Origin of the sequence: Paracoccus solventivorans (genome assembly GCF_900142875.1) — a bacterium.
Taxonomy (GTDB): domain Bacteria; phylum Pseudomonadota; class Alphaproteobacteria; order Rhodobacterales; family Rhodobacteraceae; genus Paracoccus; species Paracoccus solventivorans.
The window spans coordinates 166,454-222,916 of sequence record NZ_FRCK01000004.1 but is presented as its reverse complement, the minus strand read 5'-3'; the positions used below and the strand labels follow the sequence as shown (position 1 = coordinate 222,916).

The following is a 56,463-nucleotide window of genomic DNA, read 5'->3' as shown; positions in this document are numbered from 1 at the left end:
GCGGCGCGAGGCGCTGGGGCTGGCGCGCGCCGCGCATGACGAGGCCACGGGGGCGCTGTCCCGCGCCGCTGCCGCCCGCGATGCCGCCAAGGCGGCGCTGGATGCGCGGCCCTGGCTGGCGGAATGGGGGGCGGTCACGACCGAGCTGGCGCCGCTGGATGGGCTGCCCGCTGCGGTGCCCGGCTGGGACCAGGCGGTGCCGCGGCTGATCGAGGAAGAGCTGCGCCTGCGCACCGAGGCCGCGGTCAACGCGCAGGCGCTGGCAAGGATCGCCGACGAGCTGGCGGCGCTTGCCCCCGACCAAGCGGCACTGGCGCTGGCCGATGATCCCGGTTTCGACGAGGAACTGCGCGCCCGTTTCCTTGCTGCGCGCGACGACCTGCCGCGGCGGCTGGCCGAGCTGGCGCTGGCCGAGGCCACCGCCGCCGCCCTCGCCGCCCGCATCGCCGAAGGTGCCGACCCCGCGACGCTGCGGATCGAGCCGGCGGCGCTGGAACGCCTGGCGGAACTGGCGACCGCGCATGAGGGGCTGGCCGCGCATCTCGCCTCGGCGCGGGCCGAGGTCGAGGCACGGGCTGATGAACTCGCCGCCGCCGGCGGGCCACTGGAGGATGAGGGCGCCGAGGACCGCGCCATCGCCGATCTGCGCGCCGCCATGGCGCCGCTGCACCGCGCCGATCTGGCGCTGCGCCGCGATCAGGCCGCCGCCGCGCTGGCCGAGGCGGTCGCCCGCCGCGATGCCGCGCTGGCGCGGCTGGCGCCGTGGCGGGGCGATGCGGATGGCTTGCGCGCGCTCGCCGTTCCCTCGGCCGAGCGGCTGGCCGGATGGCAGGCGCGGCTGGAAGCAGCCACCGCTGCCCGCGACACCGCTGCCCGCATCGCCGCCGAGCGCGCGGACGATCTGCGCCGCCGCCGCGCCGAACGCGATGCGCTGGCCGACAGCATCGGCCCCGCCGACCCTGCCCGCGCCGAGGCGCTGCGCGCGGAACGGGATGCGGCCTGGACCCGGCATCTGGCAGCGCTGGACCGCGACTCGGCTGACGCCTTCCACGCCGCGATGCAGGCGCATGACCTCGCGCTGACGGCCCAGATCGACCGCGCCGCCGAGATCGGCCGGCTTTACGCCGCACGCGCCGATGCGGGCGCGGCCGAGCGGCTGGTCAAGGCGGCGGCCGAGGCGCTGGCGGCGGCGGACTCGGCACTGGCCAATCTACGCGAAGATCTCGCCGCGCAGGTGGGCGCGATCCTGCCCGGTGGGGATTCTCTGGACCCGCTGGCCGAGCTGCCCGGCTGGCTGATGCGCCGCGACCGCGCGCTGGATCTGGCGGATGAGGCCGACGCCGCCCGCCGCCAGTCCGAGCGCACGGACGCCGAGGCCGCGCAGGCACAGCAGGCGCTGGCGGCCGCGCTGCAGGCTGCCGGCCAGCAAGCCACGGGCGAGCTGCGCCAACTGGCGGCAACGGCCGAGCGGCTGCTGGGTCGCGCCGGCGCCGAAAGCGCACGCCGGGCCGAGCGGCTGCGCCTGACCCGCGAACTTGCCGCCCGCCGGCGGGCCGAGGCCACGCGCCAGCGCGCCCTGGACGATTGGGAACAGGCGCTGGCACGGGCCTGCGCCGGCAGTTTCCTGGCGGACGCGCCGCCCGATGCCGGACGGCTGCGGGCGCTGATCCCGCTGCTGCGCGAGCTGGCGACGGTGCTGTCCCGGGCCGAGGATCTGCAGCACCGCACCCGCGCCATGCAGGACGATCAGGCCGGGTTCACCAACGCCGTGGACCGGCTGGGCGAGGCGCTGTCGCTGCCGCCGGACACGCCGCTTGCCCGCCACGCAGCCGCGCTCGCCCGGCTGGCCGAGGCCCGGCGCGTCGATGCCGCCCGCGTCCGGCTGGGGGCCGACCTGACCCGCGCCGAAGCCACTAGCGACGAGTTGCGGCAACGCCGCGCGCGGCTGGAAGCCGAGGCGGCGGCGATCATGTCCCATCTGGGCACCGCCGATCTGGCCGGGGCGCAGGCCGCGCTGGCGCGCATCGCCCGGCGCGACGAATTGCGCCGCCGCGCCGCGTGGCTTTCGGCGCAAATCCGCACCGCGCTGGGCACCGCCAGCGTCGAGGAAGCCGCCTCACGGCTGGAACCCGCATCGACCGAGAGCCTGCGCGAGGCGCTGGCCCGCGCCGAAAGCCAATGCGCCGAGGCCGAGGCGCGGCTGGAACCCGCGCGACAGGCGCTTTACCGCGCACAAGCGGCGCTGGACGGTGTGCCCGACGACGACCGCGTGGCGCTGATCGAGGCCCGCCGCCGCGCCCTGCTGCTGCAGATCGAGGACGAATCGCGGCGCTGGCTGCGCGGCCGCGCCGGCGTGATCGCCACCGACCACGCGCTGCGCAGCTATCGCGACCGCCACCGCAGCGGGATGCTGGCCCGCGCCTCGGACGTGTTCGCCGCGATCACCGGCGGCACCTATTCCGGCCTGACCGCCCAGCCCGGCAACGGCACCGAGCGGCTGATCGCGCTGACCGCCGAGGGCGGCTCGAAAGAGCCGGCGATGATGTCCAAGGGCACCCGGTTCCAGCTGTACCTGGCGCTGCGCATCGCCGGTTTCCACGAATGGGCCACGGCGCACGGGCCGGTGCCGGTGATCGCCGACGACATCATGGAAACCTTCGACGACGCCCGCAGCGCCCGGGCACTGACGGCGCTGGCCGAGGTCTCGCGCCGCTGCCAGGTCATCTACCTGACCCACCACCGCCATATCTGCGACTTGGCGCGCGAACACTGCCCCGGGGCGCGGATCCTGCCACTCTAACCCGCCGACAGCGCCGCGCGCAGGTCGTAGTCGTGGGCGGCCAGCGTGTCGCGGCTGATGCCGGCCGGCTGCGCCAGCAGGCGGCGCGCGGCCATGTGGCGGCCGGCCTGGTTGATGGTCTCGACGGCGATCAGCCGGTCCTCGCGGAAGGCCAGCACCGTGTCGGTGGCGCCGGTGGCGTCCTGCAGCGCGTGGGTCGCGTCCCAGCCGGCGGACAGCCCGGCGATCTGCAATTTCAGCGGCCCCTGGTCGGACCAGAACCACGGCAGCGCGTCATAGGGGGGCTGCTCCTGCCCGGCGATGCTGCGCGCGACATGGCGGGCATGGTCGGCGGCAGCCTGTACGGATTCGAGCCGCACGCGCCGCCCCCCTAGCGGGAAACTGGCGCAATCGCCGATGGCGAAGACCCGCGGGTCGCTGGTGCGCAGATGCCCGTCCACGGCGATGCCGTCGGCGACCGCAAGCCCGGCGTCCTGCGCAAGCTCGACATTCGGGCGCACCCCCACGGCGACCAGCACCAGATCGGCGGGGATGGTACTGCCGTCGGCCAGCGCCACGCCCGTCGCGCTTTCGTCACCAAGAATTGCGGCGCCCAGCGCGCCCAGCCGCGCCTCGACCCCGGCGCCGCGGTGGAAATCGAGGAAGCGCGCCGAGGTCGGCGGGGTCACCGCGCGCGACATCAGCCGGTCGGCGCCCTCGATCACCGTGACCTCGACGCCGGCCGCGGCGGCCACGGCCGCGAACTCCAGCCCGATGAAGCCGCCGCCGATCACCGCCGCGCGCTGTGCGCCCGCCATGGCCGCGCGCAGCGCCGCCGCGTCCGCCAGCCCGCGCAGCAGATGCACCCCCGGCAGCTCGATCCCCGGCAGCGGCGGCAGGATGTTGCGCGCGCCGGTGGCCAGCACCAGCCGGTCGAAGGGCAGCGTCTCGCCCCCCGCCAGCTGCACCCGGCCGGCGGCGAGGTCGATCCGGGCGACCGGGGTCTCGGGGCGGTAGTCCACGCCCTCGGTGTCGAAGAATCCCTGCGGCTTCAGCGCCAGCCGGCTGGCGTCGCCGTCGGCCATGTAGCCCTTGCTCAGCGGCGGGCGCTGATAGGGCAGGCCGGGCTCGTCCCCGATCAGGGTGATGCGTCCCTTAAACCCGTCCTGGCGCAGGCTGGCCGCGACCTGCAGGCCGCCCTGCCCCGCGCCGATGATGACCACATGTTCCGACATAACCCGCCCCTTGCCCGATTCCGGCCGAAACTGCGGCAAGCGGGCGGGCGGACGCAACCCCCCGGCGGCTCAGATCGGCCAGCCGCCGCGCCGCATCGCCGCCAGCATCCGTGCCCCCGCATCCGGCGCCTGCGCGTCGATGGCGCGGTGCTTGAGGAACCACCACAGATAGGGGGCGTGGTCGGGCCGGGCGGTGGCGGCGGCGGCGATGGCGGTCTGGGCGCCCAGTTCCGCCACGTTCAGGCAGGGGTGGTGAAAGTCGATCTGCGCGAACAGCACCACCGGCTTGTCCAGAATCAGCCCGTCGAACGCCACCGCGCTGTTCTGCGCCACCACGAAGGCGCAGTCGCGCAGCAGCGCCATGGTGTCGCCGCCGATGGTCAGCTTGGGATAATGGCGCTGCAACTGCGCCAGCGCGCGGCGGTCGGCCTCGGCGTAGGGCTCGGAAGGGTGCAGCGTCGCCACCACCGGGCGGCCGCTGCGGCAGGCGGCCTCGAGCATCTCGACGGGGCTGGCGGTCTGGAACGAGCGGGTGCGGCGGATCTGGCCCTGCAGCGGCACCAGCACATGGTCGCCCCGCTGCGGCGGCGGCCCAGGCAGCACCCGCTGGCGCAGGCGCTGGACAAAGGCGGCGGCGCGGGCCGGGTCCACGGTCTCCGGGTCGAACGCGGCCCGGGCAACGGCAAAGCGCCAGCGCTCGGCCACCGGCTCGATCCACCAGAACGGATAGTGATAGGCGCGGCGCAGCGTCAGGCAGCGCGGGTGCAGCGGCCGCCGCATGTAGAGCAGCGCATAATCGCCGGGGGGCGGCTCGGGGTCGGGGGCGGCCGAGGCGGGCTCGAACGCCACCCGCCAGCCCTGCGCGCGCACCGTATCCGCCAGCACCGCCATCGCCGGAAAACTGCCGGCGCGGGCCGAGGCCAGCATCTGCCCGTGCAGGTGGACGCGCAGGGTCGGGGCGGTATCCATGCCCCAGCCATAATCCGCGCAGCCGCGTTGCGAAAGCGGCACCGGGCCCATATCTGATGCCGCGGCAACGGACGAGGACGAGATGAGCGACGAGCGTTTCCCCGGCTGGCACGGCACCACGATCCTGGCGGTGCGCCGCGGGGCCGAGGTGGTGGTGGCCGGCGACGGGCAGGTCAGTGTCGGCCAGACCGTGATGAAGGGGACCGCCCGCAAGGTCCGCCGCCTGTCCCCCGGCGGCCGCGACGTGGTGGTGGGCTTTGCCGGATCGACCGCCGACGCCTTCACCCTGCTGGAACGGCTGGAAAAGAAGCTGGAAGCCGCGCCCGGGCAGTTGCAGCGCGCCTGTGTCGAGCTGGCCAAGGACTGGCGCACCGACAAATACCTGCGCAACCTCGAAGCCATGCTGATCGTCACCGACGGCGCCCAGCTTTACGTGGTGACCGGCGCCGGCGACGTGCTGGAACCCGAACATGACGTGGCCGCGATCGGCTCGGGCGGGAACTATGCACTGGCGGCAGCGCGGGCGCTGGGCGACGGCGATCTGGATGCCGAGGCGATCGCCCGCCGCGCCATGGCGATCGCCGCCGAGATCTGCGTCTATACCAACGGCAACCTGACCGTGGAACGGATCAGCGCCTCGTGACGGCGCCGCCGGACCGGGGCGCTGCCCCGGACCCCGGGATATTTTCATGATGAAGAACGAACGGAGCCTGCGGCCATGACCGACCTGACCCCCCGCCAGATCACCGCCGAGCTTGACCGCTTCATCATCGGGCAGGCCGATGCCAAGCGCGCGGTCGCGGTGGCGATGCGCAACCGCTGGCGGCGCCAGCAGCTGTCCGCCGACCTGCGCGACGAGGTGTATCCCAAGAACATCCTGATGATCGGCCCGACCGGCGTCGGCAAGACCGAGATCAGCCGGCGGCTGGCGAAACTGGCGCACGCGCCCTTCGTCAAGGTCGAGGCCACCAAGTTCACCGAGGTGGGCTATGTCGGCCGCGACGTGGAACAGATCATCCGCGACCTGGCCGACGCCGCCATGGTCGAGACCCGCCAGCGGATGCGCGAGGAGGTGACCGCGCGCGCCCGCGCCTCTGCCGAGGACCGGGTGATCGCCGCCTTGGCCGGCGAGGGCGCGCGCGAGCAGACGCGCGAGCTGTTCCGCGGCAAGCTCAAGCGCGGCGAGCTGGACGACACGGTGATCGAGCTGGAGCTGAACGACAGCTCCTCGCCCCTGGGGATGGAGATTCCGGGCCAGCCCGGCATGGGCCAGATGATGGACCTGTCGGCGCTGATGAAGGCGTTCGGCGGCCGTCGGGTGCGGCGCAAGGTCACCGTCGCGCAGTCCTACGAGCTGCTGATCGCGGAAGAGGCCGACAAGCTGCTGGACGACGAGCAGATCAAGGCCGCGGCGCTGGAATCGGTGCAGCAATCCGGCATCGTCTTCATCGACGAGATCGACAAGGTCTGCGCCCGCAGCGACGCCCGCGGCGGCGAGATCTCGCGCGAGGGCGTGCAGCGCGACCTGCTGCCGCTGATCGAGGGCACCAGTGTTTCCACGAAATACGGGCCGGTGCGCACCGATCACATCCTGTTCATCGCCTCGGGCGCGTTCCACATCGCCAAGCCCAGCGACCTGCTGCCCGAACTGCAGGGCCGCCTGCCGATCCGGGTCGAGCTGCGGGCGCTGACCGAGGCAGATTTCATCCGCATCCTGACCGAGACCGACAACGCCCTGACCCTGCAATATGCCGAGCTGATGCGGACCGAGGGCGTCGAGGTCAGCTTTACCGAGGACGGCATCGCCGCGCTGGCCCGCATCGCCGCCGAGGTGAACGGCAGCGTGGAAAACATCGGCGCGCGCCGGCTTTACACGGTGATCGAGCGGGTGTTCGAGGACCTGTCCTTCACCGCCCCCGACCGCCGGGGCGAGCGGGTGCTGGTGGACGCCGCTTTCGTCGAATCGCAGCTGGGCGACCTGGCACGCTCGGCCGATCTGTCGCGCTACGTGCTTTAAGGGGCTGGAAAGCGGCGCGGGATGGTGGCCGGGGGCGAAATCCTCCGCACATCGGCTGGAAGCATTTCAGGGAAATCCTTGCCGGATTCAGGATGTTTCCTGCCCCGACCCCTGTCCAAGTTTAGCGGGCCGCTCAGGGGGCCGGCGCGTCGCCGTGCCGGACCCGGATCAGCCGGTCCACCGGAAAGCCGCGGTCCCGGGCGATCCCGACCAGTTGCCGGTAAAGCCCGGGCTCGATTCCCGGGCGGCGCGCGAGGATCCACAGATAGCCGCGGTCCGGCCCCGAGACCAGCGCCCAGCGGTAATCCTCGTCCAGCGCAAAGACGTGGTAGCCGCCGGGAAATCCGGGGAAGAACGTGACCGCCAGGCTGGCGACCGAGGGGTCGCCCCGGAACCGCGCCGTGGCGCGGGCAGAGCGGCGCTGCCCCCCGCGCATCCCGCTGTTGACCACCTGCACGGTGCCGTCCGGCTGCAGCCGGTAATCGGCGGTAACGTCGGTCATGCCGCGCTCGAACCGGTGGTCCAGCCGGGCGATCTCATACCAGCGGCCCATGTAGCGCTCGACCTCGAAGCCCTCGACCGGGGTGATACCGCGGGGGACGCGGGTCATGACGGCGCGGGCGCAGGCGGACAGCGCGGCAACAGCGGCCAGACCGGCCGCGAGATGGCGGATACGCATGGTGATCTCCTTGACGCCGGCCCAACGTGCGCGGCGCCGAAACGATCCCTGCGGCTGCCTAGAACGGCGGCCTGGCGGTGAAACTGTGCGTCACATTGCTGTCGGGGTGGCGTAGGCGCAGCGATTCGGCGTGCAGCATCAGCCTCGGGTGATCGGCCGCCGCCCCGGTCGCATACAGCGGATCGCCCAGGATCGGGTGGCCGAGGCTGGCCATATGCACCCGCAGCTGGTGGCTGCGCCCGGTCAGCGGGAACAGCCGCACACGGGTTTCATCGTCACCGGCGCGGATCACTCGCCAGTCGGTCTGCGCCGGGCGGCCCTGCTCGTGATCGACCTTTTGCCGCGGGCGGTTCGGCCAATCCACGATCAGCGGCAGGTCCACCCGCCCGGTCGCAGGCTCCAGCCGCCCCCAGACCCGCGCGACATAGGCCTTCTTGACCTGCCGCCGCTCGAACTGCTGGCCCAGGTGTTTCTGCGCATGCGGCGTCAGCGCGAACACCATCACCCCCGAGGTGTCCAGGTCCAGCCGATGCACCAGCAGCACCGTCGGGAACGCCACCCGCAGCCGCGCGATCAGGCAGTCGGCGCGGTCCTCTCCGCGCCCCGGCACCGACAGCAGGCCGGCGGGTTTCTCCACCACCAGGATCTGGTCGTCGTGGTGGATCAGGCGCGGCTGTTCCGGGGTGGGCTGATAGACAAAGCTCATGCCAGCCGGATTACCGGGCCACCAGCCGCACCGCCAGCCCCGCGAACATCACCGCCGCGATGCGGTTGAGCAGCCCCAGCCGCCCGGCCAGCCGCAACCCAAGCCAGCCCGCCGCCGCGCCATAGCCCATGGTGACCAGCGTCCCAGTGGCGGCAAAGAACGCGCCCAGCCCGGCCAGCTGCTGCCAGACCGGGCCATAGGCCGGGCTAGTGAACTGCGGCAGGAAGGCCAGCAGGAACAGCACCGGCTTGGGGTTGAGCAGGTTGGACAGAAACCCCCGCCGCACCACGTCGCCGCGGCGGAGGGGCTTGCGCCCCGGGTCGGGCGGCGGCGCATTCCAGGCCCGCCAGGCCAGCAGCAGCAGATACCCCGCCCCCGCCCAGCGGATCGCCGCCAGCGCCTCGGGATGGGCGGCGATCAGCGCCCCCAGCCCCAGCACGCTCAGCCCGACATGGACCAGCACCCCCAGCCCCACGCCCAAGCCCGCCAGCGTCCCGTCGCGCGGCCCGCCCTGGATCCCGGCGGCGGTGGCGAACATCACGTCCTGCCCCGGCGCCGCATTCAGCACCAGCCCGCCGGTGACAAAGGCCGCCAGCTGCGGCGCGGGAATATTGGCCAGCGTGTCCCAGATCATGCGCGCATCCTTTGGCTGCGGTTGTCCGCGCAATCTGCCCTGCCCGGCGCGCAAGGGAAAGTGCGCGCGCTGGACTGTCGGCGGTGCAGCGGCTAGGAAACGGCGCAACCCAGTTGCCATCCGAAGGCCCGCCATGACCGACCGCATCCTGCTGCGCCGCGCATTGATTTCCGTTTCGGACAAGGAGGGGCTGGTCGATTTCGCCCGCGCTCTGGCCGCCCGCGGGGTCGAGCTTCTGTCCACCGGCGGCACCGCCAAGACCCTGCGCGAGGCCGGGCTGGAGGTCCGCGACGTGGCCGAGGTCACCGGCTTCCCGGAAATGATGGACGGCCGCGTCAAGACCCTGCACCCGGCGGTGCACGGCGGGCTGTTGGCGCTGCGCGACAACCCCGAGCACCGCGCTGCGATGGAAACCCACGGCATTGGCGCCATCGACCTGCTGGCGGTGAACCTCTATCCGTTCGAGGCGACGGTGGCCAAGGGCGCGGCCTATGACGACTGCATCGAGAATATCGACATCGGCGGCCCGGCGATGATCCGCGCCGCGGCCAAGAACCACGCCTATGTGACCACCATCGTCGACGTGCAGGACTACGCCGCGCTGCTGGCGGAACTGGACGCAAACGACGGCGCCACCACCCTGCCCTTCCGCCAGCGCATGGCACAGGCGGCCTATGCCCGCACCGCCGCCTATGACGCCGCGGTCAGCAGCTGGATGGCCGGCGCCATCGGCGAGACCACGCCCCGCCGCCGCGCCTTTGCCGGAACGCTGGCGCAGCCGCTGCGCTATGGCGAGAACCCGCACCAGTCGGCGGCCTTCTATACCGACGGCTCGGACCGCGCGGGCGTCGCAACCGCCCGGCAGTGGCAAGGCAAGGAACTGTCCTACAACAACATCAACGACACCGACGCCGCCTTCGAGCTGGTGGCCGAGTTCGATCCGGCCGAGGGCCCGGCGGTCACGATCATCAAGCACGCCAACCCCTGCGGCGTGGCCCGCGCGGACACGCTGGAATCGGCCTATCGCCGCGCCTTCGACTGCGACCGCACCTCGGCCTTTGGCGGGATCATCGCGCTGAACCGGACCCTGGACGAAGCCACCGCCCGCGCCATCACCGAGATCTTCACCGAGGTGGTGATCGCCCCCGACGCGGACGACGCCGCCCGCGCCGTCTTTGCCGCCAAGAAGAACCTGCGCCTGCTGACCACCGGCGGCCTGCCCGATGCGCGCGCCGGCGGGCTGACCTTCCGGCAGGTGGCCGGCGGTTTCCTGGTGCAGGACCGCGACAACGGCCATGTGACCCGCGCCGACCTGCGGGTGGTGACCCAGCGCCAGCCGACCGAGGCGGAACTGGCCGACCTGATGTTCGCCTGGACCGTCGCCAAGCACGTGAAATCCAACGCCATCGTCTATGCCCGCGACCTTGCCACCGTCGGCATCGGCGCCGGCCAAATGAGCCGGGTCGATTCCACCCGCATCGGCCGGCGCAAGTCCGAGGACATGGCCGAGGCGCTTGGCCTTTCGGCACCGCTGACCGAGGGCGCCGCAGTGGCCTCGGACGCGTTCTTCCCCTTTGCCGACGGGATCGAGGCGCTGGCCGCCGCCGGTGCCCGCGCGGTGATCCAGCCCGGCGGCTCGATGCGCGATGACGAGGTGATCGCGGCCGCCGACCGGCTGGGCCTTGCCATGGTGTTTACCGGACAGCGCCACTTCCGCCACTGATGAGCCACAGCGACGACATCCCCAGCTCTGGGCCCACCCCCGGGCCAGACCCGGCGCCCGCCCCGGCAAAGCCCGCGCCCCCGGCCCCCGGCGCTGCTGCCCCCGCGCCGCGCAAGCCCGCGGCAGCAGCGGACGGCAAGCCCGCTGCGCCCAGGCGCCGCCGCAAGCCCGCCCCGCCGCCGAAACCGGGCTTGGGCTGGGCGGCCTGGGTCGCGGTGGCGGTGCTGGCGCTGGACCAGCTGAGCAAATGGATCGTGGTGCAGCTGCTCAACCTCAAGCAAGTGCAGGCGATCGACGTCCTCGACCCGTGGCTGAACCTGCGCATGGCGTGGAACCAGGGGGTGAACTTCGGGCTGTTCAGCTCGGACGTCGAGGTAATGCGGCTGGTGCTGATCGCGGTGGCGCTGGTGATCTGCGTCTGGGTGGCGGTGTGGCTGGTGCGGGTGCGGCCGGGGCGGCTGGCGCAGATCGCGGCCGGGCTGCTGATCGGCGGCGCGCTGGGGAACGTGATCGATCGCATGGTCTATGGCGCGGTCGCCGATTTCCTGAACATGTCGCTGCCCGACTGGCGCAACCCCTACAGCTTCAACGTGGCCGACATCGCGATCTTCGCCGGGGCGATCGGGCTGGTGCTGCAGCCCGGGCCGTCGTCCGGCGCGGCGGGCGGCAAGGGCAAGCCCGCCGGCAAGGCCCAAAAGCCGCGCACCGCCGCCGCGAAGCCCAAGAGCGACAAGACCCGTGACGGCGCCCGCAAGACGCGCTAGAAGCGGGGCAACGCTCTGACTGGTGGTGCGATGCGGGCTGTTCTGTTGACTCTCTCCATGCTGACGCTGGCCGCCTGTGGCGGCGACGGCCGGCTGATGCATCTGGGCAAATCCGGCGACGGCCCCGAGGAATTCGCCATCGTCCCCACAAGATCGCTGGAAATGCCCCCCGATCTGGCCGAGCTGCCGACGCCGACCCCCGGCGGCAGCAACATCACCGACCCCAACCCCAAGGGCGACGCCATCGCCGCGCTTGGCGGCAATCCGGGGCATCTGGCCGCGCAGGGAATCGGCGCCGCCGACGCGGCGCTGATCGCCCATGCCGGGCGCGCCGGCATCCAGCCCGACATCCGCGAGGTCACCGCCGCCGAGGACGAGGCCTTCCGCGGCCGCAACCGCCGCCGCGTGATGGAAGCCATCGCCGGCGCCAACGCCTATTACCGCGTCTACGACCGGCAATCGCTGGACAGCTGGGCCGAAAACGAACGCTGGCGCCGCAGCGGCGCCCAGACCCCCAGCGCCCCTCCGCCCGGCTCGGCCCGCTGAGGCGGCTCGGCGCCTGGGCTGCGTAGAAGTGCACTGCAGCGTCCTCTATCGCAGATAAGTCCGACTGTGCTTTCCGCCTTGGTAAGGAACTAAGACTATCACGGAATTACGTTTCGAGGCGGGAATGCTTTCTGTGGAAAGCTGTGTGCGGATTGGTCAGGGGACCATCAAGAACGTCTATCAGCACCCACATGACCCGCATAAGGTCATCAAGACAATCCGCCCCGAACTTGTCGCAGATGACGGAGGCTTTGCCAGTCAAGGACCACGGCGGCGCGCCCTGTTTCAGGGTGCGTACCGCCAGTTCCGCCGTCACCTGCTGCAATATCTCCAGCTCTGCAAATCGACGCGCGGATCCGGGCAGTTCAGCTTTCCCATCGAAACCCCCTCGGGCTTGATCGGCACCACCGAAGGCCTTGGGCTGATCACGGAAAAGGTGATTGCGCCGGATGGGAAATGCTGGACCCTGCATAATCTGGCAACGGGTCCCGGGCTCGAGGACAAACATCTGCGGGCGCTTGTCAGATTCTTCGATGACTGCGTCCGGCTGCATGTCGTATTCGGCGAGGTGAATGCAGCCGGGCTGATGTACACGGAATCACGCAACGATCGCCCCGAATTCGTCCTGGTGGACGGAATCGGCGAAAAGCTTCTGATTCCGGTACGAGCGATGTCATCCAGGATCAGCGCCCGCCATGTCCGCAAGGTTCAGGCGCGCATTGTCGAGACGCTGGATATTCCGCTTCCATAGCGCGCCCGGCTCTCTGTCTTTGGTGTGAAAATATCCTCCGGGGGGTGCGGGGGGCGGAAAGCCCCCCGTTCCGGCGGTGACGGAGGGTGGATGCGCCGCAACGGGGGCGCTGCCCCCGCACCCCCGGGATATTTTCGCACCAAAGACGCCCCGTCCGCTCACCACGGCTTGACCGCGGGCGGCTTGCGCCCGGGGCGTCCAGCGGCCAACCTCTCGCCACCCCGCGAAAGACCGGAGCCCTTCGATGCGCCGCACACTTGCCGTTTTGCTTGCCACCGCCGCCAGTCCCGCGCTGGCCGAGATGCCGCCGGGCGTCTCTCATTTCACCCTCAACAACGGCATGCAGGCGGTGGTGATCGAGGATCACCGCGCCCCGGTGGTCGTGCAGATGGTCTGGTACCGCATCGGCTCGGCCGACGAGCAGCCGGGCAAATCGGGGCTGGCGCATTACCTTGAACACCTGATGTTCAAGGGCACCGACAGGCTGGCCGCGGGCGAGCTGTCGCGCACCGTCACCGCCAACGGCGGTATGGACAACGCCTTCACCAGCTACGACTACACCGCCTATTTCCAGCGCATCGCCTCGGACCGGCTCGACCTGGTGATGGGGATGGAGGCCGACCGCATGGAGAACCTGCGCATCGGCGAGGATGACTGGCAGGCGGAACGGCAGGTGGTGCTGGAAGAACGCGCGCAGCGCACCGACAGCGACCCCCGCGCGCTGTTCGGCGAGGAACGCTCGGCCGTGCAGTTCTACAACCACCCCTACGGCCGCCCGGTGATCGGCTGGCGGCAGGAGATGGTGGACCTGACGCGCGAGGATGCGCTGGACTGGTACGACCGCCACTACGCCCCGAATGCGGCGGTGCTGGTGGTCGCCGGCGACGTGACCGCCGACCAGGTGCGGCAGCTGGCGCAGACCCATTACGGCAAGATCCCGCCGAAAGAGGGCGCGACCCGCGCCCCGCGCCCGCAGGAGCCCGTCCAGCGGGCCGAGCGGCGGATGGAGATGAGCGACCCGCGCGTGCCGCAGCCGGTGCTGTCGCGCAGCGTCATCGTGCCGGAACGAAACCCCGGCGACCAGACCACCGCCGCAGCGCTGAGCGTGCTGGCCGAGCTGCTGGCGGGCTCTCCGCAGACCTCCTACCTGGGGCAGCGGCTGGTGCTGACCGGCAAGGCGCTGTGGGTGGGCGCCGGCTATGACGGGCTGAGCGTGGACCCGACCACCTTCAGCGTCAGCATGGCCTATCCTCCCGGCAGCGACGATGCCGCGGCGGAATCCGCGCTGTTGCAGGCGCTGGAGGATTTCCGGCGCGACGGCCCGGACCCGGCGCAGCTGGAGCGGGTCAAGACGCAGCTGCGCGCCGCCCGCATCTATCAGCGCGATTCGGCGCATGGTCGGGCCTATGATTACGGGCAGGGGCTGTCGATCGGCTTGGGCATCGAGGACGTGAACGACTGGCCCGAGCTGCTGGCCGCCGTCACCGCCGAGGATGTGCGCGCCGCCGCCGAGCTGGCCCTGGGCGAGCGCGCCGGAGTGACCAGCCTGCTGAAACCCGCCGCACCCTCTGAAACCGCAGCGGCCGAGGCCCCCGAAACCCCACCGGCCACCACCACCGACCCGATCGACACCGCCGCCGAACCGGAGCAGCTGCAATGATCCGCCGCGCCCTTGCCGCCTTTTCGCTGTCGCTGTCCGTGCTGTTGCTGGCCGCGCTGCCCGCGCGCGCCATCGACATCCAGCAGGTCACCTCGCCCCAGGGCATCAAGGCTTGGCTGGTCGAGGACCACTCGATCCCCTTCGTCGCCCTCGAGATCGCCTTCCGCGGCGGCGCCTCGGTCGATGCGCCGGGCAAGCGCGGCGCCGTCCACCTGATGACCGCGCTGCTGGAAGAGGGCGCGGGCGAGCGCGACGCCGTGGCCTATGCCGAGGCGATGGAGGCGCTGGCTGCCTCGGCCGCCTTCGACGTCTCGGACGATGCGGTGATGGTCGGCTTTCGCACCCTGACCGAAAACCGCAACGCCGCCGCCGATCTGCTGGCCGACGCACTGGCCCGGCCCCGTTTCGACGCGGATGCGGTGGATCGGGTGCGCGCGCAGGCGCTGTCGGTGATCCGCTCGCAGGACAGCGACCCCGGCAGCATCGCCGCGATCGAGATGGCCAAGCGCATGTGGGGCGACCACCCTTATGGCTCGCCCCTGACCGGCACCGCCGACTCGGTTTCGGCGCTGACCCGCGACGATCTGGCCCAGGCCCATGCCAGCGTGATCGCGCGCGACCGGGTGATCGTGTCGGCCGCGGGCGACATCGACGCGCAATCGCTGGGGCTGCTGCTGGACCGCATCCTGGGCGCTCTGCCGGCGCAGGCCACCGCGCCCCTGCCCCCCCGCCCGCAGCTGCAGCTGTCCGGCGCCACCACGGTGATCGACTGGGACAGCCCGCAGACGGTGGTGCGCTTTGCCCAGGCCGGGCTGCCGCTGGACGACCCGGATTACTTCGCGGCGGTGGTGCTGAACCATATCCTCGGCGGCGGCGGGTTTTCGTCGCGGCTGATGGACGAGATCCGGGAAAAGCGCGGGCTGACCTATGGCGTCGGCACCAGCCTGTCCAACCAGGTGCTGGGCGACAGCTGGGGCGGCGGCATGGCCACCGCCAACGACCGCACCGCCGAGGCGGTGGCGCTTGTGCGCGAGATCTGGGGCACGATTCGCGACGGCGTGACCGAGCAGGAGCTCGCCGACGCCAAGACCTATCTGACCGGCGAATACCCGCTGCGCTTCGACGGCAACCGCCGCATTTCGGGGATCCTGACCGGGATGCAGCTGATGGACATGCCGCCGGATTACATCAACACCCGCAACGACCGGGTGCGCGCGGTCACCGCCGAGGACGTGCACCGCGTCGCGCAGCGGATGCTGGACCCAAAGGCGCTGGAGTTCGTGCTGGTCGGCCGCCCCTCTGGCATCGACAGCACCGCAGCGGCGCCGTGAAATGCAGAACGCCGCCCCGGCCGGGGGCGGCGTCCGTGAAACCCCTCTAGGGGCCGTACTCGTTACGACAACGGGTCCTATTGCACCTTGACCGCGCCGCTGCCGCCAATGGCGGCGCCGGCGACCGCGCCGACCGGGCCCGCGACCACCGCGCCGGTCGCCGCGCCGGTGGTGGCGCGGGTGGCGGCGTTGGGACCGCAGGCGGCCAGCGCCAGGGTTGCAACGACGATAATCATGCTTGCGATCTTCATGGCGGGATCCAGTCCTGCATTTGCTGTGGGCTCAACGCCCGTCCCCGCCGCCTGTTCCACATTTCCGCCGGGATGAACAGAATCATTTCCGCTGCTTCGCCGCCCCTGCTATATCTGGGGGCATGACCCGCCACGACCTCAATATCCGGCCCCGGATCCGGCAGCTGGACGAAGCCACCGCCAATCGCATCGCGGCCGGAGAGGTGGTCGAACGCCCCGCCTCGGCCGTCAAGGAGCTGGTGGAGAACGCGCTCGACGCCGGGGCCACGCGCATCGACATCGCCATCGCGGGCGGCGGCAAGCGATTGATCCGGGTCAGCGACGACGGCTGCGGCATGGCGCCCGAGGACCTGCCGCTGGCGCTGGCCCGGCACGCGACCTCGAAGATCGACGGCTCGGACCTGCTCGACATCCGCAGCTTCGGCTTCCGGGGCGAGGCGCTGCCCAGCCTCGGCGCGGTGGCGCGGCTGTCGATCACCAGCCGCGCGGCGGGGACGGATGCGGCGCGGATCACCGTCGAGGGCGGGCGGATCGGCGCCGTGCGCCCGGCCGCCGGCAACCGCGGCACCGTGGTCGAGCTGCGCGACCTGTTCTTTGCCACCCCCGCCCGGCTGCGGTTCCTGCGCGGCGACCGCGCCGAAACCCAGGCCATCGCCGAGGTGGTGCGCCGGCTGTCGATGGCCGAACCCGCCGTCGCCTTTACCCTGACCGACGAGGACGACGCCCGCGTCCTGTTTCGCGCCGATGCCGAACAGGGCGAGCTGTTCGACGCGCTCTCGGCCCGCATCGCCCGGGTGATGGGGCGCGAGTTCATCGAAAACGCCATTCCCATCGACGCAAGCCGCGACGGGCTGCGCCTGACCGGGCTGGCGGCGCTGCCCACCTATTCGCGCGGCGCGGCGGTGGCGCAGCATCTTTACGTCAACGGGCGCCCGGTGCGCGACAAGCTGCTGACCGGGGCGCTGCGGGCGGGGTATTTCGACGTGCTGCCGCAGGGGCGGCACCCGGCGGCGGTGCTGTTCGTCGATTGCGACCCGCAGGGGGTCGATGTGAACGTGCATCCCGCCAAGGCCGAGGTGCGGTTCCGTGAACCCGACGCCGCACGCGGGCTGGTGGTGGCCAGCCTGCGCCATGCGCTGGCCGCGGCCGGGCACCGATCCTCGTCCACCGGCGGCGCGGCGACGCTGGCGGCGTTCCGGCCGGAACCGCACCCCTCGCCCGCCGCCAGCTTGGCCGCCTGGCAGGCGCAGGCGCCGCTGGCCCCCTTGCCCGACGCGGCGCCGGGGCTTGCCGAGGCGCCCGCCGCCTGGCCCGAGGCCGTGCCGGTGTTCCCCGCCGCCGCGCGTGTCGAACTTGCCGCCGCGCCGACCGACGCGCCGCTGGGTGCCGCCCGCGCGCAGCTGCATGAAAACTGGATCATCGCACAGACCGCCGACGGCATCGTGATCGTCGACCAGCACGCCGCGCATGAGCGGCTGGTCTATGAGCGGCTGAAGGCCCAGGCCGCCGCCGCCGCCCGCATCCCCAGCCAGGCACTGCTGATCCCCGAGATCGTCGAGCTTGGCGGGGGTGCCGAGCGGCTGCTGGCCATGGCGGCAGAGCTCGACCGGCTGGGGCTGGTGGTCGAGGCGTTCGGCCCCGGCTGCGTAGTGGTGCGGGAAATCCCCGCCGCGCTGGGGCGGCTTGATGTCGCAGCGCTGCTGCGCGACATCGCCGACGATCTGGCCGATGCCGGCGCCTCGGACCGACTGCAGGGGCGGCTGGATGCGGTGCTGTCCTCGATGGCCTGCCACGGCTCGGTCCGGTCGGGGCGCAGCCTGAATGCCCAGGAAATGAACGCGCTTCTGCGCGAGATGGAGCGGACGCCGCGCTCGGGCCAGTGCAACCACGGCCGCCCGACCTGGGTGGAACTGAAGCTCTCGGATATCGAGCGGCTGTTCGGCCGCAAGGATTGACCGGCGCGCGACCCCGGGCAACAATGCGCCGAAAGAGAGGACAGCCATGTTCGAACTGAGCGCCGACAAGATCGCCTTCGTCATCCTCCGCGCGCGCGAGTATGATTTCGGCACCGACGGCAGCGGCAGCCGCAGCGCCTATGAGCTGCGCGATTTCATCGCCGGCCTGACCGAGGACGAACAGGCCGAACTGACAGCGGTGATGTGGATCGGACGCGGCACTTTCGACGCCTCGGATCTGGCCGAGGCAATCGACACCGCCCGCAACGAAAAGACTACCCCCACCGAGGACTACCTGCTGGGAGAGCCGCAGCTGGCCGACCATCTGGAATCGGGGATGGAAGCACTTGGCCTGACCCCCGGCGCAGAGGGGGACGAGCTGCTGCGGATGTGATCACACCGCAGCAGCGGTCATTCTCGGCTGATCCGCAGCAGGGCGCCGCTATCCTCGTCGGTGAGCAACATCATTGCCCCCGTCGGCGGCAATGTAGCGGACCCGCCCCACGCCGTTAGCTCGCTTTGCCCGCGAGCCAGTCCCTTCACCCTCAGCCAGGTAGCGAAAAGCCCCACACCGTGGACTACCTGCTGGGAGAGCCGCAACTGGCCGGCCATCTGGAATCGAGAGTGGAGCCGCTTGGCCTGACCCCCGGCACCGAAGGGGACGAGCTGCTGCGGATGTGATCGCACCCGCAGCAGAGACGGTCATTCCCGGCTGACCCGCAGCAGGGCGCCGTTATCCTCGTCGGTCAGCAGCATCACCGCGCCGTCGGCGGCGACGGCAATGTCGCGGACCCGGCCCACACCGTCCAGATAGCGCGCTTCTCCCGCCACAAGGTCGCCGTCGAGCCGCAGCCGGGTAAAGGCCTTGTCGGTCTGCAGATTGCCGATCAGGATATCGCCTTCCCATTCGGGGAACATCTCGCCAGCGTAGAACATCATCCCCGAGGGCGCGATCACCGGGTCCCAATAGTAGACCGGCTGCTCCATGCCGTCCTTTGCGGTGATGCCTTCGTTGATCGGGGCGCCGGAGTAATCCAGCCCGTATGTGATCACAGGCCAGCCGTAATTGCGCCCGGCCTCGGGGCGGTTCAGCTCATCCCCGCCCTTGGGGCCGTGCTCGACCGTCCACAGCCGCCCTTGCCCGTCGCGCGCCGCGGCCTGCACGTTGCGGAAGCCCTTGGCCCAGACCTCGGGCAGGCCCAGCCCCGGGTTGCCCTCGGCCGGGGCGCCGGTCATCGCGTCGATGCGCAGCAGCTTGCCCAGATGGTTGTCGTCCTGCTGCGCGGTGTCGCGGATCGGGGTGTCCGAGCGCTCGCCCAGCGTGACGAACAGATTGCCCTCGCCATCATGCACCAGCCGGCTGCCGAAATGCAGCTTGCCGTCATAGACCGGCACCTGCGCAAAGATCTGCTCGACCCCCTCCAGCGCGGAATTGTCGGCGGACAGCGTGGCGGTGGCGACGGCGGTGTGGTTGCCGCCCTCGGCGGGCGCCGCATAGCTGAACCACAGCCGGCGCGATTGCTCGAAATCCTCGGCCAGCAGCACGTCCAGCAGCCCGCCCTGTCCGGTGACGTCGATCTCGGGCAGGCCCGAGATCGGGTCGGACAGCGTGCCATCGGGCGCGATCACCCGCATCTTTCCCGGGCGTTCCGTCACCAGCCAGCCGCCGTCGGGCAGCTGCTCCATCCCCCAGGGATGGTCGAGCCCGTCCGTGATCACATCGGTTTTCAACGCGATGTCGTCGGTCAGGACCGGGGCGCGGGTCTGGCCCTCGAAGGCCGGGCGCTGATCGGGCGCGTTCGGCGGCGTGGCGTTGAAATCCTGGGCCGAGGCCGCCAGCGCCGGCAGGATGCTGGCCACAGCGGCCGCGGCGGGACGCAGCAGGCTCATGACAATCTTCCCCTGAAACTCTTTCGTCCGAGCAAGGGAAACCGCGCGCGCCCGGAATTGTTCCGGGCGCGCCAGTCCGGCGTCAGCCTTGCAGGTGGTCCAGCTTTTCCATGTGGTCGGCGATGCTACCGACCTCGGCCAGCCACGCCGACACCAGCGCCGCGTCGTCGGGGGCGGCGTGGACGCCGGGGGCAAACCCGCCCGCCAGCACGGTTTCCACCGCCAGCGCTACCGGGATCGAGACCAGCTGCGCCATGGCGCTGCCATCGGCGTTGCCGCGCGCATCCAGGGCCCATTCCCGGTCGAACACCGCCTGCCCGTCGCGGCGCGCGGTCAGGCGCACGAACAGCACCACCCGGTCGGGCTCGCCCTCGGCATAGGCGTTTTCGGCCCAGAACTGCTCGGACATCTCGCGCAGCCGCGCTTCGCCCGCGGGGCCGTCCAGGGTCTCGATCTCGGCAAAGACCCCGGCCCAGGCGTCGGCCCAGCCTTGCAGGCGAATGGTGCCGCGCACGAAATCGCGGATCGTCCAGTCAGGGGCAAAACCGTATTGCCCGATGAACTCGACCGAATCGCGGTTGGGATAGACCTCGAACCGCTCGGGCCGGGGCAGCGGTGCGTCATAAGCCTCGATCGCGTGCCAGGGGCGCTGGACGATGCGTTCGGCCCCGTCCCGCAGCGAGCGCGAGGGCGAGCGCAGCGCCCGCAGCACCCCCAGCGGCGACCAGGAAAACTTGTAGCGGAACGGGTTCGGACGCGCCGGAATCCCGCCGCAATAGCTGGTAAAGCTGACCTCATCCCCCGGCCGCGCGATCTGGCGGTAATCGGCCACCAGCTCGTGCGCCATCAGGTGGTCGATCCCGGGGTCCAGCCCGACCTCGTTTACCAGCGCGACGCCGGCGTCCATCGCCGCCTGCTCCAGCCCCGCCATTTCGGGCGAGATATAGGACGAACTGACGAAATGCGCCCGCCGCTCGATGCACATGCGGGCCAGCGCCGGGTGGCGGTCGGCGGGCAACATGGAGACCACCACGTCGCCGGGCCGGACCTCGGCCGCCAGCCGCTCGGGCGAGAACTCGCGGATGTCGTCGGTCAGCTCGCCCACCGCGGATTCCGCCTTTTCGACGGTGCGGTTCCAGACCGTGACCGGGGTCTTGCCGCCCAGCAGCCGCCGCAGCCCGGGAATCGAGGACAGTCCGGTTCCGACCCAATGGATGGTCATGGCTGAAGCCCTTTCAGATGCGTGTCAGAGATCGCCGCCGCCCGCCCCCAGGGACCGGCGTCGATGGTGTCGAGCTCGCGCAGCACCGGCAACAGCTGCGCGGCATAATCGAGGCTGGATTCGCGCGGCAGCATCGAGGGCAGGTTGTCGATGGCCATCACGTCCAGCGGCGGGTTGTCCGCCACCCGCAGCGCCGGCGCCGCCCAGCTGGTGGTGCGGTCATAGACCCGCACCGGGTTGAATTCACTGGTCGGGTCACAGGCGATATCGCCGATCACCCGCAGCGCGCGACCCGGGTTGACCGCGGCTTCCGGCACGAAAACCGGGCAGCCGGGCTGCGCCAGGATGCAGTTGAGAAAGATCTCGTGCAGCAGGATTTCCGGGAAGGGGCCGCCATGCGCGGTCTCCTCCATATCCCATTTCGTGACCCGTACGCCCATTTCCGCGCAAAGATCGGCGGCGCCAGAGCCGACGCGGCCGCGGGCGCCGATGACGATGGCGCGGGGGCGAGGCTGGCCGGTGGCGTCCAGTTCCGCCCGCAGCTCGGCCGCCAGCGCGTCCTTGTCGGGGTAGGTGCCGACCGGGCCGCAGATGCCGCCCCGCTGCTGCGCCGCCCAGGATTTCAGCGATACCGCCGCGCCGGCATAGCCCGCCCAGTAGCCAAAGGCCGCCAGCCGCCGCCCGTGGTCGTCCAGCAGGTATTCCAGGTCATAAAGCCGCCCGCCGCCCGCGCGAAACCGCCGCAGCAGCGTCTGCCCGGCGGGCTGGCCCTTGAAAGCGTGTCCGAACATGATGTGGCGATGCGGCAGGGCCGAACTGTCATCGGGCAGTTCCTTGAGGCCAAAGATGATCGCATCTAGCGGCGCCTCGGGCCAGGACCCCTCGGGCACGATCGAGGCGCCGGCGGCGCGATACTCCGCCGTGGGGATCACCCGGCGCGGACTATCCTCGACCGAGACGCGGAAGCCGCGGCGGATCAGGTCGCGCGCGCCGTCGGGGGTGATGCCGACCCTGTCCTCATTGGGGCGGCTTTCCGCCCGGACCCACAGATGCACCATGCGATTCCCCCTCATCTGCGCCACGCTGGCAGCCCCCGGTAAAGCACGGGTTAACGCCGGCCGACAGTTACGGAAAGCCGATGCGGTCGTCCAGCCGCGGCCGCCTTGCACCCAGGAACGGCCCCTCGCCGGCCGCCTCGATCCGGGCGATGGCGTCAGGGATCGGCTCTGTGATCACAGCCATGGCAAAGGCGGTGGCGTGGATCATCGTGGTCGCATCCAGCGCCAGCGCCACATGGCCCGGCCAGAACAGCAGGTCGCCGCGCCGGATCGTGGCGGTTTCGGGAAAGGCCGCGCGCTGCAGGTCGCTGTCGCCGGGGCAAGCGATGCCGGCGCCATGCAGCGCCACCTGCGCAAGGCCCGAACAGTCGATGCCCCAACGGCTGTTGCCACCCCACAGATAGGGGGTGCCGAGCAGCGAAACCGCAATCGCTGCCGCATCACCGGGCTGGTCCGAGAGATGTTGCAACGGCAAGAACCCGCCCCCGGCCAGCTTGGCAAAGCGCCCCTCGACCCCGGTCACCGCCAGCCGCGAGCCCAGTGACAGCGACAGGGTTTCCCGCTGCTTGAAGTCGGGGGCGGGATAAACATGGGTCGCCGGCGCGCCGACCCGGTGTGTGATCACATCACCTGCATCCCCCAGCGCCGCCAGAGGGACCCAGCCGCAATACCCATCCGCGGCGGCCTGCACGAACCCCCAGCCATCGCGCGCCTCGATCAGCAGCACATCGGCGCCGAACAGCATCTGCCGGTCGCGGGGACCGTCGGGGGCGCGGCACAGGTCCACCAACGGCATCGCCACCCGCCGCCGCTCTCCGTCCGTGATCACATCCCGCGCGACCCCGGCGCCGCGCAGCGCCACACGCTCGGTCGCGGGGGTCAGGCGGCGATCCATCACACCAACTCGGGCAGCGCGTGCAGGATCGCGCGCATCCCCTGCCCCACCCCGCCCTTGGGGCGGCCCGGCGCGGCGGTGGGCTGCCAGCCGTAGATGTCGAAATGCACATAGCGGCCAGCGCCCTCGGCAAAGCGGCGCAGGAACAGCGCGGCGGTGATGGCGCCCGCAAATCCGCCCGAGGGCGCGTTGTCCAGATCGGCGATGGCCGGCTCGATCATCGCCTCGTAGGGTTCCCAGAACGGCAGGCGCCAGATCGGGTCGGCGTGATCACGGCCGGCGCGGTAAAGCGCCTCGGCCGCCGCATCGTCGTCGCAGAAGAACGGCGGCAGGTCGGGGCCCAGCGCCACCCGCGCCGCCCCGGTCAGCGTGGCCATGGAAATCATCAGCGCGGGGCCATTCTCGGCCGCATAGGCCAGCGCATCGGCGAGAATCAGGCGGCCTTCGGCGTCGGTGTTGTTGACCTCGACGGTCAGGCCCTTGCGGCTGGTCAGCACGTCGCCGGGGCGGAAACTGTCGCCGGCGACGGCGTTTTCCACCGCCGGGACCAGCACCCGCAGCCCGCCGGCACGGCCCAGCCGCGCCAGCGTCTCGGCCAGCCCCAGCACGTTGGCGGCACCGCCCATGTCCTTTTTCATCAACAGCATCGAGGACGAGGGCTTGATGTCCAGCCCGCCGGTGTCGAAGCAGACCCCCTTGCCGACCAGCGCCGCCGCAGGGCCGTCGCCCGGAAAGCGCAGCTCGATCAGCCGCGGCTCGCGCCCCGGCGCGGCGGCGCGGCCGACGGCGTGGATCATCGGAAAGCCCTCGGCCAGCGCCACGCCTGTGATCACATTCACCTCGGCGCCGTGGCGCGCGGCGAGATCGCGCGCCGCAGCCTCCAGCTCGGCCGGTCCCAGGTCCGAGGCCGGAGTGTTGATCAGGTCGCGGGCCAGATACTCGCCCGCCGCCATCGCCAGCAGCTGCGCCGCATCGACGCCCGCGGGGCAAACCAGCCGCGCCTTGGGCGGCTCGGCCGGTTTGTATCGGTTGAAACGATATTGCGCGAACAGCCAGCCCAGCGCGGCATGGGTCAGGTCATAGCCCGCGGGCGCACCCTCCAGCCGCCAGGCGCCTTCGGGCAGCGCCTCGGCGGCGCGGGCCATGGTGAACCGCTCGCGCGCCGGGCGGTCGGCGGGGGTGGCGGGGCGGCCGATGCCGAACAGCGCGCCCGCGACACCCCCCGGCCCCGGCAACAGGCACAGCTGCCCGGGCTTGCCCGCAAACCCCGCGGCCAGCGGAAACGCCGGGTCGATCCCCTCGGGCCAGACCGGCCCCGCATCGCCTTGCGCCACCAGCCACAGCGGGCGGCTGTCCATGCCTGCGGGCGCGAATTGAGGTTCGGTCATGGCGGCTCCCCTGGGCTCTTTCGGCCCTGTTTTGTGGGTATTTATGCCAGAAAGAAACCCCTGCGGCTTCTTTCTGGTCCAAATACCCATTGCGACCGCGCCACCTTCACTTCGTGCGCAATTTCGGCTATGTCCCGCCGTCTTGATTTGAAAGGGATGCCGATGGGCTACAGGGTTGTCGTTGCGGGCGCCACGGGCAACGTGGGCCGCGAAATGCTGAACATTCTGGCCGAGCGCCAGTTTCCAGCCGATGAGGTGGTGGCTCTGGCTTCGCGCCGGAGCCTTGGCACTGAGGTCAGCTATGGCGACAAGACCCTGAAAACCAAGGATATCGACGGGTTCGATTTCACCGGCTATGATATCGCGCTGTTCGCCATCGGCTCGGACGCCACGAAAAAATACGCCCCGATCGCGGCCAGCCAGGGCTGCGTGGTGATCGATAACTCGTCGCTTTACCGCTACGACCCCGAGGTGCCGCTGATCGTCCCCGAGGTGAACCCCGACGCGATCGAGGGCTATCGCCGCAAGATGATCATCGCCAACCCCAACTGCTCGACCGCGCAGATGGTGGTGGCGCTGAAGCCGCTGCACGACCGGGCGCGGATCAGGCGGGTGGTGGTCAGCACCTACCAGTCGGTGTCGGGCGCCGGCAAGGACGGCATGGACGAATTGTGGAACCAGACCAAGGGGATGTATGTCCCCGGCCAAGAGGTCGAGCCATCCAAGTTCCAGCGCCAGATCGCCTTCAACGCCATTCCCCAGATCGACGTCTTCATGGAAGACGGCCAGACCAAGGAGGAATGGAAGATGGTGGTCGAGACCAAGAAGATCATCGACCCCTCGATCAAGGTGACGGCGACCTGCGTGCGGGTGCCGGTGTTCGTCGGCCATTCCGAATCGATCAACGTCGAGTTCGAGGATTTCCTGGACGAGGACGAGGCCCGCGACATCCTGCGCGAATCCCCCGGGGTGCTGGTCGTCGACAAGCGCGAGCCGGGCGGCTACGTCACCCCGGTCGAGGCCGCGGGTGAGGATGCCACTTATGTCAGCCGCATCCGTCAGGATCCCACGGTGGAAAACGGGCTGAACCTGTGGTGCGTCAGCGACAACCTGCGCAAGGGCGCGGCGCTGAACGCGGTGCAGGTGGCCGAGCTGCTGGGCAACCGCTGCCTGAAAAAGGGCTGATACGGCCGGAATGACCTGCCAGCCGCCGCGACCCCTCGCGGCGGCTTTTTCATGGGCGCTCAGGCGGCGGGGGTCTCGCCGCTGTGGCGGGTGGCGGCCAGCGGCCGGCCTCCGGTCAGGCGGCGCACCGCGACGTAGAACCCCGGCACCATGAAGATCCCCAGGAAGGTGGCCGAGATCATCCCGCCCATCACCCCGATGCCGATGGCGTTCTGCGCCGCCGCCCCGGCGCCGGTGGCGATGGCAAGCGGCGTCACCCCCAGGATGAAGGCCAGCGAGGTCATCAGGATTGGGCGCAGCCGCAGGCGCGCGGCCTCGATCGCGGCCTCGGTGGTCGAGCGGCCGCCGACCTCGAGGTCGCGGGCGAACTCGACGATCAGGATGGCGTTCTTGGCGGCCAGCCCGATGGTGGTCAGGATGCCGACCTTGAAATACACGTCGTTCGCCTGTCCGAACAGCAGCGCCGCCACCACCGCGCCCAGCACCCCGACCGGCACCGCCAGCATCACCGAGAACGGTACCGTCCAGCTTTCGTAAAGCGCGGCGAGGCACAGGAACACCACCAGCGCCGACAGCGCGTAAAGATAGGGCGCCTGGTTGCCGGCCTGTTTTTCCTGATAGCTGATGCCGGTCCAGGCGACGCCGTAGCCGCCTGGCATCTGGGCGACCAGCTCTTCCATCGCCTCCATCGCCTGGCCCGAGGTGGTGCCGGGCGCCTCGCTGCCGGTGATCGAGATGGCGTCGGTGCCCTCGAACCGCGACAGCCGGGGCGCGATCGGTTCCCAGCGGGTGGACATGAAGGCGCTGAAGGGGACCATCTCGCCCTGATTGTTGCGCGCGTACCAGGATTTCAGGTCGTCGGGCTGCATCCGGAACGGCGCCGCCGCCTGCACGATCACCGGGCGCAGCGTCGCGCCCATGGCGAAGTCGTTGACCTCGCGCCCGGCAAAGATGGTGGACAGCATCCCGTTCACATCGGCCAGCGACAGGCCCAGCGCCTCGGCCCGCTGCGCGTCGATGTCCAGCCGCAGCGCCGCGTCGTCCTGATCGCCCGAGCTGCGGATATTGGTCAGCCGCGAGTCGGCCTGGGCGGTTTCCTCAAGCTGCGTGGCGGCGGCGCGCAGCGCGTCGATGCCCTGCGCCGACTGGTCGATCAGATACATCTGAAAGCCGGCGGTGTTGCCCAGCCCCTGGATCGGCGGCGGCTGCACGATGTTGATGCGCCCAGCGCGGTGGTTGCCGAAACGCTGGGTCGCGCGCTGGACGATGGCGGCGGCGGACTGGCCCGGGTCGGGGCGCTCGGCAAAATCCTTGAGCCGCACGAACAGCGTCGCCCGCCCCTGCCCGGTCCCCGAGAACCCGAAGCCCAGCGCCCCGAAGGTCGAGGCGACGGCCGGTTCCTCGGTCAGCAGGTAATCCTCGATCTCCTGCACCACGGCCAGGGTCTGCTGGGTGGTCGAGCCCTCGGACAGGTTGATCTGCGCCATCAGCACGCCCTGATCCTCGGTCGGCAGGAAGGTCGAGTTCATCCGGGTGAAGAGCTGCCAGACCCCGGCGGTCATCAGCACCAGGAGCAGGATGACCAGGAACGGCCGGTGCACGCTGCGCGCGACCACCGCGACATACCAGTCGGTGACGCGGTCGAAGCCGCGGTTGAACCAGCGGGCGGGGGCGAACCCCGCCTCGCCCGAATGCGGGCGCAGCAGCGAGGCGGTCTGCGACGGCGTCAGGATCATTGCCGCCGCCAGCGACAGCATCATCGCGGTGATGATGGTGACCGAGAACTGCCGATAGACCACCCCGGTCGAGCCGGCCATGAAGGCCATGGGCAGGAACACCGCCGACAGCACCACCGCGATGCCGATCAGCGCCCCGGTGATCTGGCGCATCCCGATCTCGGTCGCGCGCACCTGGTCCAGCCCTTGGTCGTGCATCAATCGCTCGACGTTCTCGACCACGACGATGGCGTCGTCGACCAGCAGGCCGATGGCCAGCACCATGGCGAACATGGTCAGCGTGTTGATCGAATAGCCCAGCGCGAACAGCATCGCGAAGGTGCCCAGCAGCACCACCGGCACCACCACCACCGGGATGATGGTCGCGCGCCATTTCTGCAGGAAGATCAGGATCACCGCGATGACCAGCGCCACCGCCTCGAACAGGGTGTGATAGACCTTTTCGATGGATTTCTCGACAAAGGGCGAGGTGTCGTAGGCGACGCGCAGGTCCACCCCCTCGGGCAGCGCCACCTGCAGCGAGGCCAGCACCTCGCGCACCGCGGCGGCGGTGTCCACGGCGTTGGCGCCGGTTTCCAGGTTCACCCCGAACCCCGAGGCATTGGCGCCGTTGAAGCGGCTGTTGGCACCGTAGGCTTCCTGCCCGATCTCGATGTCGGCGACGTCGTTCAGCCAGACCGAGGCGCCATCCTCGCCGGTGCGCAGCAGGATCCGCTCGAAATCCTCGACCGAGGTCAACTGGCTTTGCGCGGTCATGTTGGCGGTGAACTGCTGGCCCGGGACCACCGGCTGGCTGCCCAGCGAGCCCACCGAGACGGTCGAGTTCTGTTCCGCCACCGCCCCGGTGATGTCGCCCGGGGTCAGCTGGTATTGCGCCAGCCGCAGCGGATCCAGCCAGATCCGCATCGCGTAGCCCGAACCGAAGATGTCGATGCCGCCGACGCCCGGCACCCGCTTGACCGGGCCCTCGACCACCTCTTCCAGCAGGTTGCCCAGCTCGACGGTGGAATAGCGCCCGTCGGGCGACACCAGCGCCCCCACCATCAGGATCGAGGAGGTCGAGCGCGTCACCGACACGCCGCGGGTCTGCACCGGGGTGGGCAGGCGCGATTCCACGCTGCGCACCCGCGACTGCACGTCGTTCAGCGCATCAGTCGGGTCCACGCTGTCGTCAAAGGTCAGCGTCAGCGACGAGCGCCCGTTGAACGACGAGGATTCGAAATAGAGCAGTCCTTCCAGCCCGGTCAGCGTATCCTCGATCTGGGTGGTGACCGAGTTCTGCACCGCCGCGGCGGTGGCGCCGGGATAGCTGGCGCTGATCCGCACGGTGGTGGGCGCGATGTCGGGATATTGCGACACCGGCAGATTCAGCAGCCCCCACAGCCCGGCCAGCATCGTCACGATCGCCAGCACCCAGGCGAAGACCGGGCGGTGGATGAAGAACTGCGCCATCAGTTCGCCGCGGCGGCGGGGGTGGCCGCGGCTGCGGCCGCGGTCCCGGCCGGCTCGACCTCGCGCACCACGCCCTCGGCGTCGATGGTCACGGGAATGGTGGTGATCGCCTGCCCGTGGTTGAGATTGGTCAGCCCGTCGAGGATCAGCAGGTCGCCCTCGGCCGCGCCCTCGGTCACGATCCAGTTGCCCTCATGGGTGCCGACCTCGGTCAGCACCACCTCTTCGGCCACGCCGTCGCGCGCGAAGAAGGCGGTCAGCTGCCCGGTGGCGGCGCGCCGGGTCGGGCCCTGCGGGACCAGCACGCCTTCGACCTGGCCGATGGTCATGCGCACGCGGATGAACTGCCCGGGCAGGATCAGCCGGTCGGGATTGGGAAACTGCCAGCGAAAGGGCACGGTGCCGGTGGTGGGCGACACCTGCCGCCCCGGCGCCACGATCTGCCCCGGCTGCGGATGGACCTGCCCGGTCTCGAGGATCAGCTGCGCCTCGGGCCCCGTGGAGCGGATCAGCGTGCCCTGGACGTGACGCTCGCGGTTGCGCAGCACGGTGGCACGCGATTCCGTGACATCGACATAGATCGGGTCCAGCTGGGTGACGGTGGTCAGCGGATCGGCCTGGTTCGCGGTCACCAGATCCCCGACCGAAACCCGGGCGATATCGGCGATTCCGTCGATGGGGCTGCGGATTGCGGTGCGGTCCACCGCCAGCTGCGCCAGCTCGCGTTCCGCCTCGGCCCGCGACAGCGCGGCGCGGGCATTGGCCAGCGCCACCTGCGCCGATTCCAGTTCGGCCCGGCTGACCCCGGTGCCCGACAGCCGGTCATAGCGGGCGACGGTGGCGCTGGCGCCCTCGACCGCGGCCTCGGCGCTGGTCACGGCGGCTTCCGCCGCCGACAGCGTGGCGGACAGCTGGTCGGCGTCCAGCCGGAACAGCACGGTGCCGGCCTTGACCTGGCGGCCGGGCTGATAGGCGATCTCGACGATCTCGCCGCCGACCTGCGGGCGGATGGCGGTTTCCTGATAGGCGACGGCGCGGCCGGGCAGTGTGACGGTGACCGGCACGGTGGCGCGGCCAAGCGGCATCACCCCGACCTCGCGCGGGGCCTGCGCGCCGGGTCCCGGGGCGGGACCGGGGGCCTGCGCCGCGGCTGGCCCGGCGCCCAGCGCCAGCACGGTGGCCAGCATCGGAAAAGCGCCGCGGCGGATCGACATGAGGTGGCGAAAGCGCGTCCGGTCGGTCATGCGCGCAACATCGCAGGCGCACCGGGTCCGGGCAAGCACACGAATGCGTCAACCCGGCGCGTCGAGCCAGCCGGCAAAGCCCAGCCCCGCGTCCAGCACCGCCACCGCGCCGGCGGGGGTGCCGGGGGCGATGCGCAGCGGCGCCAGCCCCATCGCCGCGCGCGGGGCATCGGTCGCCATGGCGATGCAGTCCTTTAGCGCCACGCCGCCCAGAAGATGCAGCCGGGCCAGCGCGGTCATCATGTCCAGATGCGCCCCGGCCAGCGCACCCTGATCGTTGACCAGACGCCCGTCTTCCAGCCGGATCCGCTTGCCATACAGGGTGAACTGATCCGGGCCGCCCACGGTGGGCATCGCGTCCGAGACCAGGAAGCAGCGCCCCCGCTGCGGCCGCGCCGCGATTGCCAGCCGCAGCATCGGCCAGTCCACATGCAGCCCGTCGGCGATCATCCCCAGCCAGGCGTCCGACAGGATCGCCGCCGCCGCCAGCCCCGGGGCGCGGTGGTGCAGGGGCGGCATGGCGTTGAACAGATGCGTGGCCATGGTGATGCCGCGGCCAAATGCCGCCCCGGCCTCATCGGCGCTGGCCGAGGAATGCCCGGCCGACAGCACCACCCCCAGCGCCCGCGCCCGGGCCAGCAGCGCGGGATCGGCGAGTTCCGGCGCCAGCGTCAGCAGCACCGGCACCCCCGCCGCGCGCAGCCGTTCCAGCACCGCCAGCGTGCGCACGTCCAGCGGCCGGATATGGCGAGGGTCGTGGGTGCCGCGGCGCTCGGGGGCGATGTGGGGGCCCTCGATATGGATGCCCTCGATGCCCGGCTGGCCGCGCGCGGCGATCACCGCATCGGCGGCGGCCTCCAGCACCTCGGGGGCGTCTGTGATCACGGTCGGCAGGATCGCGTGGGTGCCCAGGCGGCGATGCGCGGCGCGGATGGCGGCGATGCCCGCGGCCGAGGCGTCCGTGTTGAACAGCACGCCCCCGCCGCCGTTCACCTGCAGGTCGGTCGGCCCCGGCATCGCCAGATGCACGCGCAGGTCCGGCGTCGTCCCGGCCAGCGGCGCCACCGATTCGATGCGCCCGCCGCGGATGCGCAGCGCCAGCCCGGGGCGTAGCGCGCCCTCCACCCAGGTCAGCGCCGGGGCGATCAGCGCGTCCATGCCGCGCCCCCTTCGGCCTCTCGCAGCGCCAGCAGCGCCGCGCCGCGCACGCCGCTGGCATCCCCGAACCGCGCCAGCCGCAGCGCCGGCGGCGGCACCCCCGCCATCAGCCGCGGGGCCAGCGCGCGTTCCAGCCGCGCCACCACCCCTGGCATCCGCGACAACCCGCCGCCCAGCACGACGACCGGGGGGGCGAGGGTCATCTGCAGCACCTCCAGCGCCTCGGCGGCGAGATCGGCCCAGACGTCCAGCACCGCCTCGGCGCCGGGCGCGTCTGCCAGCACCCTGGCGCCGCCGGGGATCCCCATTCCATCGGCCAGCCGCGCCAGCCCGGGCCCCGCGACGTAGCTTTCGATGCAGCCCTGCCGCCCGCAGCCGCAGGGCCACAGCCCAAGCCCGTGCCGCGCCAGCGCCCGCGCCGGCATCCCGCAATGGCCAAGCTCTACCGCGATGCCGCCGTGGCGCGGCGCCGGCCGGCCGTCGAGACACAGCCCCGCCGCCAGCCCCGTGCCCAGCACCAGCCCGACCGAGGCCCCCGTGGCGCTGCCCGCCCCGCCATTCGCCTCGGAATAGGCCAGCGCCATGGCGTCGTTCATCACCGGCAGCGCCCGCCCGGCGATCTGACGCAGGCGGCTTGCCATATGCTCGCCGCCGATCGGCAGGTTCGCGGCGCGGACAATCCCGCTGTCAGGCCCGCTATCCGGCTGAACCACCCCCGACATGGCGATGCCGATGGGCAGACCGGCCCCGCCCTGCGCGCGCAGCCACGCCACCTGCGCCGCCAGCGCCGCAAAGAACGCGCCCGCGTCACTGCGCGGCGTTTCCACCCGCCGGCTGCCGCCCGGTTCCATCCCCGGCCCGAACAGCCGCGCCTCGATCTTGGTGCCGCCGATGTCGAGCCCGCCGCAGATCATGGTCCCTCGCTAGTATCTCGAGACATCCGCCGGCTCGACCGGCGGCACTCGCCGCATCGCCGCGTTCTCATAACGCTTCGCCTCGGTGAGGAAGGAGTAGATCGCGCCCTTGGCGCAATGGATGAACCCCGGCCAGCCGCAGCGCCACATCCCGTGCCGCAGATACCAGCGCAGGAAGAACAGCGGCGGGCTGACCAGCATCTTCCACGGCCGCGGCGGCAGCCCGCGGTCCTGCTTCATCTGCGCCTTGAGGGTCGAATACTTGTTTTCCTTGAGCATCTGATCGTGCAGCACGATCGGGCTGAAATGCAGCAGCCCCCCCGGCACGGCCTTTTTCACCACCCCGTCGATCTCGATCCCCTCGTGCACCAGGTCGGTGGTGTTGAAGCGGCCGGTGCCGCGCCGGAACAGCCGGTTGTGATAGCGTTCGTGCGACGAGGGCGGCACATAGCCGTAGCCGTTCAGATAATCATAGCGAGTGATCTGCCAGCCGTTCACCCCCGGATCGGCCAGCAACCGGTGGAACTGCCGGGCCAGCGCCGGGCTGACCCGTTCGTCGCTGTCGATGCTGAAACACCAGTCCTGCGTGCACTGGTCCAGCGCGAACTGCTTTTGCGCGCCAAAGCCGCGCCAAGGCTCGTGCAGGACACGCAGGGGCAGCCCCCCGGCCCGCAGCCGTTCGAGTATCGCCAGCGTGGCATCGGTCGAGCCGCTGTCCACCACCACGATCTCGGCACAGAACGAGACGCTGCGGACGCAGGCCTCGATCACCCGCTCTTCGTTCTGGCAGATGATGAAGGCAGAGATGGGTAGCATCATGGGGTCTGGTCCATTATTGACGGCTCAACGCAATGAACATTGCCCATGTCCACTATGCGCGCTTGCGGACCGGCGCGCCTGATTATTGCCCGGAGCCCGGCCTTGTCCATCCACAACCCGCTGGTCATCACCATCGAACCAGAAGACAGCCCGCGCCGCCGACGCGCCGTCGAGGAAGCTGCTGCGCATGGCCTGACCCCCGAGTTCGTGATGAGCATCCCCAAGGATGATCCACGCATTGCAGAGATTCACGACGTCAAGATGAACCGCCGCTGGCGAAAACATATGATGACGCCAGCCGAGGTGTCCTGCTACTCTGGCCATCGGATCGCATGGAAACAGATCGTCGAAGGCGGTGCACCGTACCGGCTTGTCCTCGAAGATGATTTCGAGATCGTCAGTCTGGATGCGCTGCGTCGCTTAGAGCGTCTGGCGGCTGAACGAGGCGACTGGGATATCATCATGTTGTGCCGTTTCAACCCCAAGGGAAAATATCGGGTAGTTGCCTCGGATCAATTTCAATTACGTGACTATTGTTATGGCCCAACATCGGCGGCTGCTTATCTTGTAACACAAGACGGTACCCGCAAGCTGTTATCACGGGAACGGATCTTCCGCCCGGTAGACGAAGATTTCATCAACCCTTGGGAACTTGGTCTTAGGGCTCTGGCAGTTTCCCCAGATATCGTACGGGAGTATGATCGCTCAGATTCCAACATTGAACAGGAGCGAACAAATCGCCAACGCAACCTTGGACGCTCTCTCCGCGATATTTTTCTGAAGGCACGCTGGCAGCTTCTCTCGAATCATCATTGGCGGCGGCGGCGTAAAAACTAAATTTTAATGTTGCCGGTCGCTAAGGGTGTCCCAACGCTCAATTTCATCTCTAACCGTCGGATGGTAGCTCCTGTGTAGCCCGAGACGGCGAATTTCTACGCGCTTTGCTTTCATATCAGATGGATTCGACTTCTTTACGAAGTTCGACCCAAGCGCCTGTGAAATCCACGGGTGCAATGTATAAGTTACTGTGAAAATACCGTGACTCTGAATTGCATCCGGAATTTGCTTATTTACTGGCAATCCAAGCGAATCTTGATCTAGCATATTCTGAATAAATGCCGACTGGCTCGGGAAAGTCTTCATTTGATACCTGAGAATTTGTCGTAGCTTTTCTCCGTCGCGAAGGTTCGTTAAATATTCTGTCACCTTCGAGGGGTTAATAACACTCCCAACCGTGAATCCGTGGTGACGGAAGTGTTCGGCAAGCTTGAATTCAAACTCTTCGATAACTGTAGGCTTGTGATTAATTAGCGCCATATTCTTCCAGTAATCACAGAAAGTAGTACTAGCAACCACCTTCGCCGAAAACCTGTAGAAGAACGAATGCAAAATGCTTCGGCATCCGCGCCGCTTCCGAAGAATATTTGCTTTCAGCCCAAATACGTCTTCCGAAGCTTCCCGACACTGCTCGATGGTATCACTGTCCGATCGGAGGGGAAACCAGATAGAATCATTCAGTACATAAAGCGCCTCTGGCTGCAGGCGACGTTCCAGAACCGTCAGTATCCCTTCACGATAACCTCCAAAATCATATCCAACGTTAGGGCGCTCGATCACTAGGCAACTGTTTGCCGCCAGCCGCTCTCGATCATCATCCGCCAGCGGCGCATTGGAAACAACAATTGTGGAAACGCCTTGCTCCGCCAAATATGATAGGGTGAAATAGGTTGATTCCAACACACCTTGCGGCTGGTAGATCAGCAGAACTGCAATTTCACGTCCGGCAGCTTGTACCCCTTCTGTGACGCGGATATTTTTTTTCCGGTTCGCGTCATAGCGAATACGGCGCAACGACCCACCGACCCGCCTTGCCGGAAGAAAAAAATTACGGGCAAGCTGCTTGAACGGTCTTGCCAGTTCCCGCTTGATTTTCTGAAGGTCAGCCACGCCGCTCCACCTGGATTAAGAAAGTAAGAAATGGCCCCTCTTGCGAGGGGCCATTTCCAATCATTTCACTGAATCAGCCCTCGGCCGACTCATCCCGCTTCTCCGCCGAGATCTCCTCGCCGGTTTCCTGGTCGACCATCTTCATGCCCAGGCGCACCTTGCCGCGGTCGTCGAAGCCCAGCAGCTTGACCTTGACCTCCTGCCCCTCTTTCAGCAGCTCGTTGGGGTGGGTCAGGCGGCGGCTGGCGATCTGGGAGACGTGGACCAGGCCGTCGCGCTTGCCGAAGAAGTTCACGAAGGCGCCGAAATCGACCAGCTTCACCACCTTGCCGGTGTAGATCTGGCCCTCTTCGGGCTCGGCCACGATCGAGTGGATCATGTCGTAGGCCTTCTTGATGGCATCGGCGTTGGCCGAGGCGATCTTGATGGTGCCGTCGTCGTTGATGTCGACCTTGGCGCCCGAGACCTCGACGATCTCGCGGATGACCTTGCCGCCCGAGCCGATCACTTCGCGGATCTTGTCGGTGGGGATGGTCATCGTCTCGATCCGCGGGGCGTGGGCGGAAAACTCGCGCCGGCCTTCGGTCAGGGCCTTGCCCATCTCGGCCAGGATGTGCATCCGGCCGTCTTTCGCCTGCGCCAGCGCCTGTTCCATGATCGCCGGGGTGATGCCCTGGACCTTGATGTCCATCTGCAGGCTGGTGATGCCGTTCTCGGTCCCGGCGACCTTGAAGTCCATGTCGCCCAGGTGATCCTCATCGCCCAGGATGTCGGTCAGCACCGCCCAGTTGTCGGCGTCTTCCAGCACCAGGCCCATGGCGACCCCCGCGACCGGCGCCTTGAGCGGCACGCCCGCGTCCATCATCGACAACGAGCCGCCGCAGACCGAGGCCATCGACGACGAGCCGTTGGACTCGGTGATCTCGGACACCACGCGGATGGTATAGGGGAAGTCGGTCGGGCTGGGCAGCACCGCCTGCAGCGCGCGCCAGGCCAGCTTGCCGTGGCCGATCTCGCGCCGGCCGGGGCTGCCGACACGGCCGACCTCGCCCACGGAATAGGGCGGGAAGTTGTAGTGCAGCAGGAAGTTTTCGCGGAAATTGCCGTGCAGCGCGTCGATGATCTGCTCGTCGTCGCCGGTGCCCAGCGTGGTGACGACCAGCGCCTGGGTCTCGCCGCGGGTGAACAGCGCCGAGCCGTGGGTGCGCGGCAGGATCCCGACTTCCGAGCGGATGGCGCGGACGGTGCGGTTGTCGCGGCCGTCGATCCGGGCGCCGCCGCGGATGATGTCGCCGCGCAGGATGCCCGATTCCAGCTTTTTCAGCGCCGAGCCCAGGTTCGGGTCGGCGAGTTCATCCTCGGTCAGGCCGTCCTTGATCTTGAGCTGCGCGGCCTCGATGGCGTCGCGGCGCTCGGCCTTGTTGAAGATGCCATAGGCGGCGCGCATGTCGGCCTCGCCTAGCGCCCGCACCCGCTCGTACAGCGCGGAATAATCCGGCGACTGGAAGGGGAAGGGCTCTTTCGCGGCGGCTTCGGCCAGCTCGACGATCAGGTCGATCACCGGCTGCATCTGCTCGTGCCCGAACTTCACCGCGCCGAGCATTTCCTCTTCGGTCAGCTCATAGGCTTCGGATTCGACCATCATCACCGCGTCGCGGGTGCCGGCGACCACCAGATCCAGCCGCTGCTCGGGGTTCGAGCGCAGGCGGTCCATGTCGGCGACCTCGGGGTTCAGCACGTATTCGCCATTGGCGAAACCGACGCGGGCGCCGGCGATCGGGCCCATGAAGGGCACGCCCGACAGGGTCAGCGCGGCCGAGGCGGCGATCATCGCGACGATGTCGGGATCGTTCACCAGATCATGCGACAGCACCGTGCACATCACCAGCACTTCGTGCTTGAAGCCGGGGGCGAACAGCGGGCGGATCGGGCGGTCGATCAGACGCGCGGTCAGGGTTTCCTTTTCGGTGGGCCGCGCCTCGCGTTTGAAGAACCCGCCGGGGATCTTGCCGGCCGCGTAGTATTTTTCCTGGTAATGCACGGTCAGGGGGAAGAAGTCCTGCCCCGGCTTCGGCTCTTTCGCGAACGTCACGTTGGCCATGACCGAGGTCTCGCCCAGCGTGGCGATGACCGAGCCGTCGGCCTGGCGGGCAACCTTGCCCGTTTCCAGCGTCAGGGTTTCCTGGCCCCACTGGATCGATTTCTTCACTTCGTCGAACATATGATTTCCTCTGGGCGCGCCGGCCCTCCGGCCGCCCGTGTCATGTGGCGGCCCCATTGCCGCCGCCCCCTATCCTTTGCACGCGGCCGGGGGCTGGCCGCACGTCACAGATTGGCGGGCCATAGCGGAAAATGCGGCGCAAGGAAAGGGATTCGACGCTCCTGCCAGCGGGCGGAATCGGGGCGGGCGGCAAACCGCCAAGGCTGCCGCCCGCACACATCCGGCGCCGCGAGTAAAGCGAGGGTCAGGCGATGGCGAGGGTCTTGCGTTCGGCAGCCTCATCGGCCTGACGGGCGGTATCCACGGCCTTGTCGGTGGGCCAGGGGCGTTCGGCCAGCCTGGCGATGCGGGTGAGCATGTCGAGGCTGCTTTCGCCGGCCTGCGCGCGGATGGCCCAGGCGCGGGCGGCGGCCTCGTCGTCCGGAACCTGGGCGGCAGGGCGGGCGGCAGCGGGGCGGGCGGCAGCCGCGCCGGCCACCGTCTCCGCAGGCGCACGCAGGGCGGAGGTTGCTGCCGGGCTGGCCTCGGTCGCAGCCCCAGCGCTGGCAGCCGCCGCACTGGCAGCGGCACCGGCGAATTGCTGCGCGGCCTGCAACCCCTCGGGCGAGATGTCGAACCGCGCCGCCTCGCCCAGCGGGGGCAGCGGCACCGCCGCGGCCGTCTGCGGCGGCGAGGCGGCGGCGGGCGGGGTGGCGGCCCGGCCGGTGGCGAAAGCGGCGGGGGTGGTCGAGCCGATGCCCAGCAGCGATCCGACGGTCTTGAGGGTCGTGTTGATCAACATGACGTATACTCCGACTGACTACGGACCGAGCATTAGGGCGCCGCCCCCCGGAATCCAGATTCGAATTAACGGCATTTTAACGGATATCGCCGCCCGGGGGCGCCGCAATGAAAAACGCCCGCGGCCATTGCCACGGGCGTTCCAGAACCGATACGCCTGGCGCGATCAGCGGCGCAGGCCCAGCCGCGCGATCAGGTCGGTATAGCGCTGCTCGTCCTTGCGCTTAAGATAGTCCAGCAGCTTGCGGCGCTGCGCGACCATCATCAGAAGGCCACGACGCGAGTGGTTGTCCTTCTTGTGGGTCTTGAAATGCTCGGTCAGCGTCGCGATGCGCGAGCTGAGGATCGCCACCTGCACCTCGGGCGAGCCGGTGTCGCCTTTCTTGGTGGCGTATTCGCCCATGACGCGGGCTTTTTCTTCGACGGTGATCGACATCGTGGTCTCCTGAACAAAAGGGTGATGGCACAGGCCGGGATGTCGTCCAGCGCAGGCCCGTGGAGTGATCCGCCCGATTCGGTTTGGATGGATCGGGCGCGTATAGGGCAGGCAGGGCCGAAAGGAAAGCCCGGTCAGCAAGCCCGGTCAGCCGGGGGCCGGCTGGGCCGCAGGCTGGGCCAGCGCCAGCGTCACATGCGCGGGGGTCAGCCCGGCAGCGGTCTGCACATGCGCGACCGGCGAGCCGTTCAGCCGGATCAGCGCCGAGCCGTCGGGCTGCTGCTCGATCGCCACCACCGCGGCGGACAGGTCTTCGGGCGCCAGCAGCAGCTCGATCCGGTCCTCGGCGGCGTCGAAATCGGCGATGGTGGCGGGCGGACGCTCGGGCGCCGCACCGGCGGGCAGCTGGAACAGGTCGCTGCCCGGCCCGCCTTCCAGCCAGTCGTCCGCATTCCCGACCAGCGTGTCGTCGCCCTCGCCGCCATGCAGCCAGTCGCGGAACAGGTCGTCCTCGTCGGCGATCAGCAGGTCGTCGCCCTCGGCCCCCTCCAGGTCGTCGCTGCCGGGACCGGCGCGCAGCGTGTCGTTGCCCGGGCCGCCGTGCAGCCAGTCGTCGCCGGTGCCGCCGTCAAGCTGGTCGTCGCCCTCGCCCCCGAACAGCGTGTCGTTGCCCGATCCGCCCTCGATGCTGTCGTCGCCGCCCTCGCCAGAGATCCGGTCGTCGCCGGCGCCGCCCAGCAGCGTGTCGTTGCCAAAGCCGGTGGTGGTCCAGTCGCCATGGATCACGTCGTCGCCGTCGCCGCCGTGCACCCAGTCATCCCCGGCCCCGGCGCGGATGTCGTCGGCGCCCGCCCCCGCCAGGATGGTGTCGTTGCCGGCGGTGCCGTCCAGCCACACGCCGTCGTCGCCGCCCTCGATCAACTGCCCCGGAGTTTCGGGGTCCTCAGGGTCCTCGGGGTCCAATCCGCCGGGCTGGCTTTCGTCCATGTCGTCGTCCGACATGAAATCGAAAGCCACGGCCAGCATCACCAAGCTGGTCAACCCGAGCAGCACTAGCATATCACGACCTCGGCAACAGGCGGCGCAGACGCCACGACTCGGTTCTAGCCCCGAATCCGCCTGCGATCACCCGAAATGTCCGTTAAGGATTAATGGGTTAGCCCCGAGACCGCCGCAGCCAGACGTAATAGGCGCCGCCGCCGCCGTGGCGGACATGGGCGGGCACCACCTGCAGCACCGCCCGCGACAGCGGCGCCATCGCCAGCCAGTGCGGCACCTCGTGGCGCAGCGCCCCGTTGCGGACCGGCAGCGGGCCGCGGTCGTCGCCGCCGCGGTCGCCCTTGCCGGTGATCACCAGCACCAGCCGCTGCCCCGCCGCCTGCGCGCGCAGGACAAAGCCGGTCAGCTCGGCCTTGGCGACCGCCAGCGTCATCCCGTGCAGGTCCAGCCGCGCATCCGGGCGCAGCTTGCCGCGGGTCAGCGAGCGGTGGGTGCGCGCATCCATCTGCAGCGGCTGTTCGGCCAGCCGCTGGGCAGGCGACAGCACCCGCGCCACATGCACCGGCAGGGGCGCGGCGCTGCGGCCGATGCCGAAGCCGGGCGGCAGCGGGCGCGGTGCAGGGGCTGGCGCCGCTGCGGGGGCCGGGGGTGTGGGTGCGGGCGACGGGGTCTCGATCTTGCGGCGCTGGCTTTCCGCCATGGGGGTGATGCTGCGCGCGACCTGCGCCCACAGTGCCCGGTCCTCGTCCGACAGCCCGCCCCGGTTGCGGCGGCGGGCCATGTCAGGCGGTGGCGACCAGCTGCCAGTTCGGGTCGTCCTGACCCATCCGGCGCTCAAAGGTCCAGATGTCGCGCTGCTTGCGGGCGGCCTTGGGGTCGCCCTCGATCACCTCGCCCGAGGCATCGCGATGCGCCGCGATCAGCTCGCCCACGAAGCGGACCGAGACCGTCGCCACCCCGGTCGCCGGATCGAAGCTGGCCCCCTGCACGGCAGTTTCGCGGGTGCCCAGATACTGCATCTGGGTGGTGATGCCGCGGGCGGTGCGGTCGGCGATCACCGCGTCGAAGGCCTCGGCCACGGCGGGGGACAGGAACGGGCGGATCTCCTCGATCTCGCCGCGCTCGAACCCGGTCAGGATCATCTCATACGCCTGTTTCGCGCCCGAAAGGAACGGGCCGACGGCGAATTGCGGCTCGACCCGATGCATGGCGGCCAGGGCCTCGGCCTCGGGGGTGCCGGCCTCGACGTGGTCCAGGATGTCGCTTTCAGGCTCGGCGGTCACAGTTCGCAGCGTCGGGCGCGACAGCGGCGTGGGCTGGCGCGGCGGCTCGAACCCTTCGCGCGTGCCCAGCACGTTGCGCAGCCGCAGGATCAGGAACACCGCGATGGCCGCCAGGACCAGAATCTGAAGCATCGAATTGGACATGGGGCGGGGCCTCGGGCGATTGGTCTGGCGTGACGGCGATGCCTGACTATGTAGGTGGCACCAGGCCGCGAGTCCAGTTGCGGCCCTACTGCGGGGTTCAACGATGTGGTTACTGATATTGCTCGTGCTCTGGCCGATCGTCGAGATCGCCCTGTTCATCGAGATCGGCTCGGAGATCGGCGTCGCCGCCACCATCCTGTGGGTGGTGCTGTCGGCGATGATCGGGATCTGGGCGATGCGGCTGCAGGGCATGGCGGCCATGGTCGACCTGCAGCGCGCGGTCGACGATTTCCGCGACCCCGGCCGGCCACTGGCGCACGGGGCGCTGGCGATGATCGGCGGCGGGCTGCTGGTGCTGCCGGGATTCTTCACCGATGCGCTGGGGATCCTGCTGCTGATCCCGCCGGTGCGCTCGGCGCTGCTGGGGCTGCTGGGGCGGCGGGTGCGGGCCTCGGCCGCCGCCAGTGCCCGCGGCACCCGCCCGGGCTGGCCGCCGCAACAGCCGCACCGCCCGCCGGTGATCGACGCGGAATATGTGGTGGTCGAGGAAACCGACGAGGACGTCCCGCCCCCGGATTACGACCACCCCGACGCGGGGCCGACGCCGCCGCAGGGCCCGGGCGGCCGCCGCGGCCCGCCTTCGGGCTGGACCCGGCATTGAGCGCGCGGGCCCGGGGTGGTAACACCCGGGGCGAAACGCTGACGCGAGGATCGACATGACCGACGACACCACCAACGGCGCCCCCGCGGGCGCGCAGCCCGCAGACGGGCAGCAGGCGCAGCCGCCCGCGGTGCGGATGAACATCCTCGCGCAATATATCCGCGACCTGTCCTTTGAAAACATTGTCGCGCAAAAGGGCATCGGCGGCGAGGTTGCCCCGGAAATGCAGGTGCAGGTCAGCCTGGACGCCCGCAAGCGCCCGGTCGATCACCAATACGAGGTGATCTGCAAATACCGGGTCAATTCGGTGAACTCGAACGACAAATCCACCATGTTCCTGTGCGAGCTGGATTACGCCGGGGTGTTCCAGATCGAGGGCGTCCCCGAGGATCAGCTGCATCCGTTCCTGATGATCGAATGTCCGCGGATGCTGTTCCCCTTTGTGCGCCGGGTGCTGGCGGACATCATCCGCGACGGGGGTTTCCCGCCGTTCAACATGGACCCGATCGACTTCGTGGCGCTGTATCGCCAGGAACTCGCCCGCCGCGCCCAGCAGGCGCAGGGCGGCCGTCCCGAAGGCCAGCCCCTGTCCTGACCAGGGCGGCCCCGGCAATGGCCGGCACCGCGCAGATCAGGCCGCCCCGCCGGGCGGCCTTTTTTCCCTGCCTCGGCACAACCCGCAGCAAAGGGGCCGCGTGATGGCGAAACGGGCATGGCAGCGGATGCTGTCGGGGCGCAGGCTGGACCTGCTGGACCCCACGCCGGTGGATATCGAGATCGAGGACATCGCCCACGGGCTGGCCTTTGTTGCGCGCTGGAACGGGCAGACCCGCGGCGACTGGGCCTATACCGTCGCCGAACATTCCCTGCTGGTCGAGGAAATCCTGACCCGGCTGGACCCGGGCACGCATCCGCGCTGGCAGCTGGCGGCGCTGCTGCATGATGCGCCGGAATATGTGATCGGGGACATGATCTCGCCGGTCAAGGCGGCGCTGGGGCGGGAATATCAGGACATGGACGCGCGGATCGCCGCGGCGGTGCACCGCCGCTTCGGCCTGCCCGCGGTCATTCCGGCGCCGGTGCGCGCGCAGATCAAGCGCGCCGACCGCATCTCGGCCCGGCTCGAGGCGGTGGGGATCGCCGGCTTCACCCCGGCCGAGGCCGAACGGCTGTTCCCCCTGCCCCGCGGCATCAGCACCGACGGGCTGAGCCTGCGGCTGCGCCCGCCGGCCGAAACCCGCGCGGCGTTCCTTGCGCGCTTTGAGGCGCTGATGGCGCGGCTGGACGGCTGAACCTCAGGCAAGGCCGGCGTCCGCCGCCCCGGCAGCCTCAGGCCAGAAGATCGTCCAGGCTGCGCCCGGCTTCCAGCTGCTCGGTCACCCAGCGCGGGCGACGGCCGCGGCCGGACCAGGTCTGGGTTGCGTCGGCGGGGTGGACGTATTTCGCCGCCCGCTCGCCCCCGGCGGCACCGCCCGCGGTGCGGCGGCCGCGGCCGGCCCCGGTCAGTTCGGACAGGTTGAAGCCAAGCTCGCGCGCCGCACGCTCGGCCGCGGCCAGCGCCTCTTTCCGGCGGCGGGCGTCGAACGAGGCAATGGCGCGATCAACGCGCGTCTTCAGCGCGCGCAGATCATCCAGCGACATGTTGTCGATATCAATTTCCACGGATCATTCCTTTCGCGGGAAATCATCAATGACCAGCGAATGACAAATTCCGTACTATCCCGCAAGGGCAGATATCACCGAGGACCGCGTTTGGCCAATATCCGCTGCAATGTCCGGCGGTGCATATGCAGGCGCCGCGCGGTTTCGCTGACATTGCGGTCGCATTGTTCATAGACCCGCTGGATATGTTCCCAGCGCACGCGATCGGCCGACATCGGATTTTCCGGCGGCGGCGGGAAACGCGAGACCTGCGCCAGCAATGCATTCGTCACTTCGTCGGCATCGGCGGGCTTGGGCAGGTAATCGGCAGCCCCGGCCTTGACCGCCGCCACCGCGGTGGCAATTGCGCCATATCCGGTCAGCACGACAATGCGGCAATCCTCGCGCTGCGCCCGCAGCACGTCGACGACATCCAGGCCGCTGCCATCTTCCAGCCGCAGGTCCACCACCGCATAGGCCGGCGCCCCCTGCGCCAGGGTTTCGCGCGCGGCGGCGACGCTGGTGGCGATCCGCGGGGCGAAGCCGCGGCGTTCCATGGCCCGGGCCAGCCGGTTCACGAACACCTCGTCATCGTCGACAAGCAGCAGGCTGGGGTCGTCGCCAATGGGCAGAGGTTCTTTCCCTGCACCCCCCGGAAGCGTGGAGTTATCTGCTGTCATGCCATTCTCGCTTGTCGTCTTTCCATTATCGCGCAAATCGCGCCCGCGTCAATTTGCCACTTATCCAGCGGCCTCGACGAAGCAGGCGACGCGGTCCGCCATCTCTTCGGGGCTGACTTCCCTGGTGAAGAACTCGACCGTGCCGTGGCCGGGCAACACCAGGAAACTGTTGGTCGTATGATCGACCAGATAGTTCTCCTTGTCCTCGGAATCATTGATGCGGAAATAGCCGCGCCAGGCCTGGCTGACCGCGGTCACTTCCTCGATACTGCCGGTCAGCCCCAGCATTTCGGGGTGGATCGCATCGGTAAAGAAGCGCAGCTGTTCCGGCGTATCGCGGGCCGGATCGACCGAAACGAATACCGGCCTGGCCGAGATTCCCCGTTCCGCAAGCACATCGATCGCCGCGGCATTGCGGGCGGTATCCATCGGGCAGACATCGGGGCAATAGGTATAGCCCATGTAAAGGATCGTCGGCCGGTCGAAGACCTGCTGATCGGTCACCCGCTGCCCGTTTTCGTCGGTCAGGGTAAAGCTGCCGCCCAGCGCCTCGGTTCCCCCGGCCACGGTCGAACGGCGGCATTGCGCGAATTGGTCCCCGCCCGCCGGCCGCAGCCACAGCCAGCCCGTGACCAGCACCAGCAGCGTCGCCAGCACCCCCAGAAGCATCAATCGGCGTTCCGTCATTTTCCGTTCCTCAGCATTGCCGTGACCCGCTGGGGCCGGGTATCAATTTTCAGCAGATTAGGCGAGACCGTAATGATGCCACAGACTTCCCCGCGCCGTGACGGCAGCGCCACACCAACGCCGGACCCCGCGCAGCGGGCGGCCCGGCCGGTGGCCCTGCCCCGGATGGCCTGGCGGGGGCCGATCCGGCCGCGCACGCTGATCGCCTCGCGCTGGATCGCGCTGGCGGGGCAGGCGTCGGTGGTGGCGGGGGCCTGGGCGCTGGGGGCGCGGTTCCCGCTGATCCCGGTGATGGCGGTGATGGGCATCGCGGTGGTGCTGAACCTGCGGCTGGCGCAGCGGGCGCGGCGCGCGGATACCGACCGGGCGCTGGCGCAGCTGGCGTTCGACACGGTGCAGACCGGGATGGTGCTGACCCTGACCGGCGGCATCATGAACCCGTTCGCGCTGTTCGTGCTGGCGCCGCTGACCATCGGCGCCAGCGTGCTGCCGCTGCGCCATATCCTGATGCTGGCGGGGTCCACCGGGGTGATGCTGGTGCTGATGACCACCGTCTCGGTGCCGCTGAGCTTTCTGCCCGACACGCCGCTGCGCCCAGAGCTGGCGCTGTATGTCGGGCGGGTGCTCGAACTGTTCATCGGCGGAGCCTTTTTCGCGGCCTTCGTCTATCGGGTGTCGGCCGACCTGATGGCGACCTCGGCGGCGCTGGCGGCCACCCAGATGGGGCTGGAACGCGAACAGCGCCTTCAGCACCTGGGCGGGGTCGTCGCCGCCGCCGCCCATGAAATGGGCACGCCGCTGGCCACCATCAAGCTGATCGCCGCCGAGCTGGCCGAGGATCTGGGCGACCGCCCGGACGTGGCCGACGACCTGGCCGAGCTGCGCCGGTCCGCCGACCGCTGCCGCGACATCATGCGCAGCATGGGCAAGGCCGGCAAGGACGACCTGCTGCTGCACTCGGCGCCGCTGTCGGACCTGCTGGCCGAAGCCGCCGCCCCCCACCAGCAGCGCGGCGCGCATATCCGCATGAACCTGGGCGAGACCGGCGCGCTGATCGTGCGGCGCGAGGCCGGGCTGATCCACGCGCTGCGCAACCTGGTGCAGAACGCCGTCGATTTCGCCGCCGAGACCGTCGAGGTGCAGGCCAGCCACGGCGACGGCCGCATCCGCATCGCCATCCACGACGACGGCCCGGGCTATCCGCCGCATCTGCTGGCCCGGCTGGGCGAGCCCTATCTGACCACCCGCAAGGCCGGCACCCAAGGCGATTCCTACGAAGGCATGGGGCTGGGGCTGTTCATCGCCCGCACCCTGCTGGAACGCAGCGGCGGCACGGTGAAGTTCGTCAACCGCGACGGCGCCACCGCGCTGGTGACCTGGCCGATGGCGGCGCTGCTGGCCGACGACCGGGTGGCGCTGGGGCCGAACCCGACAATCTCCGGTTGACCGGCGGCGCCGATTAACCATTCCTTAAGGCGAAGGGTGCTATCATTCTTTCCGGGCGCAACGCGGAAAGGCGGGCGATGACGGACGGTTACACTGTAGCGGCCGCGATCTTCGCGGGGGTGGTCTCGGTCCTGCTGGGACTGGCGCTGGCGCACCGCCTGCTCCGCGCCCCCCTCCCCGGTTCGGCGCTGGCCGCCCTGCCGATGGCAGAGCCGGTGGCGCTGCTGTTCCGGGACCGGCGGCTGGTCGACGCCACCGCGCCCGCACGCTCGCTGCTCGAGGCGCTGCCGGGCGACGACGACTGGGCGCGGCTGTGGAGCTGGCTGGCGCAGCGCTTCGAGTCGCCGCAGTCGCTGCTGGAGCTTGCCGCGGTCGAGGGCGCGGCCAGCCTGCGCGCCGGGCCCGGTCTCTCGGGGCTGCGGCTGGATATCGAGGATGCGGGGCACGGGCTCCTGCGGGTGCAGCTGGTCGACCCCTCGCTGGAACAGGCCGGAATCGTGGTGAACGCGCACGCGCTGGCCGCGATGGAGGATGAACTCGCGGTGCTGCGCGAATCGGTCGACCGCGCCCCGGTGCTGATCTGGCGCGAGGATCGCGACGGCCGCGTGACCTGGGCCAACGCCGCCTATCTGCAGGAAGCCGAGGCCCGCCACCCCGACCGGACCAGCTGGCCCCTGCCGCGGCTGATCACCCTGCCCACTGACGCCGAGGGCACGCCCCGCGCCGAGCTGCGCAGCGACGACCGGGTGCGCTGGTTCGACTGCCACCTGCAGCCCTCCGGGGACCAGCGCGCGGTGTTCGCGGTGCCCGCCGACGACGCGGTGCGGGCCGAACGCAGCCTGCGCGACTTCGTGCAGACGCTGACCAAGACCTTTGCCGACCTGCCGATCGGGCTGGCGATCTTTGACCGCGACCGCAGGTTGCAGCTGTTCAACCCGGCGCTGATCGACCTCACCCGGCTCAACATCGGCTTCCTGGCGGCGCGACCGACGCTGTTTGCGCTGCTGGACGGGCTGCGAGAGCTGCGGATGGTCCCCGAGCCCAAGGATTACAACGGCTGGCGCAACTCCATGGCCTCGCTCGAGGCGGGGGCGGCCTCGGGGCTGCATGTGGAAACCTGGAACCTGCCGGGCGGCCAGACCTATCGGGTCACCGGCCGCCCGCACCCGGACGGCGCCATCGCCTTTCTGTTCGAGGACATCTCCAGCGAGATCGCACTGACCCGCCGCTTTCGCGCCGAACTGTCGCTGGGGGCCGAGATCCTGGACGGGATCGATGCGGCGGTGGCGATCTTCGACGGCGAGGGGCGGGTACTGGGCGCCAACCGCGCCTTTGACGACACCTGGGGACCCGAGGCGGCCCAAAGCCTGCGCGGCTATCTCGAGCTGTGGCGCAGCACCGCCGCGGACAGCCCCGGCTTCCAGAACCTGCGCCGCGCCCTGGCGGCCGACCGCGGCGACGCCCCCCTGCAGGGCGCGATCGCCGGCCCGGACCAGCGGCTGCTGTGGTGGCGGGTCCGCCCCCTCTCCGGCGGCCGCCGCATGGTCAGCTTCACCGCGGCAATCTCTGGCGCGGTGGCGGCGGCCGGAGCCGAGCCAAGCCCGCAGACCCGGGGCGACAGCGACGCAGCGCATCTTCCGGGGAAAGCGGCAGCGGGCGGCTGAGGGCGGGGCTTCAGCGACGGGAATCGCGCGTTGGGCAACGAGACGAGCGCGGTGCCGGGCGAGCCCGCTATGTGACCACCGGGCCGGTTACTCCGCGCAGGTCAAGGAGTCGCGCGCTGGGCGGCGGGTGCGGGAGCGATTGCCCCGCCAAATCCTTCGCCACGCTGCAGGATCACCATTCCGCCCGGGTCCAGGACCTCGCGGGCCCGGGAGCTTCCCCATGCGACTGCGAAGCAGATACGGGTAGCGGACCGATCCCCCTGAGGCCGCGAGGGCCGGTTATTCCGGTCAGAGGCCGGAGGTCGCACCTGGGGACCGTGAAGCGGGGGCAGTTGCCGGGCTGAATCCTACCCCAAGTGCCGGTTATGGCGTACCGGCCCGGCGGAACGGCTACGGCTCCGTCGCGGGTCGACCGTCGAAGATGACGCTACCAATACGGCAAGGACTGAAAGAAGCCCGCAGCCGCGAAGCTGGATATTCCACCTGGCGGCCGTAAACCGTGCCACTGGGCGGCGGAACACCTACGGGTGCGGGGCCGAATCCCTGCGACGCCCCAAGCGTCGGTCATGGCGTCCCGGCCCGGAGGGACGGCTACGACGCCGAGATGGCGGCCGATACGGCAAGGGGCGACGCAAGCCCCTCGCCGCGGGAGCTGGTCATTCTGGCCGGTCCAGGAGCCTCGCCTCGGAGCAGCGAGGCAAGGCGCGGTCACCAGCCCATCTCCCCGCAACATCGCAAGCGCCGTCCCTAGCACCCAAGCCCACCGTAGCAGTTACGTCCCCGCCTTAGGCCGCGCGCCGAAGATGGCGCTGCCGATGCGGATGTGGGTGGCGCCTTCGGCGATGGCGGTCTCGAAATCGGCGCTCATGCCCATGGACAGGGCGGGCAGGCCGTTCCTTGTGGCGATCTCGCGCAGCAGGCGGAAATGCGGGCGGGGGTCCTGGGCGTCGGGGGGGATGCACATGCAGCCGGTGACGGGCAGGTCCAGCGCGCGGCATTCGGCGATGAAGCCGTCGGCCTGCGCGGGGGCAATGCCGGCCTTTTGCGGCTCGTCCCCGGTGTTGACCTGCACGAACAGCCGCGGCGCGCGGCCGGTGTCCTGCACGATCCGCGCCAACCGCTGCGCGAGCGAGGGGCGGTCCAGGCTGTGGATCGCGTCGAACAGTTCCACCGCGGAGCGGGCCTTGTTGGTCTGCAGCGGGCCGATCAGGTGCAGTTCAACCTGGCCCCAGCGGTCGCGCAGCGCGGGCCATTTGCGCTGCGCCTCTTGCACGTAGTTTTCGCCGAACACGCGCTGGCCGGCGTCAAGCGCGGCGGTCACCCGGTCGTCGGGCTGCAGCTTGCTGACGGCGATCAGCGTCACCTCGGCCGGATCGCGCCCGGCGGCGGCACAGGCGCGGTCGATCTGCTGGCGGATTTCGGTCAGTCCCATGGTGTTTCCCTAACCCGGCAGGTGGAAAAGAAAAAGAGCGGGCGCCTGGCCCGCTCTTTCCGATCTTGCAACCGATCCGGGGATCAGAAGTTGAAGCGGACACCCATGTCGGCGCTGACCAGCTCGCGGTAGTCGCGATGGATCGAGGCGCCCAGACGCGCGCCGCCGAGGTCGTAGTTCACGCCGATACCGAACGCGTTGTCGGTTTCTTTGGTCGCCCAGTCACCGTCGTTGTTGGCGACATAGGCTTCGATGTTGGTCAGGCCATCAGCCAGGGTGTAGTCGCCATAAAGCGCGACAGTCTGGCCGAAAGCGTTGTCAGCCACACCACCAACGTTGAAGTCATCAGCGTTGACGTAGTTCAGGCCGATGCGGGCGTTTTCCAGAACCGCATAGCGGGCGCCAACGAAGAACAGATCGACACCGTCCCACCCGCCGGCATTGTTGGTGTAGGCACCCGACAGTTCCAGACGGTCGTCCCACTTGTAGTCGGCCGAGATGCCCAGTTCTTTCTCGTCGTTGCCGATAATATCGGAGACCACGTCAGTATCCATGTCGGACTGGTCGGGATCGACATAGGACGCACGCACGGTCAGGTCGCCGAAGCTATAGTTCGCGGCAACGCCAACACGGTTCTGGCTGACATAGCTGTCGGTGTAGGTGAAGAAGCCACCGGCCATCGCGCTGAGGTCGACGCTCGGGGCGAAAGCGCCCGAACGGTCGTAGGAACCCAGGTCGGTCGCATAGAGCAGACCGGCACTGTCGAACGCAGTGTCGACGTTACCGATTTCGACGGTCAGGCCTTGCGCGCTGATCCAGACCTTGCCGGCTTGAGTGCGAATTTCATCGCGGCCATCGTGGCGGTATTCCTCGTCGTCAAAATCGTACACGCTCTGGCGGCTGCCGTTCTGGTCGTGCTGCAGGCGCAGACGGGCACCGAACTCGACGCCAGCGTCGGATTCGGTCGTCGCGTCGAGGTTCATCCGGATGCGCGAGCTGACTTGGGTTTCGCGGAGATCGCTGTCATTTTCGTAGTAGATGATACCGGTCCGGCCGTAACCCGAGATGGTCACGTCGGCGGCGGCGACGCCAGCGGACAGCACCAGGGCGGTCGTGGCGAGAAGAGCCTTTTGCATGATCAAGTTCCCTCTTGTCTCTCTCTGATGCCCAAACCGGCTTTACCGCCTTGGGTATGAGGCATTAATTCGCCCGTCCCCCGCCATGATGCAACGCTTGCGCCCCGGACCGCAGCTTTTCGGCACGGTTGTGATGCAGCGGGGCCACAGTTTTTTGATGGAACCAATGCGGCACCCGTGATCGGGGGGCGTGGGAGCGCTGCGACTGGCCGCTTGTCGGGATGCCTCGATCCGCGCTAAAGCAGGCGCAAGGGTCCGGCCCGGGGGGCCGGGCAAGACCGGGGTCAAGGATGAGGGACCGCATGAACATCGCAAAAGCCGCGACTCTGGCGGGTGCAGTGGCGCTTTGCGCGACTCTCTCCGCGTGCAGCGGCGACCAGCGCCCCAGGACCGAGCGCGTCGATCCCGACATGCGCAATGAAAGCACCACCATCTGGGACATGTTCGGCAACCGCCGCGGTCCCAATGACACGGTGGCGGTGAACCGCTACCTGTGGAACGCCTCTCTCGAGGTACTGAACTTCCTGCCGGTGCAGTCGATCGACCCGTTCACCGGGGTGATCGTGACGGGGTATGGCACGCCTCCCGGTGGCGGGCGGGCCTATCGGGCCACGGTGCAGGTGACCGACCCGGCGCTGGACGCGCGCTCGCTGCGGCTGTCGCTGCAGGGGCCGGGGGGAACGGCGGTGGCGCCCGATACGGTGCGCGCGGTGGAAGACGCGATCCTGACCCGGGCGCGGCAGCTGCGGGTGCGCGACGGCCGGCTGTAGGGTTTCGGCCGGCGCTGGACGCGGGCAGGGTGGCGCCTGAGGCGCGGGCCAAGCTGGCGCTGGACGCGCGGGGGGCGGGCGGCTAAACCCGCGGGGCATTTCCCGCCACCCCTGCCCCGGAGTTCGTCCCATGCCCTATGATCCCGCCTCTAGCGAAAAGCGCTGGCAAGACGCGTGGGAAAAGGCGGGCAGTTTCCGCGCCGTGCGCGACCAGCGGCCCAAGTATTACGTGCTCGAGATGTTCCCCTATCCGTCCGGGCGCATCCACATGGGGCATGTGCGCAACTATACCATGGGCGACGTGGTGGCGCGCTACAAGCGGGCGCAGGGGTTTTCGGTGCTGCATCCGATGGGCTGGGATGCCTTCGGGATGCCGGCGGAAAACGCCGCGATGGAACAGGGCGGGCATCCGCGCGACTGGACCTATGGCAATATCGCCACCATGCGCGGGCAGCTGAAGCCGCTGGGGCTGTCGATCGACTGGAGCCGCGAGTTCGCCACCTGCGACGACGATTACGTGGCGCAACAGCAGGCGCTGTTCCTGGACATGCTGGACGCCGGGCTGATCTATCGCAAGGCCGCGGTGGTCAACTGGGACCCGGTGGACATGACCGTGCTGGCCAACGAGCAGGTGATCGACGGCAAGGGCTGGCGCTCGAACGCGCCGGTCGAGCGGCGCGAGCTGACGCAGTGGTTCTTCCGCATCTCGGATTACGCCGAAGAGCTGCTGGAGGCGATCGACGGGCTGGACGGCTGGCCTGACAAGGTGCGGCTGATGCAGGCGAACTGGATCGGGCGTTCGCGCGGGTTGCAGTTCCGGTTCGACACCGTGGAGCGCCCGGATTTCCCGCAGATCGAGGTCTACACCACGCGGCCCGACACGCTGCTGGGGGCGTCGTTCGTAGCGATCAGCCCCGACCATCCGCTGGCCAGGGCGTTGGCGGAAACCAACCCGGCGCTGGCCGAGTTCGCGGCCGAGTTCCACAAGGGCGGCACCACCGAAGAGGCGATCGAGACCGCGGAAAAGTGCGGGCTGGATACCGGGGTGCGGGTGCGCCATCCGCTTGATCCCTCGTGGGAATTGCCGGTGTGGGTCGCCAATTTCGTGCTGATGGATTACGGCACCGGCGCGCTGTTCGGCAGCCCCGCCCATGACCAGCGCGACCATGATTTCGCGGTGAAATACGGCTTGCCGATCCGCGCCACCTTCGGCCGCCCCGGCATGACCGAGGCCGAGGCCGACGCGCTGGTCGCGGCCGAGCCGTTCGTGCCCGCCAAGACCGACCCGGTCACCTATGTGCGCGGCTTTGCAGGCCAGCGCGACCAGACCGGCGAGGATGCGGTGGACGCCGCCATCGCCCATGCCGAAGCCGCCGGCTGGGGCGAGGGCGTGACCAAGTTCCGCCTGCGCGACTGGGGGATCTCGCGCCAGCGCTATTGGGGCTGCCCGATCCCGGTGGTGCATTGCGACAACTGCGGCGTGGTGCCCGAGGCCAAGGACAAGCTGCCGGTGCTGCTGCCGCGCGATGTCAGCTTCGACCGGCCGGGCAACCCGCTGGACCGGCATCCCAGCTGGGCGCGGGCGACCTGCCCCAAATGCGGCGGGCCGGCGCGGCGGGAAACCGACACCATGGACACATTCGTCGATTCGTCCTGGTATTACGCGCGCTTTACCGCGCCCCACGCGACGACGCCGACCGTGGCCGAGGACGCGGCCTACTGGATGAACGTCGACCAGTATATCGGCGGCATCGAGCACGCGATCCTGCACCTGCTGTATTCGCGCTTCTTCGCGCGGGCGATGATCAGGACCGGCCACCTGCCCGAGACCGCGCGCGAGCCCTTCGACGCGCTGTTCACCCAAGGCATGGTCACGCATGAAATCTACATGACCCGCGACGACCGCGGCCGCCCGGTCTATCACCTGCCCGAGGACGTGACCGACGGGAAACTGGCCGACGGCACTCCGGTCCAGATCATCCCCTCGGCCAAGATGTCCAAGTCGAAAAAGAACGTCGTGGACCCGGTGGATATCGTCGCCAATTTCGGCGCCGACACCGCGCGCTGGTTCATGCTGTCGGACAGCCCGCCCGAACGGGACGTGGAATGGACCGCCTCGGGGGCCGAGGCGGCGGCCAAGTTCCTGGCCCGCGTCCATCGGCTAGCCGAGGATTCCGGCGCCGAGGACCGCGACGACCCGGGCCTGACCCGCGCCGCCCACCGCGCCATCGACGAGGTGACGCGGGCGATCGACGGATTCGCCTTCAACAAGGCGGTGGCCAAGATCTACGAGCTTGCCAACACGCTGGCGAAATCCCCGGCCTCGGGCGAGCCGAAGCGTGCGGTGCTGCGGCTGATGGCGCAGCTGATGGGGCCGATGGTGCCGCATCTGGCCGAGGATGTCTGGGCGCTGGCCGGGGGCGAGGGGCTGCTGGTCGATGCGCCCTGGCCCAAGGCCGACCCGGCGGCGCTGGTGGTCGACAGCATCACCCTGCCGATCCAGATCAACGGCAAGCGCCGCGGGGAAATCACCGTGCCCGCCGGCATGGACAAGGACGCGGTCGAGGCCGCTGTGCTGGCCGACGAATCCGTCCAGCGCCACTTGGCCGGGCAGGCGGTGAAAAAGCTGATCGTGGTGCCGGGGCGGATCGTCAATGTGGTCGTCTGAGCCTCGGCGCCGGTTTCTGGCACGGCTGGGCGGGCTGGCGGCGCTGGCGGCGGTCCCCTCCTGCGGGTTCCAGCCGGTCTATGGCCCGGGCGGGGCGGGGACCAGGCTGCACGGGCGGGTCCGTATCGCCGAGCCGCGGACCCGCGACGACTATGCCTTCCTGCGTCGCCTGACCGAACGGCTGGGGCCTGACCAGTCCCCCAGCTATGATCTGGCCTATACGCTGCGGATCGCCTCGGTCGGGCAGGGGATCACCGCGGACGAGGTGACGACCCGCTATTCGCTGAACGGCACCGCCGCATTCACCCTGACCGACAGCGCCACCGGCGCGGTGGTGGCGCAGGGCGAGGTCAGCAATTTCTCCAGCCATTCGGCCGCGGGCAGCATCATCGCGACCACCGCCGCCGAACAGGACGCCCGCGACCGGCTGGCGGTGATGCTGGCCGACCAGGTGGTGACGCGGCTGCTGGCCATGGTGCCCTAGGGCATGATCCTCAAGGGCGCCGAGATCGCGCGCTATCTGGCGCACCCCGACCCGACAAGGCCCGCGCTGCTGATCTACGGGCAGGACCCGATGCGGGTGGCGCTGAAGCGGGCCGAGGTGGTGAGCGCGCTGACCGGGCCGGGGGCGGATGAAGAAATGCGCCTGACCCGCCTCTCAGGCGCCGATCTGCGCAAGGACGGCGCCTCGCTGCTGGACGAGATCAAGGCGGTCGGGTTCTTTCCCGGCCCGCGGGTGGTGCTGGTCGAGGATGCAGCCGACACCGCCGCCCCCGCCATCGCCGCGGCGCTTGAGGACTGGGCGCCGGGCGATGCGGTGATCGTGGTTACGGCGGGGGCGCTGGCCAAGTCCTCGGCGCTGCGCAAGCTGTTCGAGGCGCACAAGACCGCCGTGGTCGCGCCGATCTACGACGACCCGATGGGCGAGGACGAGATCGCGCGGCTGCTGGACGCGGCGGGGCTGCGCGCCGTCCCCCCGGCCGCGATGCGCGACCTGCTGGCGCTGGCCCGCGCCATTGAACCGGGCGATTTCCGGCAGGTGCTGGAAAAGATCGGGCTGTACAAATACGGCGACGATTCGCCGCTTGCGTCCGAGGAAATCGCCGCTCTTGCCCCCGCCACGGTCGAGGGCGACGTGGACAGCCTGATCGACGCGGTGGCCGACGGGCGCGCCGATGCCTTGGCGCCGCTGATGCAGCGGGTGGCGACCCAGGGCATCCTGCCGGTGACGATCTGCATCGCGGCGCTGCGGCATTTCCGGGCGCTGCACATGGCCGCCGCCGACCCCGGCGGGCCCGCGGCGGGGGTGGGGCGGCTGCGCCCGCCGGTCTGGGGGCCGCGGCGCGACCGGATGACCCGGCAGGCGCAGGCCTGGGGGATGCGGGCATTGGAGGACGCGCTGCGCCATCTGGTCGACACCGATCTGGCGCTGCGCTCCTCCTCGCGCGCGCCGGCGGCGGCGGTGATGGAACGGGCGCTGATCCGGCTGGCCATGATGCCGCGGGGGCGGCGATGACCGAAGAGCTGCCGGCGCTGGTGATCGGCGCCGGTCCCGCGGGGCTGATGGCGGCCGAGGCGCTGGCGTCCGCCGGTCACCCGGTGGCGGTCGCCGAGGCGCTGCCGAGCCCCGCGCGCAAGTTCCTGATGGCCGGGAAATCCGGGCTGAACCTGACAAGGGACGAGAATGCGGCGGTGTTTGCGTCGCGGGTGCAGGGGGGCTCTGCCCCCGCGCTGCGCGCCCCCCCGGGATATTTGCATGATGAAGAACTGCGCGCGATCGTCGCCGGATTCGGGCCGGCGGAAGTGTGCGGCTGGGCGCGTGGGCTGGGGGTGGAGCTGTTCACCGGCTCGACCTTGCGGGTGTTTCCGGTGGGCATGAAAGCCTCGCCGCTGCTGCGCGCATGGCTGCGGCGGCTGGCGGCGCAGGGGGTCGAGCTGCGGACCCGCTGGCGCTGGCAGGGGTTTGCGGGCGAGGCGCTGCGGTTCGACACGCCCGGGGGCGAGCGGCTGCTGCGGCCCCACGTAACCGTGCTGGCGCTGGGGGGTGCGAGCTGGCCTCGGCTGGGCTCGGATGCCGCTTGGGTCGGCTGGTTGCAGGATGTGGGCGTCGCGGTGGCGCCGTTCCGGCCGGCGAACATGGGGTTCCTTGTCGGCTGGTCGCCGGCGATGGCGCCGCATTTCGGTGCGGCGGTCAAAGGGGCGCGGCTGTGCGCGGGTGATCTGTCCAGTCGCGGCGAGTGGGTGCTGACGCGGCAGGGGATCGAGGGTGGCGCGGTCTATGAGATCTCGGCCGCGCTGCGCGACGGGGCGGCGGGGGTGGTGGATCTGGCGCCGGATCTGCACGCCGGGGCGCTGGCCGCCCGGTTGGCGCGGCCGCGCGGGCGGCTGTCGGTCGGCAACTGGCTGCGCCGGGTGTTGCGCGATCCGGTCAAGGTGGCGCTGCTGCTGGAATGGGGCCGGCCGCTGCCGGGCGACCCGGCGGCGCTGGCCGCGCTGATCAAGGCGCTGCCGTTGCGCGTAACCGGTCCGGCGGGGCTAGACCGCGCGATCTCCTCGGCCGGCGGGGTGCGGCTGGACGCACTGACCCCGGCGCTTGAGCTGCGCGCCCGTCCCGGCATCTTTGCTGCCGGCGAGATGCTGGATTGGGAAGCCCCCACCGGCGGCTATCTGCTGACCACCTGCCTTGCCACCGGCCGCCACGCGGGGCTGGCAGCAGCGCGGCGGCTGGGTGGTGCGACCGCTTGACGCGGTGCGGCCGCGGGTGTCTGTTGCGCCGGTCCGTCAGGAGCGTTGACCCATGTCCCCTTCCCAGTCCCGGCTGTTCACCCCGATCCTGATCGGCGGCTGCATGATCCTGCTGATCAACTTTGCCATGCGGGCGAGTTTCGGCGTCTTCCAGATCCCCGT

52 protein-coding genes (2 of these 52 only partly in view) are annotated in these 56,463 nt (G+C 69.7%); 24 read left to right on the top strand and 28 right to left on the bottom strand.

The genetic code is table 11. The features are described from left to right. Positions 1-2,800 carry the 3' portion of an AAA family ATPase gene (locus tag BUB57_RS08860; protein WP_073065442.1) on the top strand. It extends 629 nt beyond the left edge of the window, so only the last 2,800 of its 3,429 coding nucleotides appear in the window; the start codon falls outside the window, past its left edge; it ends in the stop codon at positions 2,798-2,800. On the opposite strand, the gene BUB57_RS08855 is transcribed toward BUB57_RS08860, so the two are convergent. After that, a complete protein-coding gene (locus BUB57_RS08855) occupies positions 2,797-4,014 on the bottom strand; it encodes an NAD(P)/FAD-dependent oxidoreductase (protein ID WP_073065438.1) in 1,218 nt (405 codons plus the stop codon). The genes BUB57_RS08860 and BUB57_RS08855 overlap by 4 nt on opposite strands. A gap of 69 nt (positions 4,015-4,083) precedes the next feature. Continuing rightward, positions 4,084-4,983, bottom strand: coding sequence for a hypothetical protein (locus tag BUB57_RS08850; protein ID WP_073065611.1), 900 nt, complete (start codon positions 4,981-4,983; stop codon positions 4,084-4,086). 82 nt (positions 4,984-5,065) lie between these two features. On the opposite strand from BUB57_RS08850, the gene hslV reads away from it, so the two are divergent. After that, positions 5,066-5,626: an ATP-dependent protease subunit HslV gene (hslV, locus tag BUB57_RS08845; protein WP_073065435.1), complete on the top strand. Its 561-nt coding sequence runs from the start codon at positions 5,066-5,068 to the stop codon at positions 5,624-5,626. 75 nt (positions 5,627-5,701) lie between these two features. Continuing rightward, on the top strand, positions 5,702-7,000 hold the full coding sequence (gene hslU, locus BUB57_RS08840; protein ID WP_073065432.1) for an ATP-dependent protease ATPase subunit HslU: 1,299 nt from the start codon (positions 5,702-5,704) through the stop codon (positions 6,998-7,000). Between the two features lie 133 nt (positions 7,001-7,133). Here the strand turns inward: hslU and BUB57_RS08835 are convergent, their stop codons facing one another. From BUB57_RS08835 to BUB57_RS08825, 3 genes are read right to left on the bottom strand one after another with little or no spacing between them, the layout of a single operon-like run. After that, on the bottom strand, positions 7,134-7,679 hold the full coding sequence (locus BUB57_RS08835) for a lipocalin family protein (RefSeq protein ID WP_073065428.1): 546 nt from the start codon (positions 7,677-7,679) through the stop codon (positions 7,134-7,136). 58 nt (positions 7,680-7,737) lie between these two features. Beyond that, positions 7,738-8,385, bottom strand: coding sequence for a pseudouridine synthase (locus tag BUB57_RS08830; protein ID WP_073065424.1), 648 nt, complete (start codon positions 8,383-8,385; stop codon positions 7,738-7,740). Positions 8,386-8,395: 10 nt separating this feature from the next. Continuing rightward, on the bottom strand, positions 8,396-9,019 hold the full coding sequence (locus BUB57_RS08825) for a LysE family translocator (RefSeq protein WP_073065420.1): 624 nt from the start codon (positions 9,017-9,019) through the stop codon (positions 8,396-8,398). A 133-nt stretch (positions 9,020-9,152) separates the two neighbouring features. Between BUB57_RS08825 and purH the strand changes: the two genes are divergently transcribed. The 6 genes from purH to BUB57_RS08795 all read left to right on the top strand — a co-directional run bounded on the left by purH (position 9,153) and on the right by BUB57_RS08795 (position 15,794). After that, positions 9,153-10,742: a bifunctional phosphoribosylaminoimidazolecarboxamide formyltransferase/IMP cyclohydrolase gene (gene purH / locus BUB57_RS08820; RefSeq protein ID WP_073065417.1), complete on the top strand. Its 1,590-nt coding sequence runs from the start codon at positions 9,153-9,155 to the stop codon at positions 10,740-10,742. Positions 10,743-10,933: 191 nt separating this feature from the next. Further along, a complete protein-coding gene (gene lspA, locus BUB57_RS08815; RefSeq protein ID WP_073065414.1) occupies positions 10,934-11,506 on the top strand; it encodes a signal peptidase II in 573 nt (190 codons plus the stop codon). Between the two features lie 30 nt (positions 11,507-11,536). Beyond that, on the top strand, positions 11,537-12,052 hold the full coding sequence (locus tag BUB57_RS08810; RefSeq protein ID WP_073065410.1) for a DUF3035 domain-containing protein: 516 nt from the start codon (positions 11,537-11,539) through the stop codon (positions 12,050-12,052). Between the two features lie 124 nt (positions 12,053-12,176). Further along, complete coding sequence (locus BUB57_RS08805; protein ID WP_073065407.1) at positions 12,177-12,803, top strand: YrbL family protein; 627 nt, start codon at positions 12,177-12,179, stop codon at positions 12,801-12,803. Positions 12,804-13,047: 244 nt separating this feature from the next. Next, positions 13,048-14,463, top strand: coding sequence for a M16 family metallopeptidase (locus BUB57_RS08800; RefSeq protein WP_073065403.1), 1,416 nt, complete (start codon positions 13,048-13,050; stop codon positions 14,461-14,463). After that, positions 14,460-15,794, top strand: coding sequence for a M16 family metallopeptidase (locus BUB57_RS08795; RefSeq protein ID WP_073065400.1), 1,335 nt, complete (start codon positions 14,460-14,462; stop codon positions 15,792-15,794). Before BUB57_RS08800 ends, BUB57_RS08795 begins: the two co-directional genes overlap by 4 nt. Before the next feature lie 77 nt (positions 15,795-15,871). On the opposite strand, the gene BUB57_RS16910 is transcribed toward BUB57_RS08795, so the two are convergent. Beyond that, positions 15,872-16,045: a hypothetical protein gene (locus BUB57_RS16910; protein ID WP_200796434.1), complete on the bottom strand. Its 174-nt coding sequence runs from the start codon at positions 16,043-16,045 to the stop codon at positions 15,872-15,874. Positions 16,046-16,167: 122 nt separating this feature from the next. Here BUB57_RS16910 and mutL point away from each other — a divergent pair, with 122 nt between their 5' ends. Both mutL and BUB57_RS08785 read left to right on the top strand, forming a co-directional pair. Beyond that, positions 16,168-18,000 carry a DNA mismatch repair endonuclease MutL gene (gene mutL / locus BUB57_RS08790; protein ID WP_073065397.1) on the top strand — a complete coding sequence of 611 codons (1,833 nt, stop codon included), beginning with the start codon at positions 16,168-16,170 and terminating at the stop codon, positions 17,998-18,000. Between the two features lie 46 nt (positions 18,001-18,046). Further along, positions 18,047-18,394, top strand: coding sequence for a DUF3775 domain-containing protein (locus BUB57_RS08785; RefSeq protein WP_073065394.1), 348 nt, complete (start codon positions 18,047-18,049; stop codon positions 18,392-18,394). Between the two features lie 308 nt (positions 18,395-18,702). Here the strand turns inward: BUB57_RS08785 and BUB57_RS08775 are convergent, their stop codons facing one another. The 5 genes from BUB57_RS08775 to BUB57_RS08755 all read right to left on the bottom strand — a co-directional run bounded on the left by BUB57_RS08775 (position 18,703) and on the right by BUB57_RS08755 (position 24,453). Next, positions 18,703-19,890, bottom strand: coding sequence for a PQQ-dependent sugar dehydrogenase (locus BUB57_RS08775; RefSeq protein WP_073065387.1), 1,188 nt, complete (start codon positions 19,888-19,890; stop codon positions 18,703-18,705). Between the two features lie 82 nt (positions 19,891-19,972). Further along, the gene (locus tag BUB57_RS08770) at positions 19,973-21,112 is read right to left on the bottom strand and encodes a saccharopine dehydrogenase C-terminal domain-containing protein (RefSeq protein WP_073065384.1); all 1,140 of its coding nucleotides are present in this window, start codon (positions 21,110-21,112) and stop codon (positions 19,973-19,975) included. Next, entirely contained in the window at positions 21,109-22,170 is a 1,062-nt protein-coding gene (locus tag BUB57_RS08765) for a saccharopine dehydrogenase (protein WP_073065381.1), read from the bottom strand. Before BUB57_RS08765 ends, BUB57_RS08770 begins: the two co-directional genes overlap by 4 nt. A gap of 67 nt (positions 22,171-22,237) precedes the next feature. Next, positions 22,238-23,065: a C40 family peptidase gene (locus BUB57_RS08760; RefSeq protein ID WP_073065378.1), complete on the bottom strand. Its 828-nt coding sequence runs from the start codon at positions 23,063-23,065 to the stop codon at positions 22,238-22,240. Continuing rightward, complete coding sequence (locus tag BUB57_RS08755) at positions 23,065-24,453, bottom strand: leucyl aminopeptidase family protein (protein ID WP_073065374.1); 1,389 nt, start codon at positions 24,451-24,453, stop codon at positions 23,065-23,067. Before BUB57_RS08755 ends, BUB57_RS08760 begins: the two co-directional genes overlap by 1 nt. A 162-nt stretch (positions 24,454-24,615) precedes the next feature. Between BUB57_RS08755 and BUB57_RS08750 the strand changes: the two genes are divergently transcribed. Next, positions 24,616-25,638, top strand: coding sequence for an aspartate-semialdehyde dehydrogenase (locus BUB57_RS08750; protein ID WP_073065608.1), 1,023 nt, complete (start codon positions 24,616-24,618; stop codon positions 25,636-25,638). A gap of 59 nt (positions 25,639-25,697) precedes the next feature. On the opposite strand, the gene BUB57_RS08745 is transcribed toward BUB57_RS08750, so the two are convergent. From BUB57_RS08745 to BUB57_RS08725, 5 genes are read right to left on the bottom strand one after another with little or no spacing between them, the layout of a single operon-like run. After that, the gene (locus BUB57_RS08745; protein ID WP_073065371.1) at positions 25,698-28,826 is read right to left on the bottom strand and encodes an efflux RND transporter permease subunit; all 3,129 of its coding nucleotides are present in this window, start codon (positions 28,824-28,826) and stop codon (positions 25,698-25,700) included. Beyond that, entirely contained in the window at positions 28,826-30,070 is a 1,245-nt protein-coding gene (locus tag BUB57_RS08740; RefSeq protein WP_234952024.1) for an efflux RND transporter periplasmic adaptor subunit, read from the bottom strand. The genes BUB57_RS08745 and BUB57_RS08740 overlap by 1 nt, the downstream gene beginning before the upstream one ends. Positions 30,071-30,118: 48 nt before the next feature. Beyond that, a complete protein-coding gene (locus BUB57_RS08735) occupies positions 30,119-31,228 on the bottom strand; it encodes an N-acetylglucosamine-6-phosphate deacetylase (RefSeq protein ID WP_073065368.1) in 1,110 nt (369 codons plus the stop codon). Further along, positions 31,216-32,142 (bottom strand): ROK family protein, encoded by a 927-nt coding sequence (locus BUB57_RS08730; protein WP_073065364.1) that lies wholly within the window; start codon positions 32,140-32,142, stop codon positions 31,216-31,218. Before BUB57_RS08730 ends, BUB57_RS08735 begins: the two co-directional genes overlap by 13 nt. 9 nt (positions 32,143-32,151) lie before the next feature. Beyond that, complete coding sequence (locus tag BUB57_RS08725) at positions 32,152-32,961, bottom strand: glycosyltransferase family 2 protein (RefSeq protein ID WP_073065361.1); 810 nt, start codon at positions 32,959-32,961, stop codon at positions 32,152-32,154. A gap of 45 nt (positions 32,962-33,006) precedes the next feature. Between BUB57_RS08725 and BUB57_RS08720 the strand changes: the two genes are divergently transcribed. Then, a complete protein-coding gene (locus BUB57_RS08720; protein WP_073065359.1) occupies positions 33,007-33,798 on the top strand; it encodes a glycosyltransferase family 25 protein in 792 nt (263 codons plus the stop codon). 3 nt (positions 33,799-33,801) lie between these two features. On the opposite strand, the gene BUB57_RS08715 is transcribed toward BUB57_RS08720, so the two are convergent. The 7 genes from BUB57_RS08715 to BUB57_RS08685 form a co-directional block, all read right to left on the bottom strand. After that, complete coding sequence (locus tag BUB57_RS08715) at positions 33,802-34,908, bottom strand: rhamnan synthesis F family protein (RefSeq protein WP_084732053.1); 1,107 nt, start codon at positions 34,906-34,908, stop codon at positions 33,802-33,804. Between the two features lie 73 nt (positions 34,909-34,981). Continuing rightward, positions 34,982-37,129 carry a polyribonucleotide nucleotidyltransferase gene (pnp, locus tag BUB57_RS08710; protein ID WP_073065356.1) on the bottom strand — a complete coding sequence of 716 codons (2,148 nt, stop codon included), beginning with the start codon at positions 37,127-37,129 and terminating at the stop codon, positions 34,982-34,984. Between the two features lie 244 nt (positions 37,130-37,373). Further along, complete coding sequence (locus tag BUB57_RS08705) at positions 37,374-37,910, bottom strand: hypothetical protein (protein ID WP_073065353.1); 537 nt, start codon at positions 37,908-37,910, stop codon at positions 37,374-37,376. Between the two features lie 165 nt (positions 37,911-38,075). Next, positions 38,076-38,345 carry a 30S ribosomal protein S15 gene (gene rpsO, locus BUB57_RS08700; RefSeq protein ID WP_073065350.1) on the bottom strand — a complete coding sequence of 90 codons (270 nt, stop codon included), beginning with the start codon at positions 38,343-38,345 and terminating at the stop codon, positions 38,076-38,078. 147 nt (positions 38,346-38,492) lie between these two features. After that, positions 38,493-39,404 carry a calcium-binding protein gene (locus BUB57_RS08695; RefSeq protein WP_084732052.1) on the bottom strand — a complete coding sequence of 304 codons (912 nt, stop codon included), beginning with the start codon at positions 39,402-39,404 and terminating at the stop codon, positions 38,493-38,495. A gap of 97 nt (positions 39,405-39,501) precedes the next feature. After that, on the bottom strand, positions 39,502-40,125 hold the full coding sequence (locus BUB57_RS08690) for a Smr/MutS family protein (protein ID WP_073065347.1): 624 nt from the start codon (positions 40,123-40,125) through the stop codon (positions 39,502-39,504). 1 nt (position 40,126) lies between these two features. Further along, on the bottom strand, positions 40,127-40,771 hold the full coding sequence (locus BUB57_RS08685; protein ID WP_073065344.1) for a Tim44/TimA family putative adaptor protein: 645 nt from the start codon (positions 40,769-40,771) through the stop codon (positions 40,127-40,129). Between the two features lie 103 nt (positions 40,772-40,874). Here BUB57_RS08685 and BUB57_RS08680 point away from each other — a divergent pair, with 103 nt between their 5' ends. The 3 genes from BUB57_RS08680 to BUB57_RS08670 all read left to right on the top strand — a co-directional run bounded on the left by BUB57_RS08680 (position 40,875) and on the right by BUB57_RS08670 (position 42,724). Beyond that, on the top strand, positions 40,875-41,432 hold the full coding sequence (locus BUB57_RS08680; protein ID WP_073065341.1) for an FxsA family protein: 558 nt from the start codon (positions 40,875-40,877) through the stop codon (positions 41,430-41,432). A 55-nt stretch (positions 41,433-41,487) separates the two neighbouring features. After that, the gene (gene secB, locus BUB57_RS08675) at positions 41,488-42,027 is read left to right on the top strand and encodes a protein-export chaperone SecB (RefSeq protein WP_073065337.1); all 540 of its coding nucleotides are present in this window, start codon (positions 41,488-41,490) and stop codon (positions 42,025-42,027) included. 103 nt (positions 42,028-42,130) lie between these two features. Further along, positions 42,131-42,724: an HD domain-containing protein gene (locus BUB57_RS08670; RefSeq protein ID WP_073065334.1), complete on the top strand. Its 594-nt coding sequence runs from the start codon at positions 42,131-42,133 to the stop codon at positions 42,722-42,724. A 37-nt stretch (positions 42,725-42,761) separates the two neighbouring features. Here the strand turns inward: BUB57_RS08670 and BUB57_RS08665 are convergent, their stop codons facing one another. The 3 genes from BUB57_RS08665 to BUB57_RS08655 form a co-directional block, all read right to left on the bottom strand. Further along, positions 42,762-43,094 (bottom strand): H-NS histone family protein, encoded by a 333-nt coding sequence (locus tag BUB57_RS08665; RefSeq protein WP_084732051.1) that lies wholly within the window; start codon positions 43,092-43,094, stop codon positions 42,762-42,764. 74 nt (positions 43,095-43,168) lie between these two features. Beyond that, positions 43,169-43,753: an ActR/PrrA/RegA family redox response regulator transcription factor gene (locus BUB57_RS08660; RefSeq protein ID WP_073065331.1), complete on the bottom strand. Its 585-nt coding sequence runs from the start codon at positions 43,751-43,753 to the stop codon at positions 43,169-43,171. Between the two features lie 60 nt (positions 43,754-43,813). Further along, positions 43,814-44,440, bottom strand: coding sequence for an SCO family protein (locus BUB57_RS08655; protein ID WP_073065328.1), 627 nt, complete (start codon positions 44,438-44,440; stop codon positions 43,814-43,816). Positions 44,441-44,512: 72 nt separating this feature from the next. Between BUB57_RS08655 and BUB57_RS08650 the strand changes: the two genes are divergently transcribed. Continuing rightward, positions 44,513-45,886, top strand: coding sequence for an ActS/PrrB/RegB family redox-sensitive histidine kinase (locus BUB57_RS08650; RefSeq protein WP_234952023.1), 1,374 nt, complete (start codon positions 44,513-44,515; stop codon positions 45,884-45,886). Positions 45,887-45,963: 77 nt separating this feature from the next. Continuing rightward, positions 45,964-47,550: a PAS-domain containing protein gene (locus tag BUB57_RS08645; protein WP_073065322.1), complete on the top strand. Its 1,587-nt coding sequence runs from the start codon at positions 45,964-45,966 to the stop codon at positions 47,548-47,550. 772 nt (positions 47,551-48,322) lie between these two features. Here BUB57_RS08645 and BUB57_RS08640 read toward each other — a convergent pair. Both BUB57_RS08640 and BUB57_RS08635 read right to left on the bottom strand, forming a co-directional pair. Further along, positions 48,323-48,982 (bottom strand): YggS family pyridoxal phosphate-dependent enzyme, encoded by a 660-nt coding sequence (locus BUB57_RS08640; protein WP_073065319.1) that lies wholly within the window; start codon positions 48,980-48,982, stop codon positions 48,323-48,325. Positions 48,983-49,065: 83 nt separating this feature from the next. Then, the gene (locus tag BUB57_RS08635) at positions 49,066-50,118 is read right to left on the bottom strand and encodes a porin (protein WP_073065316.1); all 1,053 of its coding nucleotides are present in this window, start codon (positions 50,116-50,118) and stop codon (positions 49,066-49,068) included. Between the two features lie 302 nt (positions 50,119-50,420). Between BUB57_RS08635 and BUB57_RS08630 the strand changes: the two genes are divergently transcribed. The 6 genes from BUB57_RS08630 to BUB57_RS08605 all read left to right on the top strand — a co-directional run. Further along, the gene (locus BUB57_RS08630) at positions 50,421-50,888 is read left to right on the top strand and encodes a DUF3576 domain-containing protein (protein ID WP_073065313.1); all 468 of its coding nucleotides are present in this window, start codon (positions 50,421-50,423) and stop codon (positions 50,886-50,888) included. A 130-nt stretch (positions 50,889-51,018) separates the two neighbouring features. Further along, complete coding sequence (leuS, locus tag BUB57_RS08625) at positions 51,019-53,556, top strand: leucine--tRNA ligase (protein ID WP_073065310.1); 2,538 nt, start codon at positions 51,019-51,021, stop codon at positions 53,554-53,556. Next, positions 53,543-54,040 (top strand): LPS assembly lipoprotein LptE, encoded by a 498-nt coding sequence (gene lptE, locus BUB57_RS08620; RefSeq protein WP_073065307.1) that lies wholly within the window; start codon positions 53,543-53,545, stop codon positions 54,038-54,040. The genes leuS and lptE overlap by 14 nt, the downstream gene beginning before the upstream one ends. Before the next feature lie 3 nt (positions 54,041-54,043). Next, on the top strand, positions 54,044-55,072 hold the full coding sequence (gene holA, locus BUB57_RS08615; protein WP_073065306.1) for a DNA polymerase III subunit delta: 1,029 nt from the start codon (positions 54,044-54,046) through the stop codon (positions 55,070-55,072). Beyond that, a complete protein-coding gene (locus BUB57_RS08610) occupies positions 55,069-56,301 on the top strand; it encodes a TIGR03862 family flavoprotein (RefSeq protein WP_073065304.1) in 1,233 nt (410 codons plus the stop codon). Before holA ends, BUB57_RS08610 begins: the two co-directional genes overlap by 4 nt. A gap of 52 nt (positions 56,302-56,353) precedes the next feature. After that, a protein-coding gene (locus tag BUB57_RS08605; RefSeq protein WP_073065301.1) for an MFS transporter crosses the window boundary here: on the top strand, positions 56,354-56,463 show its 5' portion. The gene runs 1,147 nt beyond the window's last position; only the first 110 of its 1,257 coding nucleotides appear in the window; the start codon lies at positions 56,354-56,356; its stop codon lies off the right edge, out of view.

Coding starts and splice junctions, on each gene's coding strand:
- BUB57_RS08855 (WP_073065438.1), bottom strand. CDS start 4,014: ATGTCGGAACATGTGGTCATCATCGGCGCGGGGCAGGGCGGCCTGCAG.
- BUB57_RS08850 (WP_073065611.1), bottom strand. CDS start 4,983: ATGGATACCGCCCCGACCCTGCGCGTCCACCTGCACGGGCAGATGCTG.
- hslV (WP_073065435.1), top strand. CDS start 5,066: ATGAGCGACGAGCGTTTCCCCGGCTGGCACGGCACCACGATCCTGGCG.
- hslU (WP_073065432.1), top strand. CDS start 5,702: ATGACCGACCTGACCCCCCGCCAGATCACCGCCGAGCTTGACCGCTTC.
- BUB57_RS08835 (WP_073065428.1), bottom strand. CDS start 7,679: ATGCGTATCCGCCATCTCGCGGCCGGTCTGGCCGCTGTTGCCGCGCTG.
- BUB57_RS08830 (WP_073065424.1), bottom strand. CDS start 8,385: ATGAGCTTTGTCTATCAGCCCACCCCGGAACAGCCGCGCCTGATCCAC.
- BUB57_RS08825 (WP_073065420.1), bottom strand. CDS start 9,019: ATGATCTGGGACACGCTGGCCAATATTCCCGCGCCGCAGCTGGCGGCC.
- purH (WP_073065417.1), top strand. CDS start 9,153: ATGACCGACCGCATCCTGCTGCGCCGCGCATTGATTTCCGTTTCGGAC.
- BUB57_RS08810 (WP_073065410.1), top strand. CDS start 11,537: ATGCGGGCTGTTCTGTTGACTCTCTCCATGCTGACGCTGGCCGCCTGT.
- BUB57_RS08805 (WP_073065407.1), top strand. CDS start 12,177: ATGCTTTCTGTGGAAAGCTGTGTGCGGATTGGTCAGGGGACCATCAAG.
- BUB57_RS08800 (WP_073065403.1), top strand. CDS start 13,048: ATGCGCCGCACACTTGCCGTTTTGCTTGCCACCGCCGCCAGTCCCGCG.
- BUB57_RS08795 (WP_073065400.1), top strand. CDS start 14,460: ATGATCCGCCGCGCCCTTGCCGCCTTTTCGCTGTCGCTGTCCGTGCTG.
- BUB57_RS16910 (WP_200796434.1), bottom strand. CDS start 16,045: ATGAAGATCGCAAGCATGATTATCGTCGTTGCAACCCTGGCGCTGGCC.
- mutL (WP_073065397.1), top strand. CDS start 16,168: ATGACCCGCCACGACCTCAATATCCGGCCCCGGATCCGGCAGCTGGAC.
- BUB57_RS08785 (WP_073065394.1), top strand. CDS start 18,047: ATGTTCGAACTGAGCGCCGACAAGATCGCCTTCGTCATCCTCCGCGCG.
- BUB57_RS08775 (WP_073065387.1), bottom strand. CDS start 19,890: ATGAGCCTGCTGCGTCCCGCCGCGGCCGCTGTGGCCAGCATCCTGCCG.
- BUB57_RS08770 (WP_073065384.1), bottom strand. CDS start 21,112: ATGACCATCCATTGGGTCGGAACCGGACTGTCCTCGATTCCCGGGCTG.
- BUB57_RS08765 (WP_073065381.1), bottom strand. CDS start 22,170: ATGGTGCATCTGTGGGTCCGGGCGGAAAGCCGCCCCAATGAGGACAGG.
- BUB57_RS08760 (WP_073065378.1), bottom strand. CDS start 23,065: ATGGATCGCCGCCTGACCCCCGCGACCGAGCGTGTGGCGCTGCGCGGC.
- BUB57_RS08755 (WP_073065374.1), bottom strand. CDS start 24,453: ATGACCGAACCTCAATTCGCGCCCGCAGGCATGGACAGCCGCCCGCTG.
- BUB57_RS08750 (WP_073065608.1), top strand. CDS start 24,616: ATGGGCTACAGGGTTGTCGTTGCGGGCGCCACGGGCAACGTGGGCCGC.
- BUB57_RS08745 (WP_073065371.1), bottom strand. CDS start 28,826: ATGGCGCAGTTCTTCATCCACCGCCCGGTCTTCGCCTGGGTGCTGGCG.
- BUB57_RS08740 (WP_234952024.1), bottom strand. CDS start 30,070: ATGACCGACCGGACGCGCTTTCGCCACCTCATGTCGATCCGCCGCGGC.
- BUB57_RS08735 (WP_073065368.1), bottom strand. CDS start 31,228: ATGGACGCGCTGATCGCCCCGGCGCTGACCTGGGTGGAGGGCGCGCTA.
- BUB57_RS08730 (WP_073065364.1), bottom strand. CDS start 32,142: ATGATCTGCGGCGGGCTCGACATCGGCGGCACCAAGATCGAGGCGCGG.
- BUB57_RS08725 (WP_073065361.1), bottom strand. CDS start 32,961: ATGATGCTACCCATCTCTGCCTTCATCATCTGCCAGAACGAAGAGCGG.
- BUB57_RS08720 (WP_073065359.1), top strand. CDS start 33,007: ATGTCCACTATGCGCGCTTGCGGACCGGCGCGCCTGATTATTGCCCGG.
- pnp (WP_073065356.1), bottom strand. CDS start 37,129: ATGTTCGACGAAGTGAAGAAATCGATCCAGTGGGGCCAGGAAACCCTG.
- BUB57_RS08705 (WP_073065353.1), bottom strand. CDS start 37,910: ATGTTGATCAACACGACCCTCAAGACCGTCGGATCGCTGCTGGGCATC.
- rpsO (WP_073065350.1), bottom strand. CDS start 38,345: ATGTCGATCACCGTCGAAGAAAAAGCCCGCGTCATGGGCGAATACGCC.
- BUB57_RS08695 (WP_084732052.1), bottom strand. CDS start 39,404: ATGCTAGTGCTGCTCGGGTTGACCAGCTTGGTGATGCTGGCCGTGGCT.
- BUB57_RS08690 (WP_073065347.1), bottom strand. CDS start 40,125: ATGGCCCGCCGCCGCAACCGGGGCGGGCTGTCGGACGAGGACCGGGCA.
- BUB57_RS08685 (WP_073065344.1), bottom strand. CDS start 40,771: ATGTCCAATTCGATGCTTCAGATTCTGGTCCTGGCGGCCATCGCGGTG.
- BUB57_RS08680 (WP_073065341.1), top strand. CDS start 40,875: ATGTGGTTACTGATATTGCTCGTGCTCTGGCCGATCGTCGAGATCGCC.
- secB (WP_073065337.1), top strand. CDS start 41,488: ATGACCGACGACACCACCAACGGCGCCCCCGCGGGCGCGCAGCCCGCA.
- BUB57_RS08670 (WP_073065334.1), top strand. CDS start 42,131: ATGGCGAAACGGGCATGGCAGCGGATGCTGTCGGGGCGCAGGCTGGAC.
- BUB57_RS08660 (WP_073065331.1), bottom strand. CDS start 43,753: ATGACAGCAGATAACTCCACGCTTCCGGGGGGTGCAGGGAAAGAACCT.
- BUB57_RS08655 (WP_073065328.1), bottom strand. CDS start 44,440: ATGACGGAACGCCGATTGATGCTTCTGGGGGTGCTGGCGACGCTGCTG.
- BUB57_RS08650 (WP_234952023.1), top strand. CDS start 44,513: ATGATGCCACAGACTTCCCCGCGCCGTGACGGCAGCGCCACACCAACG.
- BUB57_RS08645 (WP_073065322.1), top strand. CDS start 45,964: ATGACGGACGGTTACACTGTAGCGGCCGCGATCTTCGCGGGGGTGGTC.
- BUB57_RS08640 (WP_073065319.1), bottom strand. CDS start 48,982: ATGGGACTGACCGAAATCCGCCAGCAGATCGACCGCGCCTGTGCCGCC.
- BUB57_RS08635 (WP_073065316.1), bottom strand. CDS start 50,118: ATGCAAAAGGCTCTTCTCGCCACGACCGCCCTGGTGCTGTCCGCTGGC.
- BUB57_RS08630 (WP_073065313.1), top strand. CDS start 50,421: ATGAACATCGCAAAAGCCGCGACTCTGGCGGGTGCAGTGGCGCTTTGC.
- leuS (WP_073065310.1), top strand. CDS start 51,019: ATGCCCTATGATCCCGCCTCTAGCGAAAAGCGCTGGCAAGACGCGTGG.
- lptE (WP_073065307.1), top strand. CDS start 53,543: ATGTGGTCGTCTGAGCCTCGGCGCCGGTTTCTGGCACGGCTGGGCGGG.
- holA (WP_073065306.1), top strand. CDS start 54,044: ATGATCCTCAAGGGCGCCGAGATCGCGCGCTATCTGGCGCACCCCGAC.
- BUB57_RS08610 (WP_073065304.1), top strand. CDS start 55,069: ATGACCGAAGAGCTGCCGGCGCTGGTGATCGGCGCCGGTCCCGCGGGG.